This window comes from Cupriavidus sp. HMR-1 (assembly GCF_000319775.1).
GTDB lineage: Bacteria > Pseudomonadota > Gammaproteobacteria > Burkholderiales > Burkholderiaceae > Cupriavidus > Cupriavidus metallidurans.
The window spans coordinates 57,283-110,319 of sequence record NZ_ANKP01000252.1; the positions used below are offsets into that span (position 1 = coordinate 57,283).

Here is a 53,037-nt window from a genome sequence, read left to right on the forward strand (position 1 = left end):
CCCAAGATTCAAAGGCCGTAGGGCCAGGCATTTTCAGATGTCGGCGCGGGTACGCCTTTTGTGATTCGCTTTTATCGCTATGCTGCTGCCCCATCGGGCGGCGGCAATGGCCAGCGGCGGCCGCGCGAGCGCAGGGTGGGGCGCCGGCGCCGCCGCTGGAAGGCAAGCTGCGGAGAATTCAACGATCCGACCGTTCGACGACGATCTCGCTGACCTGGAGCACCGGCGCGATGTCGGTGTAGTTGGCGATGTCGCCAAGGATCTCGGCGCCGTGCTCCTGCATGGCGGCCTGGAAGCCTTCGACGGAATCACAGATAAACGCGCACATCGCTACGAAGGCGGGTGGCGCACCTGGCGCTCCGCCAGCCAGGCCCTTTTCGACGGTGTAGTAGTTGCAGGCAGTGCCTAGCCTCGCCTTTACCATCGGCATGTGCCGGTCGCGGTAGTAGGTGTGGTCGAAGCGCGCGCCTTCGGTGTACGGATACATCACGTTGACCTTGATCATGGGGTTCTCCTTGCTTTGCACTGACTGCGATTTGGGACGGTAGAACGCCGTTCATGCATGGCGAGTGGTTCAATGGTTGCTTGGCCGGAATCGTCTGGCGTGTTGGGGCGTCTACTGTCGCACTGTGACAGATTTAATGCGGTCTACGCTCGACCAGCGCGGATACTGTCTCCACGCGTTGCGGTACGCCCGTCACGATCGTCGCAACCGCGATGGCTAGCACGACGGCGGCCCCGGCGAACACACCAGTCGCGCCGTTTGCATCAAACACGACGCCCCCTGCCGCCGCACCGGTTGCGATCGCGAGCTGCACGGCCGCGACGATCAGGCCGCCCGCGCTCTCGGCTTCATCGGGAACGGTGCGCGTGACCCATGTCGACCATGCGACCGGCACGCCGCCGAACGCCATCCCCCAAAGCGCGACTAGCACCGCATCGATCATCGGCGCGCGGCCGAGCACTACGAGCCCGATGCCGAGCACGACCATCAGTGCGGGCATTGCGATCAGCATTGGCCGCAGCCGGTGTTCAAGCACGCGGCCGGCGAGCGACGTGCCGAGGAAGTTCGCGACCCCGTAGCCGAGCAGGATCGCTGACAGCCCGTTTACTCCAACGCCCGCGACCTGTTCGAGGAACGGCCGCAGGTACGTGAAGAACGCAAAATGTCCGGTGAACACGAGCGTCGTCGCGAATATTCCGAGACCGACGGTCGGCCGGCGCAGCACGTCGATCAACGTGCGCAGGCGCGTCGTTCCGCTCGGCGGCATCGACGGCAGCGTCGCGACCTGCGACAGAAACGCGACGCCGCCAAGCGCGGCGGCTAACAGGAACACGTTGCGCCAGCCGATCAGGTGGCCGAAGTAGCTGCCGAGCGGGGCAGCGGCGATCGTCGCGACGGCCACGCCGCTGAAGATGATCGACAGCGCGCGCGGTACCATCGCAGCAGGCACGAGTCGCATCGCAGTGGCCGTTGCCATCGTCCAGAAGCCTCCGAGCGCTATGCCGAGCACAACGCGGCCAATCAGAATCGTCGTGAGGTTGGTCGCAAACGCAACCGCGAGATTCGATGCGACCAATAGTATCGAAAACGCGAGCAGCACGCGCCGTCGGTCGATCGTACGCGTCGCGGCGGCGGTCAGCAGGCTCGCGACGAGCGCGACCGTTGCGGTGGCCGTCACCGTCTGCCCGGCGACACCTTCGGTCACGCCGAGGCTGTCGGCCATTGGTGTGAGCAGGCTTGCGGGCAGGAATTCGGCCGTTACGAGGCCGAACACGCCAAGCGCCATTGCGAAGACCGCGCCCCAGGCGGGTTCACTGGAGGCCGCTTGCGGAGCGGCCTTGGAAAATCCGGGATTCATGCGTCGTTCCATGTCAGGAAAATCGGGAAAAGTGCCAATGACGGCATATCGTAAGCAGCGATGGCAGGACGGTATATGACATACAATCCGCAATCATTGATTAATCGTCCGGATCCAATGTCCGCTTCCCTTCCGGCTCCCGTTCCCGACGTGCGCGACCTCGTCAGCGAGCTGCTGCTGGGGATGCGCCTGAGCGGCGTCCAGTATCGCCGCATCCAGGTCCCGCGACCGTTCGGGTTGAGCTTCGGCCACGTCCCGGGACGCGCGCAGTTCCATTTCGTCGGGCGCGGGCCCGTGCTGCTGCGCGACGCGGCTGGCGCAACGATGAGGCTTGAAACTGGTGACGCGATCCTGTTACCGCACGGCAGCATGCACGCACTTGTGTCCGATCCAGACGCCCCGTGCCGTCCCATCGGTGCTTTCGAGAGCGCGAAGATCTGCGACTCGGTCGCGTCGGTCGGTACTCCACCGCCGTGCGCGAAATCCGATCCGACGCTCGGCGACGCGCTGATCTTCAGCGCGTGCATGGAGTTTGATCTTGGCGGCATGCAGCCGCTCGTCGGCACGATGCCGGAGTTCATGCACGTCGGCACACTGCTCGCGCGCTACCCCGAAATCCGCCCGATGCTCGATGCGATGGAGCGCGAAGCCTGCTCGGAACGCGCAGGCTTCGCGGGCATCCTCGCGCGGCTCGCGGACGTAGTCGCCTCGTTCATCGTGCGCGGCTGGGTCGAATGCGGCTGCGGCGACGCGACGGGCTGGGTGCAAGCGCTGCTCGATCCGAAGCTCGGCCGCGCGATCGTCGCGCTACATCGCGATCCGGGCCGAAACTGGAGCGTCGCGGAATTGGCCGCCGAAGCAGGTGTGTCGCGCTCGGTGTTCGCCGAGCGATTTCTCGCGGCGACTGGGATGACGCCCGTGCGCTACCTGACCGAGCTGAGGATGCGGCTCGCCGCGCAATGGATCGCACGCGACCGCGAGGCCATTGAATCCGTTGCGTACCGGCTTGGCTACGGGTCGCTCGCCGCGTTCAGCCGCGCATTCAAGCGGGTGGTCGGGCGGCCACCGGGCGCGGTACGTGCGGAGATTGACGCAGCCTACGCCACGCGTGCCGTGCCGTAGGCTGGTCGGAGAGCTGTGTTGCAACGACCGGTTGAATCCGCAATCCTTAGCGGCCTTTGCTGGCTCCCGGGCCGTTGAACGAGTGCGCCTTGGCGATGATGTAGTCGATGACGATGGGCGTCACGATATCGGCTAACGGGATGCCAAGCGCGGGCGGGAAGAGCCTTGCAGTGTGGACAACCGGCCGACAGCGAACTGGGGTCGCATGAGATTGGCCGGCTTTTCTTGCAAAGGCGGACTAGGCTAACGACTGCAAGATATCAGCGAGGCCCGCAACCTGAGCTTCAGGTTCGTTCGATCATGCGCAATACAGACGCGGCAAGGGTCCCGTCGGCATCGCCCAGCAGATCGACCGCATCGAAATGATGTCCACCCTCCTGCGGCACGATTTGCACGTCGAATCCGCATTCGGTCAGCAGCGCCTGATACTCTCGCTGGAGCCGGTGGTACTCCGGCGACTCATCTCCACCAACGGTCAGGATCATGGGCACTTTCACCATCGGCAGATGGCGCATCGGGCTGTAGTTTGCGACATCCGCTTCGGTCAACTGCACCACCTTGTTGAGATAGCACAGGCGGATGGGCTCCAGGTCATACAGGCCGCTGATCGCGCAGCCTCCCTTTACGATATCGGCGGGCACGCCGAGCGTCTCCCAATCCGTCCCTGCCAGCGTAGCGGTTAGATGCCCGCCGGCGGAGTGTCCCGAGACAAAGATCCGGCTCGCGTCGAACTCGAGTTCCTCAGCATTGCGATGGAGCCATGCCACGGCATCGCGATTGTCCCGAACGATGCCGGCCATGCCAACATCGGGGGCGAGGCGGTAATTCACCACGGCGACATTGATGTCGCGCTTCAGGTAGGGCGCAGCAATGTAGCTGAAGTCCGACTTGTCGAGCGATTGCCAATAGCCACCATGGATAAAGACAAGCAACGGACGGTTCTTCGTTCTGGCGGGAAAGAAATCCAGCGCCTGTTTGACGTTCGGTCCGTATGCAAGATTCTCCCTTACCGGATTGGCGCGCCGAAACGCCGCGCTGGTTCTTTCCCATGCCAGGAAGATGTTCTGGAAGCCAGGGATGCCCGCCCTGACGTTGTACTGATGGTCCAGTTCTTCCTGATTGAAGTTTCGATACACTGACATTACATTTGGCTCCAGACTGTTGGATCGATGTCTCGATTCCACTAGATTGTTGCGACGCGAATTGACGTCCGGCCCAAGATACTTGTCGGTGCCTGATGCGTCGCGCCCGTGGATGACAACGACTATCGCAAGGACGCCATGTTTGGAAAGAGCGAAAACCGGGATGACTACCAGGCGATAGACCGGCCGGTAGGCGGCATGGCGAGGAAGCTGAAGGATGGCTTCCATATCGGCGCGCATTCACATCCACGTGCTCAACTCATCTACGCCTATGTAGGCGCAATCCTGGTCACAACCGATTTCGGATCGTGGGTCGTGCCGCCGCAGCGCGCGGTATGGGTCCCGTGCAATGTCGAACATGCCATGCAAGCTTGCGGTGACGTCGAGATGCGAACGGTCTATGTCCGATCCGATGCCGTTCCCGAGGAATTGCATGACTGCTGTGTCGTGGCCGTCCCGCCTCTGTTGCGGGAGCTGATATCGGCGGTGGTTCGCATGCCTTTGACCTACGACGAAGGTAGTCGTGACAGCCTGGTGGTCGAATTGCTGCTGCAGGACTTGCGACCGCTTTCCGTTGTTCCGCTGCATTTGCCGATGCCGAGGGATACGCGGCTAAGCAAGATCTGCGCGAAGATCCTCGACGATCCCTCTGACGAGACTTCGGTGGAAGCATGGAGTCGATCGGTGGGCGCCAGCGAGCGGACCATCATCCGGCTCTTCCCGGAGGAAACAGGCATGACTTACAGCCGCTGGAAGCAGCAGGCGAGACTGATGGCAGCTGTACGGCTGCTCGCCGAGGGCTGTCATGTCACGGACATTGCCTTGCAGCTTGGATATGAGAGCCCGAGTGCATTCAGTGCCATGTTCAGGCGAGCGCTGGGCATGACGCCTACTGAATATTTCAGGGATATGGCTGGGGATTAGGCATCGCGGACAGTTTGGCGTCTGCTCGACATCAACTGGCGTCACCGCGCGAATCGCACACAGCGTCGTGCGGCACAGTCAGGGTGTCGGCGGATTGCTAGCACCGTGCAGGCTCCGTCGACCTTTTATCAAGTCGAGGAGTCAGTATGTCAGTGATGGATCGTATCCGGGCCGCCGGTATTGTCTTGCCTGCGGCGGAAAACCCGAAGGCACTTTATGTCCCATACACGCTTCACCATGGTTTGCTGACTGTATCGGGGCAATTGCCGCTGCAGAATGGCAAGCCGATACTTGTCGGCACGGTTCCCGACGCAGTCACCGTGGAAGCAGCTCAGGATGCCGCACGACTGTGTCTGGCCAACATGCTGGGTTGGGTTGGCGCGGCCGTGGAGGGGGACTTCGAGCGTATTCGTGGCGTGGTCCGGGTTGGTGGCTACGTCGCGGTGAAGCCGGGTTTCAATGATGCGCCGCAGGTGATCAACGCGGCGTCCGAGCTTCTCAATCGGATCTTCGAGGAGCGGGGACGTCATGCACGCGTGGCGATGGGCGTGGCGAGCCTTCCCTTCGGTGCCCCGGTGGAAATCGAGGCGACGTTTGCCCTGGATGCGTAGTCGATGAATACCGCGACAAGAGCAGCATACGCGGACGTGCTGGTGGGGCTGCAGTACGGCGATGAGGGAAAGGCCCGGGTGGTCGACCATCTCGCCGGCGAGTATGACGTGATCGCGCGCTTCAACGGCGGCGCGAACGCAGGGCATACCATCGTCACGCCTGACGGCACATTGCGGCTACGCCAGGTTCCTTCCGGCGTGCTGCATCCAGGGGTCGCCCTCTACATCGGTTCCGGCTGCGTGATCGGCTTGCAGCAACTGGCGTCGGAAATCGAAATGCTGGCCGGGCAGGGGATCAACCTGGCCGGGCGACTGACCATCAGTGACCGATGCCCGATCGTTCAGCCCGTCCATTTCCTGTCAGATCGCCAGGATGGCGGGCAAATCGGCACAACCGGTAACGGCATCGGGCCGTGTTACGCGGACCTGGCAGCCCGCATGCGAGGCGGCGAGCGATCCGCGTGTCAGATTCGCGATCTGCTGCTGGATGAGGGCAGCGCATTCGAGCGGATGGCACGGTTGGCTGCGCAGGACAGCGATGAGGAATTGTCAATCTTCATGGATGGAATGCGCCAGGCGTGGCGGGTCGTCAAACCATTTGTGACAGACAATCCGGCCGCACTGCTGGAGCGGGTCGAACGCGGTGCGCGGGTACTCTTCGAGGGCGCACAGTCGGTCATGCTGGATGTTGTGCAGGGTGCTCAACCTTGGGTGACGTCCAGCCATACTCTGCCTTCCTACGCCTTCGTGGGGGGCGACCTCCCTTGTCAGTATCACCGCAAGACAATCGGCGTGGCCAAGGCCATCGTCTCCCGCGTGGGCAGCGGGCCGTTGCCAACGGAGCTCGGTGCGGAGCGGTCCGAGGCCTATTGCGCCCGGGCCGGACGAGAGGGGTGGGGAAGGGCCGACGAAGCCGTCCGTTTTGATCCACAGGCGTTGCTCGCGGAAGGGGATGCGTTCTCCATCGGTGTGGCGATCCGGATGCTGTCGAACGAATATGGCACGGGGACCGGGCGACCGCGTCGGATTGGGATGCTGGATGTCGCGCAACTCCAGCTTGCCGTGCGGCAGTTTGGCGTCGACGAGGTCTACCTAAACAAGTGCGACAGCCTGGCCGCCTTTGCGCAGACTCCCAACCGATGCATTCCGGTGGTCGTGAGCCCGAGGGGCGGGGGTGAGTCGCAGGTGGCGTTGTTTCCAGCTTTCGATGCGGACGCCATCCCGCGCGACCACGCTTCTCCGCTTCCCCCACAACTTGAAACCCTGCTCGAGTGGCTGGCCGATGCCCTTCGCCGGCCGCTGCGCGGCATTGGTTTAGGTCCGGAACGAAAGCAGCTGCGGTTGTTCAGGACTCAACAGTGAACCCACCCGATCATGACCATCGAGACACCTTCCTACTTGCACAACGAAATGCGCCGGACCGATCTGGCCTGGGCAGACTGGCCCGCGATCGAGGAATTCCTCAGGAATGAACTGATCTGCAGGGTGGCGGTGCATGACACGCCGTTCCCCTACATCACCGCGCAGAGCTTTACCTTTACCGGCGACGCGTTCCTGATCCATAGCTCGAGATTTGGCAAGCTCGCGTCGGCGATCCGGGCGAATCCCCTGATCACTATCGAAGTGGATCGACCGGTGGCCTTGTTGAAGGCGCCCAAGGGACAGAACACGAGCCTTGAGTACTATAGCGTGATCGCGCGATGTGAAGTGAAACTCCGGGAGAGCACCGACGAAGTGCGGGCACATCAGAACCAGGCGTTGGATAAGTTCCGACCTGAGAAGGACTATTCGCCGATCGAGGACGGTGCGGCGAATCAGATCATTGCCTATCGATGCGAGATTCGCGAACTGAGTGCAAAGAAACGCATCCTCGCGGATGACCAGTACTCGCCGCCGGGGCAACCAAAGGCTCCATACTTACGCTATCCATTCCAGTCCGGTGCCACGCTGTCCGGCTTGCCGCCGGAGGCATTTGATCCGCACAAGTTCGCGACAAGGTAACGGCTGCGCGCTGACGGCTGACGAAAAGAGGGGTGCTCAGGCATCCCTCTTTTTTTTTGATACCACGTGAGTGGCTTGGCACCTTCGAGACAGACCTTGGCGTTTCCGCACGGGCCTCGACTACGTCTCCACGCGACAGTAGAAAGCGATGACGCATCGATGCGTCATCCCATTGTGATCAGCGCCTTCAGGCGCTGGCATCAAAACTACTGGAGACAACATGAAACACACACCGCTCGAGCTGATGCGCGTGCGCACAGGCGACCGGCTGGAACGACTGCCCGTGTGCGGGTACCACCGATTCCTGTTTGCCGTGATTGCCATGGCCTTCTTCTTCGACAATCTCGACCTGGCCATGATGACCTATCTCCTGGGGTCGATCCGTACAGAGTTCGGATTGACCTCCGCGCAGGCGGGGATGCTCGGCAGTGCCAGTTTCGTCGGGATGGCCATCGGCGCAATCTGCTCTGGGGTACTGGCGGACCGGTTTGGCCGCAAGCCGGTTTTCCAGTTCAGCATGATCATCTGGGGAGTTGGCAGCTACCTCTGTTCCACGGCGAGCAGTCCAATGGAACTCGGCGCCTATCGGATACTGCTTGGCCTTGGCATGGGTATGGAGCTGCCGTTGGCCCAGACGCTGTTGTCGGAGTTTATTCCGGCACGCCAGCGTGGCAAGTATCTGGCATTGATGGACGGAAACTGGCCGATTGCTTTCATCTGCGCCGGCTTGATGTCGTACTACGTGTTGAGTGCCTATAGCTGGCGCACGATGTTCCTGCTCGGTGCCGTGCCGGCCGTCTTCCTGCTTGTCATCCGCCGCTACGTGCCGGAATCCCCCCGCTGGCTGGAATCGCGGGGCCGGCATGCTGAAGCGGCCGACATTGTCGAGCGCATCGAGCATTCGGTGATGCGGCGGTTGAAGCTGGATGCGTTGCCCGAAGTCAGCCCCGTGATCACCATGGCGGAGTCAAACGCATCGGGTCCGCGTGTGCTTTGGTCTCGTGAGTATCGCAGCCGGACGCTGACTGTGTGGGGTTTGTGGTTCTTTGCCTTGCTGGGGTTCTATGGGCTGAATACCTGGATTGGGGCGTTGCTGCAACAGTCCGGGGTGGAGGTGACCAAATCCGTCCTGTACACGGTCTATATTTCCATCGGAGGAATTCCGGGGTTCCTGTGGGCCGCATGGGCAGTGGAGCGGTGGGGACGCAAGCCGGCATGCGTGGCGACGCTGGTGGGCGGTGCATGCATGGTGTTCATCTACGGCAGCCTGGCGGGCTCCAATCCAGACGCCACGGTGCTGATACTTTCAGGCGGCATGATGCAGTTCTTCATGTTCGGTATGTGGGCGGTGCTCTACACCTATACGCCTGAACTCTATCCCACGCGTGCACGCGCCTCTGGATGCGGGATGGCATCGACGGTCGGGCGGGTGGGTTCGTTGTTGGGCCCGGCGCTGGTGGGTCTGATATTGCCGGTTGCTGGGCAAGCTGGCGTGTTCTGCCTGGGTGCGCTGTGCTTCCTTGCGGCCGCAGGGATCGTGAGCAGGTTCGGCGTCGAGACCCGAGGCAGGGCGTTGGAGACCATTGCCGACTGATACGATCGCGGCAACTCACGGCGCGACGACCAGTCGAATCCGCAGTCGGATATGGTGATGTAAGGAGAGGGCGCCCGGTCGGCGCCTTCCGACCCTTCTGAGACGTTCAAAGCGAGCGGGAAGAGTGGCTGATACGCGCCGATGCCAACGGTCGCCACCTCGGAGAGGTGTTCTATTTTCGGAATCGTTTGATCCTCGCAGCGAGTTCATTGGCCGCGCTAACGCTCCCACTTATGGCTTGCCCGCCGATCGTTATCCAGCCGAGCACAATGCCGATGAAACCGACTAGAACTCCGAATATCGTGATACCAAAGCCAAGCAGAGACAGCCACCGCGTCTCGATCCCGAAGCCGATAAACCCTGTTATCGCGCCCATTGCTGCTATGCAAAATCCAGCAAAGCCGATGTTTAAATAGAGAAATCGCCTAGCCATGCTATTACCCCTTCTCGTGTGAAACCGTAGGACGCCATCACCCCAAACTAGTTGCCCTCATAATCGCGGACGCTTTTTGGGTGCGCTACGGGAAAGCGAAGAAAAGCTAGAGCAGACATGTGACCCATGGTAATGGGGGGCTGGCAGTGCGCAACGGCCGCTCCTGGCCGAACCGTGCCCTAAGCCGACGAGCGCCTGGCCTACCAAACCGCGATCCCTACCAATTCGCCAAGCAGACGAGGCTCTAGTTGCCCGTATCACCTGGATGGAGCCAGTGCGTTCACCAAGGCGTTGCGGGTGCGCAGCAGCCCCGCGAGTTGCTCGGCATCTCGCCGTGCCCCATCTCTTTGCGCTTCGAACTGAACGACGAGCGCTCCGTCACCCTTTGGTGAATTCTCGGGGCGAGGCACACGTACTGGCGATGGGCTCTGCAGAAACATCGCTTACGGTTTGTCACAACCTCATCGTCAACGCCAAGTCAACGCGGGTCGTTTTTATGGGCAAGCACGGCAACTTGCTGTGCCTCTAACCTCAAAGAAGGATTCATCATGAAGAAGCTGTTCGCCGCTGTCGCCTCTCTCGCCATCACCGGCGCCGCTTTCGCCCAAGGCGTTGCCCCGGCTCCCGCTGTTGCCCCGGCACCGGCCACCCCGGTTGCGCAAGCCGCGCCGGCTCCCGCTGTGAAAGCACCCGCCAAGGCCGCTACACATAAGCACGCCACCACGCACGCCAAGGCCACCAAGGTGAGCACGGCGAAGGCTGCTGCTCCGGCAGAAGCGAAGGCCACCCCCGTAGCGGCTGAGAAGGTCGCGCCGGCCCCCACCGCCACGAAGCAGTAAGGCGGCGTTCGCAAGGCGGGCGGAAGGGTGGTCGTTTGAGCTAGACCTTCCGCAAGCCTTCAGCGGCTTCTTAAGGGAACAGCCGACCGATTGGCCGGCTGTTTTGTTTTTGGCTGTCGCGATCGGTGTGTTCTGTTCTGAACGTGATCGTGACGCCGGCTTTTGGGCGTGGCCGGTTGGGCTCTTCCCCGGCGACCGCCATCAAATCGCTCGCATGCCAGATCAATTCATCCCAGTTCAGTGAACCGTGTAATTGGGCTGCAAGATCGACGCCACGCGCGAAGTGGGATGCGTAACTCTCTGGCCAAGTTCTGGTCATGCAGATGACCGCAGCGACCGACTCTGCCCGACCCGGAACTGCCGTTCGGTGACGTCATAACAAGACGTCTCCTGCCGACGTACAGAGGGTCGTTCGCGTGCCGGTTTGGCTGGCGGATGATCGGCCGTCGGGGTTGCCCTGCTGCGCCCAGCATGAACCTGAAAGACGTCATTTAGCAAACTAAGTCCTGCAGAGTATCTTCGGCTCGGAAGGAAGCTGCGGCCAGCGTCGACCGGGTTACGCGGTAAAAGGATTCCCTGAGCGGTAGCGGTGATCCGGACGGCCGTAAGATCAGCCTCTCACAGAGCGCGACGTCGGCATCCTCTCCCCAGTCGCGGACCGTTGAGAAGCCCCTCACGATCACACATGTCGAGGGGATTTTTCAGCCTGGCAGCGAATCACTCATCAATCTGCGGTGCGTTTATGTTTGCGCAGTGTCGAAGGGGCGGCGCCATACCACTGACGGCAGGCCCGCGACAATGCAGATTGGGCGGGAAGGCCAAGAAGCAGGGTGATCTGCCCGAGAGGCAGATTGGTTTCAGACAAATAGCGCATCGCCAATTCCTTGCGCACATCGTTTCTTATGGCCTCGAAACTGGTTGCCTCCGCGGCAAGGCGGCGTTGCATCGTGCGCGGGTGCATGGCCAGCAGATCGGCCACGCTGGCCTTGCTGTGGCTCGACGTGCCCAGCGTGTCGCGCAGCACCTGCCGGACACGATCCGAAACACTGCCGTGCTCGCTGCGGAAGTTGCGGAAGATATAGTCCTCCGCGATCCGCCGCAACGTCGCGTCGACGCCCAGCAGGTCGGCCGCAAGCGTGCTGCGGCTGAGATGCAGACTGGCCCTTGGCTGCTCCACCAATACCCTGGCGCCAAAGAAGCGCTCGTAGGTGCTAAGCGACGCAATCGGCGTGTGAGGAATGGACACCGCGCGAAGCGCGTATCGGTCGCCGGCGAGTAGCCGGGTGAAGTTGTGCATATCCGCCAGGCACAGGTCAATGGCTTGCCGCTGGGCCGGCTGCCGCGAGAGCCGTATCTCGATGGAGACCTCGGCCGCATCCTTCGCAATCTCGCTGTGCTCGTGGACTGTGTAGACGAGACCCGGACTATGCACAAACATATGGTGCGCCGCGAAATCCATACCAGCGCGGATTGTCGTTGCATTCTGCAACGCAATGCTCAAGGGCCCCAGCACGTCAATGCTCTGGTGCTTGGACAAGCGCAGGCCGAAGTCAGCGGTCCGGGTCTGTTCCGCGCTGGCCTCCAGAAGATGCACGACAGCGCGCAGGGAAATCATGGCGTCGTCGCTGTCGAGCGTCCCTTCGTCGACGTGATAGCGCCGCAGCAGCGGCGCGGGGTCGCAACCCATGGCGCGCATCAGTGCCGGGTATCCACGCAGTCCGCTTGTTCGCACGAGGGCATCCATGGCTCGTAACGTAAATTAATTGTCTCGTGACGTCAAGAGTCGCTTGGCTCCACGCGCTACAGTTTCCGGACGACAAGGCAAGCCATAAGGAGACGCTGCGTGAACGCCAATTACGACGTATTGATTATCGGTGCCGGACTATCCGGCATCGGCATGGCATGCCACCTGGCTGAGGCATGTCCGGACAAGCGCGTCGGCATCCTGGAGCGGCGCAGTGCCATCGGTGGGACCTGGGACCTGTTCCGGTATCCCGGCATCCGGTCAGATTCGGACATGTTCAGCTTCGGCTACAAGTTTCGCCCCTGGCACGAGTTGAAAGTCCTTGCCGACGGCCCTTCGATCCGTCGCTATATTGGCGATACCGCGCGCGAATACGGTGTCGACGAATGCATTCAGTTCGGGCAGAAAGTCCTGCGGGCATCGTGGTCGAGCGAGGACCGGTACTGGACCGTCACCACGCAGCAGGAAGGCAGCCACGATACCTGTACCCTCACTTGCAAGTTCCTGATCCCCTGCACGGGCTACTACAACTATGACCACGGGCACCGGCCTGACTTTGCCGGCCTTGAGTGGTTCCGGGGCATCTGCGTTCATCCGCAACACTGGCCTGAAGACCTGGACTATCGGGGCAAGCGCGTCATCGTGATCGGCAGTGGCGCAACGGCGGTGACGCTGGTGCCGGCCATGGCCGGTCAGGCGTCGCACGTCACGATGCTGCAGCGCTCGCCCAGCTACGTCTTCTCGGTGCCGGCATATGACAAGATCTCTGCCGTCCTGCAAACGATACTGCCCGCACGCTGGGTGTATGGCCTGGCACGGTGGCGCAATATCCGCTTGCAGCGCCTCATCTACAGGACCGCAAAGCGGTGGCCGCGGCGCGTCCGTTCCTGGCTGCTGTCGCATGTTGAACAACAGCTCGGTCATGGCGCCGAAATGCAGCACTTTTCGCCCAGCTATAACCCGTGGGACCAGCGGTTGTGCGCAGTGCCTGACGGCGATCTCTTCAAGGTTATCTGCGAAGGCAAGGCCTCTGTGGTGACGGACCACATCGAGACCTTTACCGAAACCGGCATCCGTCTGAAGTCGGGCAAGAGCCTCGAGGCTGACATCATCATCACGGCCACCGGGCTTCAGCTCCAGTCCCTTGGTGGCATGGAGGTACAGGTGGACGGGCAGCCGCGGCACCCCAGCAGCCTCATGACCTACAAGAGCGTGCTGATGCAGGACGTGCCCAACCTGGCCAACCTGTTTGGCTATACCAACGCATCGTGGACATTGAAGGTCGACCTGGCTGCCAACTACATCTGCCGCCTGCTCAACCACATGGACCGCCACGGCTACGACGTCGTAACGCCATTCGCCCCAGCCGGGGAAATGCTGGAAGAAACGGTCATGGATTCCCTGCAGTCCGGTTACGTGCAACGCGGCCGGAGCACCTTGCCTCGCCAGGGCCGGACGCCTCCCTGGCGCGTTCTCCACAACTTCGCGGCCGATCGCGAGATGTTGACGAGGCATCCGATCGACGATCCAGCGCTGAGGTTCGTCCGTGCCGCAACGACTACGACGGTGGCGCGCGGCCGGCCAGCCGGCGACCTTGTGGCAACCGGCATGGACGAAACAGCCGTGTGAGGTTCAGCCGCATTCCGCATCGGAGCCCTGCATGGTCAGCATTGATTCTTCCTTCCAAAGCCACGGTGAGCGTTGCGCGGCCACGCTGATGCTGCCGAGCCAGGGGACGCGCCCGCCCGTCGTCATCATGGCGCATGGATTCGGCGCCATTCGCGCCGCCGGTCTGCCAGCCTTTGCCGAGCGGTTCGTGGCCGAAGGCTACGCCGCATATCTCTTCGATTACCGGAACTTCGGTGACAGCGAAGGGGAGCCGCGGCACTGGGTCAGCCCGCGCCGCCACCTGCAGGACTGGGCCGCCGCCATCGCACATGTGCGCTCACTCCCAGAGGTTGACGCCGATCGCATGGTGTTGTGGGGGACGTCGTTCTCGGGCGGACACGTCATCCAGACTGCTGCTGCAGATCATCGGGTCCGAGCCGTCATTGCCCAAGTCCCGCATGTCAGCGGGCTGGCCAGCATGAAGCAGGTACCCGTCCATCTCTTGCTGCGCATGATGCTTGCGGCGATGCGTGACCTTTGCGGCAGCGTCATTCGTCGCGAGCACTACAGCCCGATCATCGGTCGTCACGGCGATATGGCCGCGTTGACCGGCGACGACGCCTGGCATGGCTATGCAAGGCTGCTGCCTGCGGGAACGGCGTGGGAGAACAAGGTACTGTCCCGCATCTTTCTGGAGGTGCCACTCTACAGCCCGATTCGGCACGCGCACAAGGTCGCCGCGCCTACGTTGATCGTGGCCGGAACCCGTGACACGATCACGCCGGCCAGTGCCGCGCGACGGGCGTCCAGGCGCATACCGTACTGCGAGTTCCATCTCGTGGAAGGCAACCACTTTGAGCTGCATTTGCACGATGAACCGGCGTTCGCAAGTAGCATCGCGGCACAGTTGGCCTTTCTGAACCGGCACATTGGTGTCGTCCCCCTCGCCCTCGAGAAAGGCGGCCGAGATCATCGTGCGGGCAGTGGAATCCGACCGTGAACGCGTGCTGTTGGGCGTCGCAATTCTCCATGTGTGCTGCACGTGGCGCATGTAACCGTCTGCTGTAATGTCTGGGAGCCGTGATGTCGATGAAGGATCTGTTGGTGGCCGCTTTGCTGTCGGTCTTTGCGTTGTCGGGATGCCAGTCCGTGAAGATTGGTCCTGCGACGGAACAGGCAAATGACGAGGGAGCCGCGAGCGCAGTCAACGAAGCGGAAGTTCCCGCCATCGCGCGCGAAGCCTACATCTACGGCTACCCGGTCGTCGAAGCGTACAAGACGCTCTACGCCCAGGCGGTCGACCAGGGCGGTCCGAACTTCAAAGCGCCGTTTAACCAGATAGGCAACACGGCCAACGTCTTCACGCCGAACGACACGGCGATCATCACGCCCAATTCGGACACGCCATATTCCTTCGTCTGGATGGACCTGCGCGCGGAGCCGCTGGTGTTGACGTTGCCGCCCATCGAGAATAAGCGCTACTACTCCGTCCAGCTGATCGATCTCTATACGCACAACTTCGCCTATCTTGGCACTCGCACCAGCGGCAACCAGGGCGGAAATTACATGATCGTGGGCCCCGACTGGAGCGGCGAGAAGCCAGCCAACGTGAAGGCCGTGATTCGCAGCGAATCCAGTATTGCCTATGCTATTTATCGCACGCAGCTCTTCAATGCCAAGGACCTGCGCCGGGTGCGTGCCATCCAGAACGGCTACAAGGTGCGGACGCTGAGCGCGTTTCTCGGTAGGCCGGCACCAGCGCCAGCCTCTCCCGTCGATTGGCCGAAGCCCGTCGCGGATGCCACGGATTCGCTGGCTTTCTTCCGCTACCTGAACTTCATGCTGCAGTTCGCCCCGACGGTGCCGAGCGAGCAGGAGGTGATGGCGCGCTTCGCAAAAATCGGTGTGGGCCGCGGCCTGTCGTTCGACAAAAACTCGCTATCGCCAGAGATACAGAAGGCCATGGCGGCCGGCATGGCTGATGGCAAGTCGCAGTTCGTGGAATTCAAGAAGACGCAACTGGACACCAGGAAGCTCACCAGCGGCGACTTGTTTGGTACACGCGAGCACCTGAAGAACAACCATATGTACCGCTATGCAGCGGCAGTACTGGGGATATTCGGTAACTCGGCGGAAGAGGCGATTTATCCCGGCTACTTCCTGGATGTCGCAGGCAAGCCGCTGGATGCTGCCGCCACGCGCTATACCCTGCATTTCGACAAGGACAAACTGCCGCCGGCCAACGCGTTCTGGTCTCTGACGATGTATGACGGCCAGAGCAAGCTGCTGGTGGCTAACCCTCTGAACCGGTATTTGATCAACGCTTCGATGCTCGGCCAACTCAAGCGCGATCGCGACGGTGGGCTCACCCTGTATGTCCAGAAGGACAGTCCAGGCAAGGATAAGGCGAGCAACTGGCTGCCGGCGCCTGAAGGGTCTTTCTATGCCATCTTGCGCGTGTACTTGCCGAAACAGGAGATGCTGTCCGGCCAATGGCGCCAGCCGCCTATGGTGGCGGCCGAGTAAAAATCAGGCACAGGCGCCGAGGCGCCTGTGTGATTACGAAAACCCGATACGACGGAGGGGAACTGTGAAGAAAACAATGATTTCCAACGCCTTGATGGGCTTCGCGCTCGTTGGCGTGGGTACGACCTATGGCCAGATTGCCGCTGCTCAGGCGACTGGCGCACCCGTGCCGGTCACGGTAGACAACTTCGTGCGGGCGGAGTCCGATATGTATATCGTCGGCGTGGCAAAGCAGGGTGGCGTGGGTAAGCTGCAGCACCGGCGTGAGCCCGCGTCGATTGATGACCAGGCAGTCATCCGCCTGAACCGTGACACGTTGTATTCCTCGGGCGTGTTCGATCTCGATGCTGGCCCGGTGACAATTACCATGCCGGACCCGGGCAAGCGCTTCATGTCGCTGCAGGTTATCAGCGAGGACCACTATGTACCCAATGTGTTCTACGGTGCCGGCACGCATACGTTGACGCGCGAGAACGTCGGCACGCGCTATGTGGCCGCAGCCATCCGCACGTTGGTGAATCCGAACGATTCGAATGACCTGAAGCAAGTCCATGCGCTGCAGGACGACATCAAGGTCAGCCAAAAATCGACGGGAAAGCTGGAGGTGCCCAACTGGGACCAGGCGAGCCAGAAGAAGGTGCGTGACGCGCTGCTGGCACTGTCGGCCACGACACCGGACTTCAAGAGGTCATTCGGCAAGAAGGGCGAGGTCGATCCGGTGCGCCACCTGATGGGCACGGCGGCTGGCTGGGGTGGCAACCCCGACAAGGACGCCATCTACCTGAACATCACACCGGAAAAGAACGACGGAAAGACCGTGTATCGGGTGAACGTGAAGGATGTGCCCGTGGATGGATTCTGGTCGATCAGCGTTTACAACGCCGAAGGTTACTTCCAGAGAAACGCGGCCAATGCCTACACCGTCAACAACATCACAGCGCAGAAGAACAGTGACGGGTCGATTCCGATCCAGTTCGGCGGGTGTAACGGACAGTTGCCCAACTGCCTGCCGATCGTCCCCGGGTGGAACTACACCGTACGCCTGTATCGGCCGCACGCCGAGGTTGTCCGTGGCGTATGGAGTTTTCCGCAGGCTCAGGCGGTGGATTAAGCAGAGCGCGCCGGGGAAGGCGGAAGGTACTTGGACGAAGGCGGCATTCTGGATCTGAGAACGCCTTTGTCCTCTCCTGGATGGCGTTGGCCAAGGGTGAAGCGCGTCTTCGCGTTTCCTCGCAATGTCGCATCCGCACCCACTGTAAGTCGTGGCAGCACTCTTAACACGGAGACATACCATGAAGCGTGCAAGTGGCCCCGTCCTGGCCGCCATCGCCGCTGGCAGTCTGATGGCGCCGCTGGCTGGACATGCCACGGAGGGCGCTTTGGGCCGACCGGTGGCGGGCACCAGCGTGTCGTCCAATGTTGCCGTCATCCCGGACCAGCCGGTATGGATAGCCAATCTCCAGCAACTCTACATGGACGGATCGGTCAGCGGCGGTCGCCAGGTGCCGATCGGTGGCCGTACCACGCTGGGCGTCGACGCGAGGATCGCGTTCACGCTGGCCACACTGATGAAGGTGTGGGATACGGGCCCGGGCGCCTGGAATTTTGCCTCGAGCTTCACGCTACCCTATGTCTGGACTTCGGTGCACGCCAACGCGGGCGTGACCGCCGGCGGCGCCAGCTTCTCTCGAGGCATCTCGGATCGGGCGTCGAATCTTTACGATATCTATTTCAGCCCGATCATCGCCGGCTTTCACTTCTCGAAGAACAGCCACATGGCCTTGAGCTTTAATGTCTGGGCCCCCACTGGGCAATATGACAAGAACGCGCTGGCCAATCCGAGCCTGAACAACTGGACTTTCGTGCCGCAGGCCGCATTCACGCACGTGATGCCGCAATACGGGCTCGAATTTAACGGCGTGGCTGCGTTCCAGTTCTATACGCGCAACAGCGCCACTAACTATCAGAATGCACCGTTGTTCACGCTCGATGTCATGGGGCTGAAGAAGTTCGGCGCCTGGGGTACAGGGATCGTCATGGGCACGGTTCAGCAACTGGGTAACGACACCGGGCCCACGGCCGACCGCCTCAATGGCTTCCGCGGCCACGACTTCACGATCGGGCCGATCGTCACGTACGACACCAAGCTTGGCGGCAAGGCGCCGCTTTCATTCAGCGTGCGCTGGGTGCCTACGGTCACCAGCAAGAACCGGCTGGATAGCACTGCCACTGTCTTGGCAACAGCAACGCTTGTATTCTGACAGCTCCATCCTGCGACTTGCATCGGTAGCCCTCGAATGCCAGATGGCCGGGCGCGGAGGCCGACGTTCGAGAGGCTATTTGGAGCCGTTGACGAACGTCGGCAAATGGCCGGTCTCGGCCCTCCGCCTATCCAGGCAAGGGCTTCCTGGCACAGAAGGCGGCTACCGAGCCTTATGAGGCAGCCGGCGTGCTGGATAAGCTGGCCGGAGCCGTTCGGTATTTGGCCATTCCGGCTTGCAGTGACCGACAGCGAGCCACGAAGTTGTATCGCAGGCGACTACCGACTCCCAGGCGGTCATTAGGTATGGATCGTTTGCACGACCATTGCAGGGATAACACCGGACGACTTGATTGCCAGTCCCTGAGGTGGGGCGCGAAGGCGCGCTGATGGCAAACGAGTATTTAGAAGCGAAAGGCCACGCTTAGCATGGGGCCCTTCAACGTCAGCCTTTGAACAAGGTCGCCGCTGCGGAGTTGATACGTCAAGTAGCGATAGGTCAATTGCACATCTCCCCAGCTTGCCGCATAGGCCGCGCCACCGGACGCTTGCACGGTATATCTGGAAGAGCCGGTCCCGACGTCGACGTAGTACGGCACATACCACCTATCAAGGTTTCCGAGACGTAGTCGACCGCGAACACCAATAATCCCATCCCAGATATTCGCTGTCTGCGACAGGCTTCCCTGCGTCGCCAGAGTCGCGCCTTGCTGCGTGAACGTGGCGGATAGTGTCCAGTTCGCGCTGGCGCTGAGGTTCAGGTATCTAAGCCCGCCGAGCGGCTCGACCGTTCCCCATTGCGATCGCACCGCGGTATAGGCAGCGGCAAGCCCGAACAGCCCACCGCTCAGGCTACTGCTTGTATTCGTCGCCAACTCGCGAGGGATGGCAACCACGGCGCCGCTCCCGGCGCCGACGGCATTGAGGGTGGTTTGTTGGTGGCTGAAGTCGAGATATGCCCCATCAGCGATGATCGCCCAGTCCCCCTTGCTGGCTTCGGCCTGCACCATCAGAAGAAACTGCAGATTCTGGAGATAGCTGTCCGGCCCGGTTCCCAGGTCGAGCCTACCCCCTCCTGTTGATGAGTTTCCGGAGAAGCTGAAAGCACCGCTCACGTTGGGTAACCAGAGATAGGGTGCGACTGCAAATTTCCATCCACCCGCGTCCGGCGATTCGGCATGTCCCGAGCCAGTAGCGATAGCAAGGAGGATAGCGAGGCCGATACGTTTCGCACGGAGCCTCGAAATGGGCACCCCGAAATCGCCCCTACCTGGACGACGTCCCCATTGCACCAATTCCATTGATCACGCCTTCGATGATCGAATTGTTGTCACACAGCTGCTGCGCGATGCCGTGAATGAATGAGGTAGCCCGGCTACCTCTGGGCACGAAACGTCCCGCTTCCCAACCTATCCGGTCTTGATGGGCGACTCAATTGGCCCAAAGGGAAGGCCAAGAACGCCTACCAGTTTCTGGGAGGAGGCCGCCGCCGCTCTGCCGGCATTGCGGCGGCTTACCCGGGAACAGGAGGCGCAACCGGTGTTAGACCGCAAGCTGCTGCTGGTTGCAGTCTGCGCGTTAAACCACTGGTCGGCGGAAGAGATCATCACTGCTTACCAGATTACCCATGCGGAGTGTGTGAAGCCGGATTTGCGAGCGTGCGCTAACGGCCTCGGTAAGAGGGGGCTGTAAGCCCTATGGCTCCCGCAGCGAAGAAAAGCGGAAGCCCTCAGGCTTTCGCCGCAGATTGGGGAGCGGCGCAGCAGCTATGGGCGCCGATTCCAGTCCTCTGGGTCAACTGTCTGTTGGAAGCGTTTCATAGCGCCTCTTCTGAGGCATCCGACAGGTTCGAGGTGTACGGCGATCGCGGTCATGCGACGCTGCCGTCAGCTATCGCGCGCACTCGTTACCGTCCAGACGTTTTCCAGAAACTCGCGCAGTAGTGTCGAGGAATTGTTTTTCTTCCAGATCAAATAGAACGGCAATGGAAAGTTCAAATCGTCGACAGGGCGAAGGGCCACGCCAGCCGGGCACTGCCACCGCGTCGCGTCGCTGACGAAGGCGACACCGAGGCGACAAGATACCAAGCTGAGCATCGTCGCATGATCTGTGACCTGCTGGACAATTTGTGGCGCCAGAGCCCCGTCGCGAAGGCACGCGCGTATTAAGCGATCATGGAAGAGTGGATAGACCCACCGATGGAACCAGATAAAGGGAACATCACGGAGTTCACGCAAGCGCACGCTGTCGAGCGACATGATGGGATGATCCTTCGGTGCGGCCAGCACCAGCTTGTGCCTGGCGACATTTCGATGTGCGAACTCCGAAGGGGGCTTTGTCAGGCTGAAGATGAATCCTGCGTCCAGATTTCCCGAGCTGACCGCATCAATCTGACGACTGGAAGCCATGGCATGGAGTTCGAGTTCCACAGCCGGGTGCTGTTCACTGAACGCGCGTAGCGAGTCAGGTACGGCACCATGCCACGCCTGGGTTTCACCGAATCCCACTCGCAGCGTTCCGGTTTGACCGGCGGCGATCCGCTCCACCCGAAGCTTCGCCTCATTCACCTCGCGCAGAATACGACGGACGTCGTCGAGAAATGAGCGCCCCACAGCATTTAGCCGTACTCCGCGCGGCAAGCGATCGAAGAGCGCGACGCCCAACTCAGCTTCCAGATCCCGGATCTGCCGCGAAAGCGCTGGCTGTGCGATTTTGAGCACCTTCGCTGCCCTCCCGAAGTGCTCCGCCTCGCCGACGCACGCGAAATAGCGCAGATGCCTCAGTTCCATTTCATGCCTCAAGGGTATCGGACAGATAAATAGTAGGTCTTGGACGCATCGGATGAGGCTATCTAAACTCGAAACGTCCGGCGCGGGCAAAACTGTGGCGCCCAGCCGAAAGCCCAGGTTGCTAGCGATATGAGCGACGACTTGGACTGCGCCTTGCTTGCACGCCCTGATAACCGCCGTTCGACCTGCGGGATGCCGGTTTTCGCTGACCTGAATCAGTACTACGCACCATGCATTGTCCTGGTCAGAGCACCTTGTTCGATCTGACATCTGACCGCGCGAAGGGAGAAACATTCTGCCTGGCTCGCCACGTAACAGTGGACGGTGAAGCGCGACAAGTAATGATCGCCGCGCTTCGGTACACCGATTCCTTCGTCAAGCAAGAAGGCGCATGGCGCTTCGCCGAACGGTTGTTGTTTGTGGTCTGGAGCGAAAACCGCGCAATGAGGTGAAGGGGAGGGTGCGACAGGTATGGTTGGAGCAACTGCTGTGTGCGTTGGTCTGGGTCGCCCCGATGCTCTCGGCGTGCGATTGATCTGACGCAACAGCGCGGCCTGGCTCTCACGAACGACGGACATCAGGCACAGCAAGCTCGGCTTTCCACTGGCGAACCAAAGAATGTTCGTCGATCTCCGGGGCCATAGGGGTGACAAGATGGCGAAGCGGACCCTCGCCAGCTTTCCAGTTCCAGCGTAGAGGAGATAAGAATGGGCAAGAAAGTTGCGGAGATCATCGTAGAGGTACTCGAGCAGGCTGGCGTCAAGCGCTGCTATGGCATCGTCGGCGACACCCTCAACCTGATCGCCGAACACCTCGATCGAAGTTCCATCGACTGGGTCGGTGTTCGTCACGAAGAAGCGGGCGCCTTCGCCGCAGGCGCTGAAGCGCTATACACCAACAACCTGACGGCGTGCGCCGGAAGCTGCGGCCCAGGCAGTCTGCACTTCATCAACGGCCTGTACGAGGCCAATCGCAATCGCGCTCCGGTTGTCCTGATCGCCAGTCAGGTAGCGATGAGCGAGATGGGCTTCGAGTTCATTCAAGAGGTAGATTTCAAGTCGGTCTTCAAGGAATGCTCGGTGTTCTGCGACATGATCCTGACGCCAGAACAGGCCCGCAGGAAAACCGCGATGGCCTGTCAGACCGCACTGGCCAGGCGCGGCGTTGCCGTGCTGATCGTGCCGGTAGACATTTCCCATGGCGAAGTGAAGGAGGACTTCCCTTATCGCGTGCACCACAGCCGTCCGACCATCCGGCCGAATGATGCGGAGATTGGAGCCATCGCGCAGGTTCTAAATGCCGGCAAGAAAACTGCCATCTATGCGGGGTCCGGCTGCGAGCATGCGCTCGCCGAGATCATGACCGTCGCGGAAAAGCTCAAGGCACCGGTCGCTCACACCTCGCGCGCGAAGAACTGGCTCGAACCGGGCAATCCGTACAACATCGGCATGACGGGCATCCTGGGGAATGAAGCTGGCTATAACGCGGTGCTCGAATGTGACACGCTGCTGTTGCTCGGCGCGGACTTCGCGTGGCGCCAGTTCTATCCCGACGGGGCAAAGATCGTGCAGATCGACATCGACCCAACGCATCTGGGCCGGCGCCACCCCATCACGCTGGGCGCGGTAGGCGACATCCAGACCACGCTGCAGGCATTGCTACCGCATCTGGACCAGCGCGAGGACGCGTCATTCCAGGAGAAATACATCAAGCGCTATGCCGAAGCGATGGCAGCGGCAAGGAAGCCTCTCATCCCGGGGCACAACGACAGCATTCCCGGTTCGTACCTCGCGTCGATCATCGATAAGCACGCCGCCGAGGATGCGCTGATCTGCGCTGACGATGGCAGTCCGATCGTGTGGGCGCTGCGTCTGTTCGATGCCAACGGCAAACGCCAGATCTTCGGCAGTCTCCTGCACGGCACCATGGCGAGCGCCCTGCCCAGCGCGCTGGGCTTGCAAAAGGCATGCCCCGATCGCAAGATCATCGCCATGTGCGGCGACGGCGGCATTGCGATGCTGTTCGGCGAACTGCTCACCACGATCCAGGAAGAGGTGCCCATCAAGATCGTGGTGTTCGACAACAGCAAGCTTGGTTTCGTCGAGATCGAGCAGAAGGCCGAGGGCATGCTCGACACCTTTACAAAACTGAAAAACCCAGACTTCGGCAAGGTGGCGGAGGCCATCGGCCTCTGGGGAAAGACCGTGCGCAAGGCCTCCGAGCTGGACGCGTCCGTGCGGGAGTGGCTGTCGCAACCCGGCCCCGCGCTGCTTAACGTGATCGTCAATCCGCTGGAACTGGTCAAGCCACCCTTCCTGGAAGCCGGCCCCGTGATCGGTATGGCGATGTACTCCGTGCGCGCCATCCTCAACGGACGTGGCGCGGATGTACTGGAAATGGTGCGCGAGAACTTCCGCTGAAGACCCAAGCGTTTGACCCAGGCGTTGCTTCAAGTCAGCAACGTCTTGGGCTCAAGGTACGCGCTCATGCCCCATCGGCCCATCTCTCGCCCGAGCCCGGAATGCTTGAAGTCGCCAAACGGTGCGCGCGGCTCGTGGGCCAAGGTGTTGACAAGCACGGGGCTCGAATCGATCTGGTGTGCCACACGTTCGCGGCTTTCACGATTCTTGCCCGGCAACAGGGCACTCAGGCCATCGCTTCGTGCCCGCACGGTTGCGCGCGCTTGTCAGCCTGGTCCATGAGTTGCGTCTGGCTGAAGCGCAGTAGCGATTGGTAGCCCGTTGCCAGGGGACCAGTTCTCGTTGGCGACTTCGATCAGATTGATGAACACGTCGGCCGGCTTGATGCCGGAACCGGATTCGAGCCGTGCGACGAGATTGCGATAGAACCGCTGCTTGTCGCCGGTAGACCGGCCCGCTGTCAGCGTGATCTGGATGAGCAGAAGATTTGGCGAACGCACGAACGGATACGTCATGTTGGCGTGGAAGTTCGCATCCTCGTGTTCGCTGATGGTCATGAAGAACGCTTCCGGATGCACATCAAGCGATGTTTGCAGGGACTCGTGTATGGCTTCCAACACCGCGGCGCGGAACGCCGCGGGCTGGCCTTTGCGCATGGATACGTGGGTCATTGGCATGATCGATTCTCTTCGGTCGATGAAAGGGTGTGAGTCAGCCGGCAGCGGGCGTTGATCGCTGCTTCCGATTCCGGCTGATACGGTGGTCGCATCGGCAGGTTCGATTCGCCGCCCGGGAATGGCTCCAGCGCATCGCGCTCAGATCAGCGCCTCGATAAGCATCGGCCCGGGGCGCTGCATCGCGGAAGCGAACGCGGCGTCGAAGTCTGCTGCAGAGACCGTGCGGACCGCTTCCACGCCCATGCCTGTGGCCAGTGCCACCCAGTCGAGCGATGGATCTTGCAGATCGAACATCGACGCGGCACGCGCCCCGTCCTGTGACGCGCCAACGCGCTTCAGTTCGTTGTTGAGGATCTTGTAGCCGCGGTTCGCGTAGATGACGTTGACAACGTTGATCTTCTCGCGAGCCTGCGTCCACAGCGACTGCACCGTGTACATGGCGCTGCCGTCGCCGAGCAGGTTGACGATCTTGCGGTCCGGGCAGGCGATGCCGGCACCGATCGACAGCGCCATCATGCTGCCGATGGCCCCGCCGGACAGCGTCAGGAAATCGTGCGGCGCGGCTGATTCGGTCAGACCGTAGTACGCCATCGCCATGCCCGATTCCTCGGTGACGATGGCCTGCTCGGGCAGGTGCCTGGCCACGCTGCGCATGATCGACTCGGGGGTCAGGGGGCCGCTGGCAGAAGGCTCCAGGTACTTGCGTACGCTGCGACCCGCGATCGAACCTTTTGCGCCGAGCGCGTCGGCCAGCGCTTCCAGCGCGCCGGTGCCGTCCTCGTGCGCATGGGAGAGCACCGCCAACCGGCATCCTTCCGGCGTCAGCCAGCTTGGTTTGTCAGGGTAGGCGAAGAAGCTGACGGGTGGCTGCGCGCCGACCAGCACGATCAATTCGGTGCCAGCCAGGAAATCCGCAACTTGCTCGGCAAAGTACGGCAGGCGTTCCACGGGCACGCGCCCGGCGCCACGCTGCAGGCGCGGGGCGAACGTATCGGAAAGCAGGCGGGCACCGGTCTTCGCAGCGATCTTGCCTGCGGCGTGCAGGGCCGGTTCCTGCAAAGCGTCACCGCGCAGCAGAAACGCCGTCTTCACGCCACGCTGGACGAGCGCGGCGATGTTCGCAATCGTGGCGCCGCTTACCGGCGCCCGACTCGGTAGCGGCAGTGGCGCCGCGACGGAATCGGCCTGGCCCCAGGCGGTATCCGCAGGCAGGATCAGTGTGGCCACCTGGCCGGGTGCCGCCATCGACGCTTGCACGGCGCGCGCGGCGTCGGCGCCAACCGTCAGCGCGCTTGCGGATGAGTGAATCCATTGCGATACCGGCCGCGCGAATCCCTGGATATCGGAAGTCAGCGGTGCCTCGTAGCGCGAATGGGACGCTGCATGGTCGCCAACAATGTTGACGATCGGGCTCGATGCCCGCCGCGCGTTGTGCAGGTTGGCCAGGCCATTGGCCAGGCCCGGACCCAGATGCAGCAGCGTGGCGGCGGGCTTTCCTGCCATGCGGCCGTAGCCGTCGGCGGCGCCAGTGACCACGCCTTCGAACAGGCCAAGGACGGGGCGCATGCTATCCACCGCATCGAGCGCCGCCACGAAATGCATCTCCGACGTGCCCGGATTGCCAAAACACACCTCCACGCCACACGCCACCAGCGAACGCAACAGACTTTCCGCACCGTTCATGCTTGACACTCCGAAATCGAACCACTATCGAACCCTCGTCCGCCGCGGTTTCGTAGCGGGGCAACGAGGTTGTGCAACCGAGCACGGATCGATAGTAGAAACTTCGATTCGATGTAAAAATACAGTCAACTCGGAAACTCTGTTACGTCATGCGTAAGAATCTCGACTATGGATTGCTCCATGCGATGACAGCGTTTCTGCGGGTCGTCGATGCGGGCAGCTTTACGGCCGCCGCCGCCCAGATGGCGCTCACGACGGCGCAGGTCTCGCGGCTGGTTTCCGAGTTGGAAAAGCGCCTGCAGGCCAAGCTTCTGCAACGGACAACACGCAGGCTGGCGCTGACCAGCGTCGGCGAGCGGTATGCAGACCAGTGCCGGAGCATTCTCGACATGGTGGCCGAGGCGGAAAGCGGGGTGGGCGGCGCAAATGTCGAACCGGCCGGCCGGCTCAGGGTGCGTTGCATGGCGGCGTTTGGCGAACGCTATGTGGTGCCGCTTGTGTCGAAGTACTGCGCGATGTATCCGAAGGTGACAGTGGAGTACGGCACGTCGCAATTCGCGCCGGACCTGATTGCCGAAGGCGTGGACGCCAGCGTCTACCTGGCGCAACGGCTCCCCGATTCGAACCTGGTGGCGCAGGCCCTTGGGGAAACCTACGGCTTGCTGTGCGCGGCGCCAACCTATCTGAAGCGGCGCGGCACGCCGAAGTCCGTCGAAGAACTGGCAGCCCATGCCTGTCTGCGCATCGCCAACCCGTCCACGACGCCCGATTGGACGCTGACGGACGGCACACGCAGCTTCACGCTGGACGCGAGCGGCCCACTGGTGGGTGACAACCCTGGCGTTGTCCTCCACGCGGCGAGCAGCGGGCTGGGCATTGCGCTGCTGCCGATCTTCTCGGCCGTGGACCACATCCGCAACGGCGAACTACGCGTCGTACTTCCCGCGTGGCGCTCCCCGGCTATCGGCGTCTACCTGATGATGCCGTCGCGGAAGTTCCTTGAGGCCAAAACGCGCGCGTGGATCGAATTGCTGAGGACCGAACTGCCGACTGCACTGCAGCGAGATGCGGGTCATCCCGCCACGGCGTCGAAGCCTAAACCGCGTCGATACCCGTCTCGCTGAACTGCTACGGCCGTAGCACGTCGGTGTGCGGCGAAGGGTTAGGCCGAACTTTGCTGCAGTTCGCTGACGAGCTTGGCGATGCGACGCTGCCGCGTATCGAGAGACTTGGCCTCCTCAATCGCAGCGATGTGCTTCCGTTTGAGCCCAAACGGCAACCTATTAAAGGCGGCTCTGGCGCCTTTATTTTTCCTCAGGGCCTCAGAAAGGTCTGTCGGTTCCGGCAGTGTTCTCGGCTCTTCGTCGAGTTCTATTAGAACGTCGACGAGGTCGCCCTCCGCGATACCGCTTTCTCGCCGGTTGGCCGCGCTGATACCCACCAAGCATTTGCCATTCATCACGGCGATTCTGCTTCGCCATCTGTGGCCGTTGATGGAGATGGCGACCGGTGGTCGCGCGCCCGCGCCGAACGACTCGATGCCATCCTTCGGAACTTCGACGGCCGTTGCGTTGCCCGAAGGGACGACCTTTGCCTGGAATTTGAGTTTCATGCGATCGGAGAACCGAAGATGTGGTGCGGCCCGACGCGGATGTGCGCGGCTATCGTACTCAAAGGAAGGCTCGATGACGCCCGAGCATAACCTGAAGAGGTGACCGCGTGCTGGCGCCTGCGAAGGATCAAGACGACATCCCGCCAGTCGAAGCCGGGGCAATCTAGTATTGACAGCTTCAAATCCCTGCCCCTGAACCGCCATTTACGTGAACCGACCAGCCGCCAAGGTTCCCGGTGCGGTTCCGTTATCGTGCCGGATAAGCCTTCCCCAGATTCCACCGTGATTGCCAATGCTCGATGTACTGGCGTGAAATCTCCGGCATGTCTCGAATGACGACCACATTCTCGGAGTTGGATGTCTCGGCGGATGGCGCGAAGTTGAAGGAGCCCGTTTCAACCGTGTTGCCATCGACGATGATCGTCTTGTCGTGATGGATGTGGAAATGGTCATTGGTTCGCAGTTCCACACCATTGCTGGTCACAAAGTCCATGGCCGCCAAGCTCGTCTTGCCCAGGTTGCGCTTCTTGTCGATTACCACGCGCACCTCCACGCCTCGATTCCTGGCATCAACCAGCGCCTGCATGATGTCAGGAGCTTGAAACGAGTAGGCGAGCATCTGAATGGAATGCTGCGCACTACCGATAGTCTTCAGGACAAGCTCTCGTGCCGAACCCTCTGGGGAGAAGCCGACCTGAATGCTGGGACCGGCATGGGCGAGAGATGAAATGCTGAGGAGGGTGGCCAGGGCGATGCTTCGGATTCTTGTCATGACGTTAGGGCCTTGGTCGGAGTGCATGGCGCTGGACCGGCTATGCGCCACGTACATCGACGCTCGCAGTGGTTGTTTCGGCGTCGGCGCGGCCGGTGGTCCCGCAATGGGAAGTTTCCTAGGTTCAATTCGGAGCTGGATGGTTGGATCCGCTCTTGCTGGTTGCTGAAATGAAGTTGTACCAACCAGTTAAGGAAGTTTGCCATGTTCGCCTATTTTGTTGTGTTCTTCGCGCTCTGGGGCGTCATGAGGCTGGCAGATCGTTGGGAGATCTAGGGGGCATTGACGACTCGGAACATTCAGGCGTGGCGGCTAATACGGGCCATCAATTGGTCGATGCAAGCCCTGGTCAACAGCGGTAGGCGTGTTAGCGATGTTGGCCACGTGACCGACTGGTCAGGGCCAAATCACTCGGAAGTGAGTCGATGCAATTTAGGAAAAATTCTATGTATCGATCGTAGTTCCTTGCCTTTACTGAACCTTGTCCAGTCCAGAGTTTTGGTGGCTGTATGAGCGGGAGCATCGATAAGTGATGCCCCGGCATTAATGGTCGAGGTTTGAAGTGAGTGAAGTTGAATTTGTGAACTGGTTGCGCGGTTTTGTGAACGCCCGAGGTGCAGTACCGCCTACTGCCGTCCAGTGGCGAGAGATCATGGCGCGCGTGTCGATTTGCGCTGTGGATCCACTGGGTCCAAAGCAACGCGAGGCTGTGGAGTTGTCTGAGGCCATTGGGCGCCTTCGCGTGGCGGCCACGCAGCAGGTTAGGGCGCTTGTGCCGTAGCCGTTGGCTGCTACGCGGCAGTGAAGGGGCGCTCATGTTCTTCCCTGTCTACTGCGGTTTCTTCTGGGCGCTACGGGCCAAAATAATATTCCCCTGCTGATCACCGCTGAATCGTTGCGGTGATTTGTCGAATTCAACCCGCCTTGTGCAAGCCTGGCGGGTTTTTGCTTCTTGCTACCGGAGATCTGCGGATGGACGCGGCTCCAATGCGAGGCATCGCATGCCATGGTGGGTGAGGGATCGAGCTTTCTGCCAGTTACTGGTCCTGGGTAGACGGATTCCCGCCACGCGCCCTGTCACGCTCCCGCTCATAATCCTCATAGGGCGGAAGCGTCTGCCTTACCGTTTCCGGAGTCATAGGATTCACCGCGGCATCGTGGCTGCGGACACCTTCGTAGGTGCCGCGCCAAAGATTGAAGGAGGAGCATCCTGCACTGAAGGCTGCCGAGGCAAGGGCAAGAAGAACTGAGATCAATCGGTTCATGCGACTAGAGACAGGAAATCTGATTACGCCTGCAAGGCTGGCGCATCGAGACACGCAGCCTATTGTCCCCATACGTTCAAAGCCGAAAAAAAAGCCCGCTGCGCGAAGCAGGCGGGCCGGGATGAATTATCGTGGGGTCAATCACGACAGTTTGAATTGTCTGATAATGTATCTTCGTCGTCTGCCCTACGTGCGAGGGGATTAACTCAAATGAGTTAGTTTTATCCCACTCATAGCCAAAAGGATTTGCATGAAGCACTTTCTGGTGATAGCAGAAGTGCGGATTTAGCCATCCAATGACTCGAGCGTGAACTTCGCGCCGCCGTCCTGCCCAAGCAATTCGACCAGTTTCGGCATGGCTTCCTGAAGCGCGGTCTTGAGCGTCCAGGGTGGATTGACGATGAACATGCCACTGCCATGCAGGCCCAGGCCACCCGCGACCGGGTGTTTGACGGTCAGTGAGACATGCAGCCAGCTCTTGAGCGGCAGGCGCTTCAATTGGGCCGGTAGCTGGGTCGATTCCCGTCGTTGCACCTCGGGATACCAGATTGCGTAGATGCCCGTGGCGAAGCGTTCCAGGCCAGCCTTGAGCGTATCGAGTGTGCGGGCGTAGTCTTGCTTGTCTTCGTAAGAAGGATCGATCAGCACCAGTGCGCGGCGGGGCGGGGGCGGCAGGATAGCCTTGATGCCGTTGAAGCCATCGCCGTCATAGAGCATGACCTTGCGTCCCGCGCCGCGGAAATTGTCGCGCAGTACCTGGATCTCGGTGCTGTGCAGTTCGAACAGGCGCAGGCGGTCCGCATCGCGCAGCATTTGCCACGCCAGCCACGGCGAGCCGGGATAGTGCTTGAGACTGCCGTCCTCGTTCAGCGCACGTACCTGTTCCAGGTAGGCGTCGAGCAGGGCGGGCATTGGTTGGCCATTCGCGGCGGCGCGCCAGAGCGGGCCAATGCCGGTCTCGAACTCCGACTTCTTCTGCGCGTAGGCGTGATCAAGGGCATAGAGCCCGGCGCCGGCGTGGGTGTCGATGTACCAGAACGCCTTGTCCTTCTGCGTCAGGTAGTCCAGCAACTGGACGACGACGGCGTGCTTGAGGATATCGGCATGATTGCCGGCGTGGAAGGCGTGACGATAACTGAGCATGGCGAGGGAATGACGGCGCGCAAACTTCGCGCAAATACGGCCTTGAAGGCATTTTCAGGGCGGTGCGCGGGGAGGGCGCTATGCTACCATCCGCCGCCATTTCCGGCCGTATGAATCCTTGCCATGACGCGCGTTCTCGAGCCCGCCGAGCCCATTCTGTCCAGTGACGGTACTCCCTATTCGCCCCGCTATGACGATGTCTATCACAGCGCGCGTGGAGGTCTGGCGCAGGCGCATCACGTGTTTCTCGGTGGCAATGGTCTGCCCGGAGGCTGGGCCGGGCGCGAGCAGTTTGTCATTGTCGAGACGGGGTTTGGGCAGGGCCTGAATTTCCTCGCCACCTGGCAGGCATGGCGTAGCGATCCGCAGCGTTGCCAACGGCTGCATTTCGTGTCGATTGAGAAGCATCCCTTCACGCGCGAAGGTCTGGCGCAATTACATGCACATGCTGGCCTGGGCGAGCTGCTGCCGTTAGCCGACCAATTGCAGCAACAATGGCCTGACGCGCTGCCCGGCTTGCACAGGCTGTCGTTCGAGGATGGGGCGGTCACGCTGACGCTGGCATTGGGCGACGTGGAAACGATGTTGCCGAAACTCGTGCTTGGCGCCGATGCGTTCTACCTCGATGGGTTTTCGCCATCGCGCAACGCCGACATGTGGTCCGACAGCGTGTTCCGCGGCCTGGCGCGTCTCGCTCGCATCGGTGCGACGCTCGCGACCTACACAGCGGCGGGATTCGTGAGGCGCGGGCTCAAGGCGGCCGGGTTCGAGGTGCACAAGGCGCCCGGATTTGGTGGCAAGCGGGACATGACCGTGGCGCGTTTCGCGCCAGTCTGGAAGAACCGTCGTCATGCGCCGCCCGAGGCAGCGCAATGGGCGGAGCGACACGCCATCGTCATCGGCGCGGGGCTGGCGGGCTGCGCCGTGACCGAACGCTTGACTGCGCGTGGGTGGCGCGTGACGTTGTTTGATGCCCACGACGGACCGGCGCGACAGACGTCGAGCCACCGTGCCGCGGCGATGCATGCGCATGTGTCCGCCGACGACAGCTTCCTTTCGCGACTGTCCCGTGCAGGCAACCTCCATGCGTTGCGCGCGTGGGGCGCCTTGGAGGCGGCTGGCTATCCCGCGGGATGGCACGGCACTGGAGTCCTGCAACTCGGCGAGGATGATGCTGAGAGCGCGGCGCAGCAGGCCGCGCTTGCGGAGCTTGGGTTTCCGGAGTCTTTTGTGCGCTGGATGTCGCCGCAAGAGGCTGCGGGGCAGCATGGCGCAGCGGTTCCGAGAGGCGGCTTGTGGTTTCCGAAGGGAGGCTGGGTAGCGCCGCCCGACATATGCCGCGCGCAGCTTGCGAAAGCTGGTGCGGCTGTGGATGCGCGATTCAATTGCCGCGTGGCGGCGATCAGCCAGGTCGGCGATGCGTGGCAAGCGCTTGCCGATGACGGTGGCGTATTGGCCGCCGCGCCGGTTCTGGTGCTCGCCAATGCCTACGAAGCCGATCGACTGACCTCGGGCCAGTTTCTGGCGCTGCGCCGGGTGCGTGGCCAACTGACGGATCTGGCGCCCGCGCAGGCAGAGGCGCTGGGTGGCTGGCCTGATTGCGTCGTGACCGGCGGTGGTTACCTATTGCCGCGTGACGCGGCGGGCGGAGCAAGGATGGGCTCGAGTTATGAAGAGGACGAAGGGCCGCTGGTCGAGCGTCCGGAAGTGCACGCTGCCAACCTCGATCGTCTGGCGTCGCTGCTGCCGGACCGGGCGTCACAAATCGCGCAGATCGACCCCGCCACGCTGCAGGGTTACGTCGGCGTGCGCACGGTCACGTACAACCGCCTTCCACTCGTCGGGCGCATCGCCGACGATGCGCAGGCACTGTCCCATGCCGGTGCGTTGCGTGGCGCGCATTTGCGCGATCTGCCACGGCTTCCCGGTCTGTATGCGGCCCTTGCGTATGCGTCGCGAGGCCTCACATGGGCTGCCTTGTGCGCGGAACTGATCGCCAGCCAGATCGAGGGTGAGCCACTGCCGCTCGAGGCCGACCTGGCAGATGCGATTGATCCCGCACGGCTCCTGCTACGCGCGCTCCGACACGGTCAAGCGCAGGCGCCCGAATCGGTGGGTCCTGGGGTGGATACGGCCGGCTAGGGTAAAAACTGCCGGAAGCGAATCAAAACCGTGCGATAATCCCCGTTTTCCGTTTGCACGGAGACCCCCGCTCGTCGGCGCCAGTCGCGGGTGGACCGAGATGCAGGCGGTTGCGCTGACAACAACATTTCTGGATTGGATTAACGACCATGTCGAACGTCATTGAAAACCTCGGCAAGCTGGACCGCAAGGTGACCCTGGCTATTCCCAAGGCCGAAGTGCAGAAGGAAACCCAGGAACGCCTGGCTCGTCTGTCGAAGACCGTGAAGATGTCCGGCTTCCGCCCGGGCAAGGTGCCGATGAAGATGGTCGAGAAGCAATATGGCCAGCAAGTCGAGTTCGAAGTGCGCTTCGACAAGGCTGCCCGCAAGTTCTTCGACATCACCCAGGCCCAGGAAGTGAAGGTGGCCGGTCAGCCGAAGTTCGACATCAAGACCGAAGGCGTGGCTGACGACGAACTGGCTTTCGAAGCCACGTTCGAGGTGTATCCGGAGGTCAAGATTGGCGACCTCGCGTCGGCCGAAGTGACCCGCACCCAGACCGAAATCGGCGATGCCGAGATTGACAAGACCGTTGACATCCTGCGCAAGCAGCGCGTGCACTTCCACGGTCGTGGCGATGCGGGTGCCCACGGTGACGGTGGCGCCGATGTGGCTGCCCAGAACGGCGACCGCGTGACGCTGGACTTCGTCGGCAAGATCGACGGCGTCGAGTTCGCTGGCGGCAAGGCCGAGGACTTCGTGTACGTGCTGGGCGAAGGCCGCATGCTGCCGGAGTTCGAAACGGCCACGCTGGGCCTGAAGGTGGGCGAAAGCAAGTCGTTCCCGCTGACGTTCCCGGCCGATTACCACGGCAAGGAAGTGGCCGGCAAGACCGCTGAATTCACGGTCACGCTGAAGAAGGTCGAGTGGGCGCACCTGCCGGAAGTGGATGACGCATTCGCCAAGTCGCTCGGCATCGCTGACGGCAGCGTGGAAAAGATGCGCGCCGACATCCGCGAAAACCTCGAGCGCGAAGTCAAGCGCCGCACGCACTCCATGCTGAAGGATCAGGTCATGGAAGCGCTGCTGAAGGTTAGCGAACTGGACGTGCCGAAGGCGCTGGTCGAGCAGGATCAGGAGCGCCTGGTGGAAATGGCCCGTCGCGACCTCGAGCAACGTGGCATGCCGAACGCCAAGGACATGCCGATTCCGGCCGAGATGTTCACCCAACAGGCCGAGCGCCGCGTGAAGCTGGGCCTGATCCTGGCTGAGATCGTCAAGGCCAACGGCCTGGAAGCCAAGCCGGACCAGATCAAGGCCGAAATCGAGGACTTCGCGAAGAGCTACGAAGACCCGAAGGAAGTCATGCGCTGGTACTACGGTGACCAGCAACGTCTGGCCGAGATGGAAGCCTACGTCCTCGAAAACAACGTGGTAAATTTCGTGTGCGACAAGGCCAAGGTCGCGGACAAGACGGTGTCGTTCGAAGAACTCACCGCCGCGCCCGCACAAGCCTGAGGTTGGGCATAAGCCGGAAGCCGCGCGAGTATGGCGCGGCGCTGGCTTGCGTCAATCGGCCTCGCGCGCTGGCCGATTGACGCCATTCCTGAATACCTGGAGAACCTGCATGACCCGCAATGATTTGCTTGATCGTCTCGCCACCACGCAGGCTTCTGCTCTGGAGACCCAGGGTCTTGGTCTGGTGCCGATGGTCGTCGAGCAGTCCGGCCGGGGCGAGCGCGCGTACGACATCTACTCGCGCCTGCTCAAGGAACGTGTCGTCTTCATGGTCGGCGAAGTGAACGACCAGACTGCCAACCTGGTAGTGGCCCAGCTTCTGTTCCTCGAAAGCGAGAATCCCGATAAGGACGTGTCGCTGTACATCAATTCGCCCGGCGGTTCGGTTTCGGCCGGTCTGGCGATCTATGACACGATGCAGTTCATCAAGCCCGATGTGCAAACGCTGTGCATGGGCATGGCGGCCAGCATGGGTGCATTCCTGCTCGCAGCCGGCGCCAAGGGCAAGCGCAGCGCGCTGCCGAACTCCCGAATCATGATTCACCAGCCGTTGGGCGGTGCGCGTGGCCAGGCTTCGGACATCGAAATCCAGGCACGCGAGATCCTGTATCTGCGCGAGCGCCTGAACAGCATCCTTTCTGAGGTGACCGGCCAGCCAGTGGAGAAGATCGCGCGCGATACTGACCGCGACAACTTCATGAGCGGCGACCAGGCCGTGGATTACGGTCTGATCGACAAGGTGATTACCCGTCGTAGTTGAGACGGATCGGCCGGTGTGCCGGCAGGCCATTCCGGGCGCGATCCAGAAAGGATTGCCCCGGGGTGGCGCCCGGTAATGCCGGGCGTGTGCTGTACGAATCCGCTCGCCGTAAATGGCGAAGGCTACACCGGAACGAGGCTGTATGCCTCGTTTTTGCGTTTTGCCCCACATGGAGGGGTTGCCGCCGACTGTGCCAATTGTTTTGGCGTATGATGCGTTTAATGCGTTTCCCACCCGGTCTCCCGCCCGGTGGGAACACACTGCTAATGTGACTGATTCCTATGGCGGACAAAAAAGGTTCATCCAGCGAGAAGCTTCTCTACTGCTCCTTCTGCGGCAAGAGCCAGCATGAGGTGAAGAAGCTGATCGCCGGCCCGTCGGTGTTCATTTGCGACGAATGCATCGACCTGTGCAACGAGATCATCCGTGACGAGGCCGCCGCGACCGACAAGGACGCCACGGCCGCCACGCGATCGGATCTGCCCACGCCCCACGAGATCCGCGAGAGCCTCGACCAGTACGTGATCGGGCAGGATCAGGCCAAGAAAATTCTGGCCGTCGCGGTCTACAACCACTACAAGCGCCTCAAGCATCTCGGCAAGAAGGACGATGTCGAGCTTTCGAAGAGCAATATTCTGCTGATCGGGCCGACTGGCTCCGGCAAGACGTTGCTTGCCCAGACGCTGGCCCGCCTGCTCAACGTGCCGTTCGTGATTGCGGACGCGACGACGCTGACGGAAGCCGGCTACGTGGGCGAGGATGTCGAGAACATCATCCAGAAGCTGCTGCAGAACTGCAATTACGAGGTGGAGAAGGCGCAGCGCGGCATCGTCTACATCGACGAAATCGACAAGATCTCGCGCAAGTCCGACAACCCGTCGATCACCCGCGACGTTTCCGGCGAGGGTGTGCAGCAGGCGCTGCTGAAACTGATCGAGGGCACGATGGCCTCGGTGCCGCCGCAAGGTGGCCGGAAGCATCCGAATCAGGACTTCCTGCAGGTGGATACCACCAATATCCTGTTCATCTGCGGCGGCGCGTTTGACGGCCTGGAGAAGGTCATCATGCAGCGCTCGGACAAGACCGGTATCGGTTTTGCCGCCCAGGTGCAGAGCAAGGAAGAGCGGGAAGTCAGCGAAGTGCTGCCGCAGACCGAGCCTGAGGATCTGATCAAGTTCGGCCTGATTCCGGAACTGATCGGTCGTCTGCCGGTGGTGGCCACGCTAGCGAAGCTGGATGAGGCTGCACTGATGCAGATTCTGATCGAGCCGAAGAACGCGCTGGTCAAGCAGTATCAGAAGCTGCTGGCCATGGAAGGCGTGGAGCTGGAAATCCGCCCGGCCGCACTGTCCGCGATCGCTCGCAAGGCCATTCGGCGCAAGACCGGTGCACGCGGCCTGCGTTCGATCCTTGAACAATCGCTGATGGACGTCATGTATGACCTGCCCAACTACAAGGGCGTCCAGAAGGTCGTGATCGACGAGAACACGATTACTGGCGACGCGGCGCCGCTCCTTGTGTATGAGGAGCAGCAGCCCAAGGTGGCGGGGTCCAACTGACGATCGCGCCGCACATGGGTGGCTTCGACCACACCGGCAAATTTCAAGCGGCCGTTCGCAGCGAAGCGAACGGCTTTTTTTCTTCAATTCCACAAACGAACGGGAGCAAACGCGGGTATGCTGTTTCACTGGGGGTCGCAAGTGCAGTTTGCAGCATGTTTTTCTGCGTACAGATTCGATGATGGGCATCTTGCAATCGAATTCCGCGACCCTATTTACGCCTTAAATGACTGACTGGGGAAAATGATGTCCGGAACACAACTCCTCCCGGCTGAGCCGATTCGCCTCCCACTGTTGCCGCTGCGCGACGTGGTGGTGTTTCCGCACATGGTGATCCCGCTGTTCGTGGGACGCCCGAAGTCCATCAAGGCGCTTGAGACTGCGATGGAGGCGGGCAAGAGCATCATGCTCGTGGCCCAGAAGACTGCGGCCAAGGATGAGCCCACCGCGGATGACCTGTACGAGGTCGGCTGCATCGCCAATATCCTGCAAATGCTGAAGCTGCCCGACGGCACCGTGAAGGTGCTGGTGGAAGGTACGCAGCGTGCAAATATCACCGAGGTGAGCGAGGACGATTCGCACTTCATGTGCGAAGCCGTGCCTGTGCCCCCCGCACCGGTTGAATCGGCCGAAACCGAGGCCCTGCGCCGCGCAATCGTGTCGCAGTTCGACCAGTACGTGAAGCTGAACAAGAAGATCCCTCCCGAGATCCTGACGTCGCTGTCCGGTATCGATGAGGCCGGTCGTTTGGCCGATACGATCGCCGCGCATCTGCCGATCAAGCTCGAGCAGAAGCAGAAGATCCTTGAAATGGTCAAGGTGACCGAGCGTCTCGAGAGCCTGCTGTCGCAGCTCGAGGGCGAGATCGACATCCTGCAGGTGGAAAAGCGCATCCGTGGCCGCGTCAAGCGCCAGATGGAAAAAAGCCAGCGCGAGTACTACCTGAACGAGCAGGTCAAGGCGATCCAGAAGGAGCTGGGCGAGGGGGAGGAAGGCGCTGATCTGGAAGAACTGGACAAGCGCATCAAGGCCGCCCGCATGCCCAAGGAGGCCAAGAAGAAGGCCGACGCCGAGTTCAAGAAGCTCAAGCTGATGTCGCCGATGTCGGCCGAGGCCACCGTCGTGCGCAACTATATCGACACGCTGGTCAGCCTGCCGTGGCGCAAGAAGAGCAAGGTCAACAACGACCTGGCCAACGCTGAGCGCGTTCTCGACGAAGACCACTATGGTCTCGAGAAGGTCAAGGAACGGATTCTCGAGTACCTTGCCGTGCAACAGCGCGTGGACAAGGTGAAGGCGCCGATCCTGTGCCTGGTCGGACCTCCGGGTGTCGGCAAGACCTCGCTTGGCCAGTCGGTCGCGCGTGCCACGAACCGCAAGTTCGTGCGTATGGCGCTGGGTGGTGTGCGTGACGAGGCCGAGATCCGCGGTCACCGTCGTACGTACATTGGATCGATGCCGGGCAAGATCCTGCAGAGCCTGTCGAAGGTCGGCGTGCGTAATCCGCTGTTCCTGCTCGACGAGATCGACAAGATGGGCATGGATTTCCGTGGCGATCCTTCGTCGGCGCTGCTCGAGGTGCTGGACCCGGAACAGAATCACACGTTCCAGGACCACTACATCGAGGTGGACTTCGATCTGTCGGATGTGATGTTCGTGGCGACGTCGAACTCGCTGAACATTCCGCCGCCGCTGCTGGACCGGATGGAAGTGATCCGCCTGTCGGGCTATACGGAGGACGAGAAGATCAACATCGCCACGCGTTATCTGTTGCCCAAGCAGATCCGTAACAACGGCCTGAAGCAGGGCGAGATCGAGGTGGCCGAAGCGGCAATCCGCGACATCATCCGCTACTACACGCGAGAAGCCGGTGTGCGTTCGCTGGAACGCGAAGTGTCGAAGATCGCTCGCAAGGTTGTGAAGATGCTGCTCCTGAAGAAGGAGTCCACGGCGGTGAAGGTGGATTCCGAGAACCTGGACAAATTCCTCGGCGTGCGCAAGTACGACTTCGGTTTAGCCGGCAAGGAAAACCAGGTGGGTCAGGTGACGGGTCTGGCGTGGACGGAAGTCGGCGGCGACCTGCTGACGATCGAAGCCGCGATCATGCCTGGCAAGGGCAACATCACGCGCACCGGTTCGCTCGGCGATGTGATGAAGGAGTCCGTCGAAGCCGCGCGTTCGGTGGTGCGTTCGCGGGCGCGTCGTCTGGGTATCGCGGATGAGATGTTTGAGAAGCGCGACATCCACATCCACGTGCCCGAGGGCGCCACGCCGAAGGATGGTCCGTCGGCCGGTATCGCGATGACGACCGCGCTGGTATCGGTGCTGACTGGCATCCCGGTGCGTGCCGATGTGGCGATGACGGGTGAAATCACGCTGCGCGGAGAGGTGCTGCCGATCGGCGGTCTCAAGGAAAAGCTGCTGGCTGCCCATCGCGGCGGTATCAAGCTGGTGCTGATCCCCGAAGAGAACGTCAAGGATCTGGCTGACATTCCGGACAACGTGAAGAACGCCATCGAGATCATGCCGGTGCGCTGGATCGACCGGGTGCTGGAACTGGCGCTCGAGCGAAAGCCCGAGCCGCTGCCTGAGGAAGATGCCAAGCCCGCCGAGGTGGCGGACAAGGCCGCATCCCAGGTGGAGCGTATCCATCACTGATCGACGCACGCGTCAGTCTGAGATGTAGTTGGGAACGCCGCAGGGTCAAACCTGCGGCGTTTTTGTTTGCGCGCCGCCTGCTGCGGCGTGTGCCTTGCGGTGCGCAGAAGAATGTTGCAATCAATGCTTGGCAAATCGAAAAGTCTCGTATTACAATCGCGGCCTCGCAACGCAAACAGCGGCAACGAAGCAGTAACCGCCGAATCGTGCGAAGCGAGATTACCCGGCAGGCAGCAGCTTGCGATGGTCTAGTGGGTGCTTAGCTCAGCTGGTAGAGCGGCGCCCTTACAAGGCGTAGGTCGGGGGTTCGAACCCCTCAGCACCCACCACTTCACCATTGCGATGCGTTGCCACTGATTGGGGCCGACACGGAGTGGTAGTTCAGTCGGTTAGAATACCGGCCTGTCACGCCGGGGGTCGCGGGTTCGAGTCCCGTCCACTCCGCCAACAAAATTAGCCCGCGTCAGCGGGCTTTTTTGTGTCCGCAATTCGGGCTTTCAGACGGGCCTCTGGCATCGGAGTGGAACGAGTCACCTGTGCGGCCTCCGCTTCGTTGGCGCGACCACTCCAGCAAGATTGACAGATTGCGGCTTCGCATCATCTCTCGACGCACATTCAAGCAGTACAACCCCTCGCTTTTGATAGAATCGCAAGGTTTGACTTTCGAGCCACCCCTTTAACCGGATCAGCATGCTTGATTTCGTACGCAACAACCGGCGCCTGATGCTTCTTCTGCTGCTGGTGCTTGTCTTCCCGTCGTTCGTATTCTTCGGCGTGGAGAGCTATTCGCGCTTCATGGACAGCTCGCACGATGCTGCCAAGGTCGACGGCCGGACCATCACCGTGCAAGAAGTCGACAACGTGGTGCGCGACCAGAGCGAACGGATGCGCCAGATGCTCGGCAACAACTACGATCCGCGCATGTTTGAAGGCCCTGCCGCGCGGCAGGCCGTGCTGGATCAGCTGATCCAGCAGCGCGTTATCTCCGAAGCCACGCAGAAGAAGCACCTGACGGTTTCCGATGCGCAGATCGCCGCAGCGATCCAGAGCATTCCCGCCATTTCCCAGCTTCGCACGGCGGACGGCAAGTTCGACGAGAAGGCCTACGTGCAGCTGCTGGCGGCGCAAGGTATGACGCCCGAGCAGCTCGACGCACGGATGCGCTTCGAACTCTCCACGCAGCAACTGGGTGGCGCCATCGGTACGACAGCTTTCGTGCCGAAGTCGCTGCTCGATCGCCTGATCGCGATTCGCGACCAGCAGCGTGATGTGCAGGCCATCGTCATCAAGCCGGCCGATTTCACGGCCAAGGTGACGCCGGACGCCGCCGCGTTGAAGGCTTACTACGATGCCCATCTGGCAGCCTACACGATGCCCGAGCAGGCCAAGGTCGAGTATCTGGTGCTGTCGGGTGATGCCCTGGCTGCCAGCCAGACGATCACACCTGATCAGTTGAAGTCGTACTACGACAGCAACATCCAGCGTTTCCGCACTGACGAGCAACGTCGCGCCAGCCACATCCTGATCGCCGCGCCGAAGGATGGCAAGGAGGCAGACCGCAAGGCCGCCAAGGAGAAGGCCGAGAAGCTGCTCGAGGATCTGCGCAAGCATCCGGACACGTTCGCCGAAGTTGCGAAGAAGAACTCGCAGGATCCGGGTTCGGCGGAGAAGGGCGGCGACCTCGGCTTCATGGGTCGTGGTGCCCTGGTCAAACCGTTTGAAGACGCGATGTTTGCGCTCAAGGATGGCCAGATCAGCGATGTCGTGGAAACCGATTACGGTTATCACATCATCAAGCTGACGGGTATCAAGCCGGCAGCGACCGAGCCGCTCGAGGCAGTGCGTCCCGAACTCGAGATCGAACTCAAGAAGCAGCTTGCTGCGAAGGCGTATACCGAGCAGGCCGATGCGTTCGGCAACATGGTGTACGAGCAGTCCGAGAGCCTCAAGCCCGCCGCCGACAAGTTCAAGCTGACGATCCAGACTGCGGACAACGTCACGCGTACGCCGAACCCGGCGCTGGGCAAGGACAACCCACTCAATAACGAGAAGGTGCTCAAGGCGCTGTTCAGCGATGACGCCATCAAGAACAAGCGCAATACGGAAGCCGTGCAGGTGGGCCCGACCACGCTGGTGTCGGCCCGCATTGTCGACTATCGTCCGGCCGCCGCGCGCAAGTTCGAAGAGGTGGAGCCGCTGGTGCGTCAGGCCTACGTTGCACAGCAGGCGGCGGAATTGGCACGCAAGGATGGCGAAGCCCGTCTCGATGCCTTGAAGAAGAGCGGTAGCGCCGATGGCTTCGGTCCGATGGTGACCGTGTCGCGTGCCAAGGCTGATGGCGTGTCGCCGAAGGCCGTCGATGCAATCATGCGTGCCGATGCCTCGAAGCTGCCTTCGCTGGTGGGTGTGGACCTCGGCGCGGATGGGTACGCGATCTACCGTATCGCCAAGGTTGGCACGCCGCCGCAGGCCAACGCGAACCAGCGTGAGGCTGACGCGCAGCAACTGGGCCAGATGGCCGGTCAGACGGAACTGGCAGCGTTCTATGACGTGCTCAAGGCCGGTGCGAAGGTGAAGATCCTGCATCCAGCCAAGACGGACGACGCGGCGGCAGCGAGCGCACCTGCTGCGAACTGACGCGACGTCGCCTGCGATGTAAAAAAGCCCCTGCGGTTGCTAGCCTGCAGGGGCTTTCTTGTATCTGGTCTCGCCGATCAGCTCGGGATGCCGTGGCGCGTACCAGCAACGCCAGCACGGCCGAAGGTCCGGTGTCTACGCCGCCTTTTTCAACAACGGCTTCAACTGCGACCAGACGTTGTCCAGCAACGTGGGCTGCGCAGCGGAGGTCGGGTGAATCCGATCGATCTGGAACCATTCGGGACGTGAGATCACGTTGTCCAGCAGGAAGGGCACCAGCGCAGCCCGTTTTTCCTTGGCCAGCTTGCTGTAGAGTGCGAAGAACCGCTCGGTGTAGTCCTGACCATAGTTCGGCGGGATTCGCATTCCTACGAGCAGCACGGTGGCGCCAGCTTGCTGGGCATCGCTGACGATTGTTCTCAGATTGGCCTCGGTGGTCTGCAACGGGAAGCCTCGCAAGGCGTCGTTGGCACCCAGCTCGACGATCACCACTGCCGGCCTGTGTCGCTTGAGCAGGTCAGGCAGGCGCGTCTTGCCACCGATTGTGGTCTCGCCACTGATGCTCGCGTTGACGACGCTATAATCGAACCGCTCCTTGCTCAGGCGGTCCTGCAGCAGGCTGACCCAGCCAGTGCCGCGTGCAATGCCGTACTCCGCCGACAGACTGTCGCCCAGTACCAGCAGCGCGGGCTTGTTGCCAGATTGCGCGTGCGCCGGCACAGCCGTCATGACGGCAGTTGCCAGTGTGATACCCAACGCCGCCAGCCATTGCCGGCGCCTACTGTTTGTCATCCTCTCTCGCATGTCCACGTCCATTCTTGCCGTCGAGTCATTGGGAAAGACCGTAGCCGATACGACCGGTTCGCTGACGATTTTGCACGACGTAACGTTTTCCGTCACGGCGGGTGAAACGTTGGCCATTGTCGGGGCGTCTGGGTCGGGCAAATCCACGCTACTTGGCCTGCTTGCCGGGCTCGATCTGCCGAGCACGGGATCGGTCCGGCTCCATGGTCAGGATCTGTTCCGGCTCGATGAAGACCAGCGTGCCGCGCTGCGCGGGCGTCACGTTGGTTTTGTGTTTCAGTCGTTCCAGCTGGTCGGCCATCTGACCGCGCTGGAGAACGTAATGCTTCCGCTCGAGTTGCGTGGTGAGACCGATCGCGTGCGCGAGCGGGCCGTCGACATGCTGGAGCGAGTAGGGCTCGGTCAGCGGCTGTCCCATTATCCGCGCACGCTTTCCGGCGGCGAGCAGCAGCGTGTGGCGTTGGCGCGCGCCTTCGTTGCGCGGCCCGATATTCTGTTTGCGGACGAGCCGACCGGCAGTCTGGACACCGCCACGGGCGAGGCGGTCATCGCGCTGATGTTCGAGCTCAATCGCGATGCCGGATCGACGCTCGTGCTGGTCACGCACGACCGTTCGGTGGCAGCGCGATGCGGCCGCATCCTGACGATCGAGGCTGGCCGTGTAGCTAGCGACGAGTTCATGGATGCGGGCGTCTGAACGGCGTAGACGGGGTTAACTGCGTGCCAGTGAGCGTCGCGCCAGCGCGATCAGCGCGGCAGTCGATGCATCGTGGGCTTCCGTGGCATTGCCACTGAGTTCGGCCTCGATCGGGCGCGCCAGGATCTTGCCGAGCTCCACGCCCCACTGATCGAACGAATTGATGTTCCAGACGATGCCTTGCACGAAGGTGCGGTGCTCATAGAGCGCGATCAGCGCGCCCAGCACGTGCGGCGTCAGGTTTTCCATCAGCAGCATGTTGCTCGGCCGATTGCCCTCGAACACCATATGCGGAATGCGCGCTACGTCGACGCCGGCCGCTTGCAGCTCTTCCGCACTGCGTCCGCGCATCAATGCCTCGGCCTGCGCAAAGCAGTTGGCTAGCAGCTTGACGTGATGGCCTGGCAGTTCGCGCGGCGGCACCAGCGGCGCGACGAAATCGACCGGCACGATCTGCGAGCCCTGATGGATCATCTGGAAGTAGGCGTGCTGGCCGTTGGTGCCAGCCGTGCCCCAGACCACTGGCGCGGTATCGGTGTCCACCGGACGACCATCGAGCTGGACCGACTTGCCGTTGCTCTCCATTTCGAGTTGCTGGAGGAACGCCGGAAACAGTTCGAGCGAGGTCGAATAGGGCGCCATGCAGCTCGTCGGCATGTTGTGGAAATTGCGATACCAGATTCCCAGCATCGCCATCACCACGGGCATGTTTTGGGCGAGCGGCGCAGTGCGGAAATGATCGTCCATCGCCCGGGCGCCGAGCAGCAGGTCCTCGAAGGCGTCGAAGCCGACGGCCAGCGCAATCGACAGGCCGACCGACGACCACAGCGAGAACCGGCCACCGATCCAGTCCCAGAATTCGAACATGTTGTTCGGGTCGATGCCGAACTCGACCACGGCATCGCGATTGGTCGATACGGCGACGAAGTGCCGCGCGAGCTGGTTCTCGGGCACGCCGTGGCGGAGGAACCAGTCCCGCATGCTGCAGGCGTTGGCCATGGTTTCGAGCGTTGTGAACGTCTTCGAACAGACGATCACCAGCGTGCGTGCCGGATCCAGGCGCTGGAGCGTTTCCGCAAGCTCGGTGCCATCCACATTCGAAACGAAGTGCACACGCGGTCCGCGCGGGTCGGCCAGGTGCGCCAGGGCGCGGCATACCATGCGTGGGCCCAGGTCAGAGCCGCCGATGCCGATGTTGACGATGTCGGTGATCCCCTGGCCCGTGGAGCCGGTCCAAACGCCACTGCGCACTCGGCCGGCAAACTCGCGCATCCGGCGGAGTACATCGTGGATGGCGGGCATGACAGACGCCCCGTCGACCTTGAACGGCGCGTCGGGCAGGGCGCGTAGCGCGACGTGCAACGCGGCACGATCTTCGGTGGCGTTGATATGTTCGCCAGCGAACATAGCGTCGCGGCGTGCCGGCACGCCGGCTTCCTCGGCAAGCTTCATCAGCAGCGCAAGGGTCTCGCCGGTGATGCGGTTCTTCGAGTAATCCAGATACAGGCCGGAGGCTTCCAGCGAGAAAGCATCGACCCGTTGAGCAGCCCCGGCTTCGGCGAACCACTGCTGCATCGGCGTCTCGCGGACGACGTCATGGTGTTGGCGAAGGGTGTTCCAGGCTTGGAGGTCAGTCGGCATTCGTTCTTGGGGGAAATCGGGCACGAACGCCTGCACGAGGCAGGCGCCAGCAAGTATATCGCCAGAATGTGATCGCAAATTCCGGAAGTGGCAGCAAAAAGTAACGAGGCTTGCCGGATTGACGGTTTCCGACGTCGGGATGTCGTTACCTTAGCAGAGGGGGACAACGCCCCCTATCGGCAATTGTCCGACGCGTGCCGCGCCGCGCGCATCACCTGAGATCACCTGGACGGCGTCTGGCGTGATCCGCGCGGCATTGTTGGTGGCAGTGCCGGGACGTTACGCACCGCCGCCGCGTAGCAACGCGTTGAAGATATCCCGGGCGGGCAGATAGAGCTCGCTGGCAGTCATGCCAGCCGGGCCCGTGCCCGACGCTACCAGCCTGTCGGCGGCACGGCCGTGAATCCAGACCGCCGCGCGCGCGGCCGCGACGATCGGCATTCCCTGGGCGATCAGGGCGCCGATCATTCCGGCCAGGACATCACCGGTGCCGGCGGTGGAGAGCGCGGCATTGCCGGTCGGATTGATCGCAGGCGGCGCGCCGTCCGGGGACGCTATCACGGTTCCGGAGCCCTTGAGCACGATCGTGGCCCGCCACCGCGTGGCCAGTGCGGCTGCGGCCTCCAGCCGGTTGCGCTGGATATCGGCCACGGTGCTGCCCAGCAGTCGCGCGGCCTCAAGCGGGTGGGGCGTCATCACGTGTGCCACACCGCTTTCGATAAGCTGCTGGGCCAGCGTGCCATCGGTAGCCAGCAGGTTGAGCGCATCCGCATCGAGCACCAGCGGCGCGGCTGTCGCCGCATTGGCGCAGATATCGATCAGTTGCGCCAGTTGCTTGCGCGCGGAGGCGCCCGTACCCATCCCAGGGCCGACCACGTAGGCCGACATCGCGCCGGGCGAAAGCTCCGTCACGGTGTGCAGCATCAACTCTGGATGAACCGGATCGATGGCGGGCGCCGGTTGCGCGAGGAATCCCACATGGACACGCCCGGCGCCCAGATACAGGGCGGCGCGCGCGCCAAGCAAAGGGGCCCCGGTCATCCCATGGCTGCCACCGATCACAGCCAGGCTGCCGAAGCTGCCTTTGTTATCCGCGTGCTCGCGTCGCGGCAGCGAATGGGAAAAACCCGGCGGCTGATTGACCACCGCCACGGGATGTTCGGCTGGCGGATAGTCGAGCCCGAGTGGTGCGATATCGACCTCGCCGGCGCAATCGCGGCCATCCAGTGTCAGCAGGCCCGGCTTGGCAGCCAGGAACGTCAGCGTGCGTTGTGCCCGGACCGCCGGGTTGCCGGCGCCGGTGTCGGCGAACAATCCGCTCGGGATATCGAGCGAGAATACCGGCAAGCGCGAGGTATTGAGATGGTCGATCCAACGCGCCATATTGCCGTCGGCCGCACGGTTGAGTCCGATCCCCAGCAATCCATCGACGATTGCCGCGCATCCATTCGGCCACGGAGGAATCCCGGTATCGGCATCGTTGGGCAGCGCCAGTAGCGGCACGCCGGCGGCGCGGGCCTCGAGCCAGGCGCGGGCCGCATCGGCGGGCAGCAGGTCGGCTTCGCCGATCAGCCATGCTTCCACGAGCCGTCCGCGCTGATGCAGGCGCATGGCGGCAACCAGCGCGTCGCCGCCGTTGTTGCCAGGGCCAGCCAGGCAGAGGATGCGGCCATTCGGCACCCATGCGTGCAGCCAGTCCGCTGCCGCAGCGCCCGCGCGGGACATCAACGTGAAAGGCGGGGTCGCGGCCAGCCCGGCGTGCTCCACGCGGCGGATCGTCGTCAGGTCGTAAAGCGGCGTAACGTCCGTGCCGGCGGGATCCAGCGCGATGCGGTCCGGCGTCGCGTCGGGGTCCGGGGATGTCGAAGGCGAGACAGTCGTGCTCATATTGGTATCAGGCGGGGCCCAGCCGGTAACGTTCGGGTGTCAGCCCATCCATGTCGATGGCTGGCCCGTCGCCTTGGCCGGCGCTGGCGGCAATCTGGTCCGCGGCAATTTTGCCCGATCCGCAGCTCATCGCCCAGCCCGTCGAGCCATGGCCGAGGTTCAGAAACAGGCCCGGCACGCGGGTGGCGCCGATCAGGGGCGGGCCGTCAGGCAGCATCGGTCGCGCCCCAGCCCAAAGCGTGGCGGCGTTGTAGTGGCCGGCTACCGGAAACCAGTCGCGCGCGACCTTGATCAGGGTTTGCAGCGCGGCAGGCCGCAGATCGAGCTTGCGCGATCCAAGCTCCGCGGTGCCCGCCACGCGCAGTCGATTGCCCATGCGCGTGATGGCCACCTTGTACGATTCATCCATCAGGGCGCCTAGCGGTGCCTGTAGTTCGTCCGTCACCATGACCGTGGCCGAGTAGCCCTTGACCGGGTAGAGCGGCAGGCGCAGCCCCAGCGGGCGCAGCAGCGTCTCGCTGCCGACGCCGGCTGCAAGCAGCACGCGGTCCGCATCGAGCACTTCCCGGGCACGGCCACCGAGCGCGGCGAGTTCGACTGTCAGGCGGCCGTCCGTCCTGCGCAACCGGGCGACTTCGGTCTGGAAACGAAACTGCACCCCCGCGGCTTCCGCGTGCTGGTGCAGTCTGCGCACAAAGATCGGGCAATTGCCGGATTCATCCTCTGGAAGATGCAGGCCGCCCGCCAGTGGCGTGTCGTCGGTCAGGCCGGGTTCGATGCGCCGGCAACCGGCGGCGTCGATGAGCTGATGCGGGACGTTGTTCTCGCGCAGCAAGGCCAATGCGGGCGATGCGAGATCAAGGTCGCGCTGTGTGCGAAACAGTTGCAGGTAGCCACGTGATTGCTCGTACTCGATCTCGAGTGCCGAGCGAAGCTCGTGCAGACAGGTGCGGCTGTAGAAGGCCACACGCTGCATCCGCAGCTTGTTGGTGCGATAGCTTTCGGGGTTGCATTCGCGCAGCCAGCGCACGATCCAGCGCCACATCGCGGGATCGGCGCTTGGGCGGAACACGACCGGCGAGGCGTGCTGGAACAGTGAGCGCACGATCTTGCCGGGCATCCCGGGCGCCGCCCAGGGCGCGACGTAGCCGGGGGCGATCACGCCCGCGTTGCCAAAGCTGGCTTCCTGCGCGGGGGCGCCGCGTCGCTCCAGTACAGTGACTTCGAAGCCGGCCTGGCGCAGGTACCAGGCCGAGCAGACGCCGATTGCGCCGGCGCCGATGATGATCACGTGCATCCGCTAGCTTTGCCCCCTTCAGGATGAAGTGCCGCTATTTGAGCTCCTTCGCCATGACCACGTCTGGCAGCCATGTCACCACGCTAGGCCACACGGTGATGATGCCGATCGCCAGCACCATCATCATGAAGAACGGCAACGACACCCTGGCGATGTAGTTGCTGTCCTTGCCAGTCATGCTCTGGAGCACGAACAGGTTGAATCCGACGGGTGGTGTGACCTCGGCGATTTCCACCAGCAACACGATGAAGATGCCAAACCATACCAGATCAAAGCCGGCGGCCTGCACCATCGGCAGGACGGTGGCCGTGGTCAGCGCGATCATCGAGATGCCGTCGAGCGCCGTGCCAAGCAGGATATAGATGATGGTCAGGACCGCGATCAGCGCCCACGGCGACAGTTGCAGCGCCGCCACCCATTCGGCCAGCGCGCGCGGAATGCCGGTGAAACTCATCGTGACCGACAGGAATGACGTCGCCCCCAGCACGAACATGATCATCGCGGTCAGCCGTGTGGCCGACATCAGGCTTTCCCAGAATGCCTTGCGCGTCAGCGAGCCGCCCGCCCACGCCAGCGCGAGCGACGCCACCACGCCATACGCGGCAGCCTCGGTAGCCGTGGAGTACCCGGCCATCATGATCCACGTGATGAACGCGATCAGGATGATGCAGGGCATGAGCTGCCGGATCGACGCTAGCCGGGCCGACCAGCCAAACGTCTCGGCCGCAGGGGTCTTCTCGGGATTCATCAGCGCCCAGACCACGATGTATCCCGAAAACAGGATCATCAGCAACAGGCCCGGCAGGAACCCGGCGAGGAATACGCGGATGATGGAGACGTCGGCGGACACCGCATACACGACCATCGTGATCGACGGCGGGATCAGAATGCCCAGCGTGCCCGCCGTCGACAGCGAGCCGAGTGTGATGCGCTCGTCGTAGCCGCGTCGGGTCAGTTCGGGCAGTGCCGACTTGGCGATCGTGGCGCAGGTAGCGGCCGACGACCCCGACACCGAACCGAAGATGCCGCAGCCGAGAATGTTGACGTGCATGAGACGGCCCGGCAGCCAGTTGAGCCACGGGGAGAGGCCATTGAACATCTGCTCGGAGAGCTTGGTGCGGAACAGGATTTCTCCCATCCACACGAACAGGGGCAGCGATGCCAGCGTGTAGGAGGCACTGGACGACCACCAGGAGTTGGCAAGGTTCACCAGCGCGTCGTGGTCGGAGAAGATCACCAGGCCAACCCACGAGGTCACGGCGATCGCCACGGGAATCCACGCGCCGATCGCCAGGAAGACGATCATCACCAGCAGCAGGATCAGGGCAACGAGAACGGTGCTCATCAGACGGTCTCCCCGAAGTCGCCAGCGGCCAGCTTGGCTTCCTGCGCGAGCTGGTAGCGCGGCTTCTGCCGGCGTACCACGCGCAGCCATTCGTCACCGACGGCCAGCAGAAAGCCGAGCGCGCCGATGACTGCAAAACTCTGCGGAATCCAGAGTGGAATCACGATCTGCCCCTGGGACACATCGCCGATATCCCAGCTTTGCCAGGCAAACGAGCCGAGCGCCCACGCCGCATAGCCGGCGAAGATCAGGCAGATGGTGAGCGAGATGACTTCCAGTAGCCAGCGGCGTTTGGTGCCGACGGCTTCCAGCAGCATCTCCACGCGCACGATGCCGCCGTGCTGAAATGTCTGACCGAGGATGAGGAAGGCGGAAGCGGCGCACAGCCACGCGACGATGTCGTCGCCGCCCTTGAGCGTGATCGAGGTCTCGCGCGAGATCGACATCGCGATCATCACGATGCAGACGGCGAGGATGCAGAGCGCGCCGAGCGCGGCGCAGACGTCAAGCAGATGGTCGAGCCAACGCTTGCGGAGGATGGGGGCTTCCATGGTGATGACGGGCTACCTGTGACGCGGGAACGGCGATGGGAGGACGCGCGCGATCAGCGGCGCGGGCCTGCTGCAATGCATGCACGAAAGCAGGCGGGCGCCACGATGGATTGTCGCGGGCCTGCTTTCGCGGATGGCGCGGATCTACTTCTTGTAGGCGTCGAGAATGGCCTTGCCATCGTCGCCGGCGCTCTTCGCCCAGTCGGCAACCATGGCTTCGCCTACCTTCTGCATGTCGGATTTGAGCTGCGGCGAAGGCGGCGCCACAGTCATGCCGTTCTTGGAGAGCGTGGCCAGATACTCGCGCGTCTTCTGTTCGGAGACCTGCCAGCCGCGCTTCTCGGCATCGGCCACGGCCTTGAGCAGAGCGTCCTGGGTGGGCTTGTCGAGCCCGTTGAAGGCCTTTTTGCTGACGACGAGCATGTTCTTGGGCAGCCACGCATCGACGGTATAGAAGTACTTCACCGACTCCCATACCTTGGTATCGACGCCCGTTGCGCCAGACGACATGAACGAGTTGACCGTGCCCGTGGCAAGCGCCTGCGCCAGGTCAGCGGCCTGGATCGTCACCGGCTGGGCGCTGACCAGCTCGGCGATCTTCGACGTTGCCGGGTTGTAGGCGCGCCATTTCAGGCCCTTCATGTCCGCCGCACTGTTCAGGGGCTTGTTCGCGTAGATGCCCTGCGGCGGCCAGGCCACCGCGTAGAGCAGTTTCATGCCCTGGCGGTCGAGTATCTTGTCAGTGACGGTTCGCGAGGCTTGCCAGAGCTTGTAGGAATCGCCATAGCTCGTGGCCAGGAAAGGCACCGCGTCGACGCCGAAGACCGGGTTTTCGTTGGCCAGCGTCGACATCAGGATTTCACCCATCTGCACCTGGCCGGTCTGCACGCCACGCTTGATCTCATTGGCCTTGAGCAGCGAGCCATTGGGATGCAGCACGATCTTGAGCTTGCCGCCGGTGGCCTTGTCGACGTCGTTGGCCATCTGCTGCAGGTTTTCCGTGTGCAGGTTGGTGGCCGGATAGCCCGTGGGCAGGTCCCACTTCGTATCCGCCCGTGCCGCCGTGGCGGTCAGCAGAATGCCTGTCACCGCCGTCGTCACCGCAACTGCCAATACCTTGACTCGCATTTCCATCTCTCCCTGATGTTGCGCGCGGGCGCCTGCCCGACTACGCGGGTTTGACTATCCTCCTGGAACTACCTGCGCCGATTCCCAGGTTGTTGGTGATCTCGGCGGTAATGCGGTAATGCGTGTCGCGGTGCGGCGGCGGCTCAGCCTCCGCGCCGTGAAGGGTGCACGAGCGATTCCAATGCAAGCGCCGTGCCCAGCAGCTGCGCATCGCGCATCGGTCCATGGGACAGCATCAGGCCGACGGGCAGTTCATCGGGCGCATGGCAGGGCAGCGACACCGAACAGCCGTCGAGAAAATTGAACGCGGACGTATTGCGCAAGAGCAGCCCATTGGTGCGGAAGAACAGGGTGTCATCTTCCACAAGCGGGGCGATCGGCGGCGCCACCATTGGCACCGTGGGGCAGACCACCGCATCGAACGGCGACATGCGAGCTTCCATGCGGGCAATCCAGTCGAGGCGGGCGCGGTGCAGCGCGATGTAGTCCGCCGCGCTCATCGCCGCGCCCCGCTCGATACGGGTTACCACGCGCCGGTCGTACAGATCGCGGTGGGTGGCGAGCAGCGCGCGATGGTGCGCGTAGGACTCGGGCGCTGAAAACCCGCCAGCGGCATTCAGGCTGGCCAGTTCGGTCAGCTCGGGCATGTCCACGTGTTCGATGCGCACGCCTGCGGCGGAAAGCCGGCCGATGGCACGGTCGAAGGCTTTCGAGACCGGTTCGTCCAGATCGTCGAGAACCAGCTGGCGCGGAATCGCCAGGCGGATCGCGGTGGCGGCCTTCATTTGCGGAATGACCGGGGCGTCGGCGATGACGCTATCCACGGCGATGCAATCGGTCAGCGTGCGCGCCATCGCACACGCGGTATCGAGCGTGTAGGACAGCGGGAACGCGCCCGTCAGCGGCACGCGGCGCGACGTGGGCTTGAAGCCGACGATGCCGCAAAGCGCGGCGGGAATGCGGATCGATCCGCCCGTGTCGCTGCCGAGGCCCGCCACCGCCGTGCCAATCGCGACCGAGACCGCCGCCCCGGATGACGATCCGCCCGGAATCCGTGCAACCGAGCTGTCGCATGGGTTGACCGGCGTGCCGAAATGGGGATTGATGCCGACGCCAGAGAAGGCGAACTCGGTCATGTTGGTGCGGCCGACCAGCGCGGCGCCGGCCGCGCGGAGCCGGGCCACCACGGTGGCATCGGCCGTCGCGGGTACGGCGTCCTGGCGGGCGGCAGACGCGGCGCGCGTGACCTCGCCCGCGATGTCGTAGAGATCCTTGACGGATACCGGCAGGCCAGCCAGTGGGTGGAGCGGCTTGCCAGCGCGGTCAGCGGCATCGGCCGCGCGGGCCACCTCGCTGGCGGCATCGAACGTGGTGTGGAGATAGACGGCGTGGCCGGCGGCGCTGG

The 53,037-nt window shown here is 62.3% G+C and carries 42 protein-coding genes, 2 tRNA genes and 1 pseudogene; 24 read left to right on the top strand and 21 right to left on the bottom strand.

The features are described from left to right. Positions 1-178 precede the first annotated feature (178 nt). Entirely contained in the window at positions 179-505 is a 327-nt protein-coding gene (locus D769_RS27545) for an EthD family reductase (RefSeq protein ID WP_008651620.1), read from the bottom strand. 133 nt (positions 506-638) lie between these two features. After that, a complete protein-coding gene (locus D769_RS27550) occupies positions 639-1,862 on the bottom strand; it encodes an MFS transporter (RefSeq protein WP_008651622.1) in 1,224 nt (407 codons plus the stop codon). A gap of 75 nt (positions 1,863-1,937) precedes the next feature. Between D769_RS27550 and D769_RS27555 the strand changes: the two genes are divergently transcribed. Next, on the top strand, positions 1,938-2,984 hold the full coding sequence (locus D769_RS27555; protein WP_035882611.1) for an AraC family transcriptional regulator: 1,047 nt from the start codon (positions 1,938-1,940) through the stop codon (positions 2,982-2,984). A 284-nt stretch (positions 2,985-3,268) separates the two neighbouring features. Here D769_RS27555 and D769_RS27560 read toward each other — a convergent pair whose 3' ends face one another. Continuing rightward, positions 3,269-4,126 carry an alpha/beta hydrolase gene (locus tag D769_RS27560; protein ID WP_008651625.1) on the bottom strand — a complete coding sequence of 286 codons (858 nt, stop codon included), beginning with the start codon at positions 4,124-4,126 and terminating at the stop codon, positions 3,269-3,271. 138 nt (positions 4,127-4,264) lie between these two features. On the opposite strand from D769_RS27560, the gene D769_RS27565 reads away from it, so the two are divergent. From D769_RS27565 to D769_RS30770, 6 genes are all read left to right on the top strand, one after another. Beyond that, positions 4,265-5,050, top strand: a complete 786-nt coding sequence (locus D769_RS27565; RefSeq protein ID WP_035882656.1) for a helix-turn-helix transcriptional regulator — start codon at positions 4,265-4,267, stop codon at positions 5,048-5,050. A gap of 146 nt (positions 5,051-5,196) precedes the next feature. Next, complete coding sequence (locus D769_RS27570; protein ID WP_052018179.1) at positions 5,197-5,661, top strand: RidA family protein; 465 nt, start codon at positions 5,197-5,199, stop codon at positions 5,659-5,661. Between the two features lie 3 nt (positions 5,662-5,664). Continuing rightward, positions 5,665-7,023 (top strand): adenylosuccinate synthetase, encoded by a 1,359-nt coding sequence (locus D769_RS27575; RefSeq protein WP_008651631.1) that lies wholly within the window; start codon positions 5,665-5,667, stop codon positions 7,021-7,023. 12 nt (positions 7,024-7,035) lie between these two features. Beyond that, positions 7,036-7,662 carry a pyridoxamine 5'-phosphate oxidase family protein gene (locus D769_RS27580; RefSeq protein ID WP_008651633.1) on the top strand — a complete coding sequence of 209 codons (627 nt, stop codon included), beginning with the start codon at positions 7,036-7,038 and terminating at the stop codon, positions 7,660-7,662. 220 nt (positions 7,663-7,882) lie between these two features. Further along, positions 7,883-9,256, top strand: coding sequence for an MFS transporter (locus D769_RS27585; protein ID WP_008651636.1), 1,374 nt, complete (start codon positions 7,883-7,885; stop codon positions 9,254-9,256). Between the two features lie 981 nt (positions 9,257-10,237). Then, entirely contained in the window at positions 10,238-10,528 is a 291-nt protein-coding gene (locus tag D769_RS30770; RefSeq protein WP_008651638.1) for a hypothetical protein, read from the top strand. Between the two features lie 70 nt (positions 10,529-10,598). Here the strand turns inward: D769_RS30770 and D769_RS32055 are convergent, their stop codons facing one another. Further along, positions 10,599-10,847, bottom strand: coding sequence for a hypothetical protein (locus D769_RS32055; RefSeq protein ID WP_152415087.1), 249 nt, complete (start codon positions 10,845-10,847; stop codon positions 10,599-10,601). 405 nt (positions 10,848-11,252) lie between these two features. Further along, positions 11,253-12,272 carry an AraC family transcriptional regulator gene (locus D769_RS27600; protein WP_008651640.1) on the bottom strand — a complete coding sequence of 340 codons (1,020 nt, stop codon included), beginning with the start codon at positions 12,270-12,272 and terminating at the stop codon, positions 11,253-11,255. Positions 12,273-12,371: 99 nt separating this feature from the next. Between D769_RS27600 and D769_RS27605 the strand changes: the two genes are divergently transcribed. The 5 genes from D769_RS27605 to D769_RS27625 all read left to right on the top strand — a co-directional run bounded on the left by D769_RS27605 (position 12,372) and on the right by D769_RS27625 (position 18,667). Next, positions 12,372-13,901: an NAD(P)/FAD-dependent oxidoreductase gene (locus tag D769_RS27605; RefSeq protein WP_008651641.1), complete on the top strand. Its 1,530-nt coding sequence runs from the start codon at positions 12,372-12,374 to the stop codon at positions 13,899-13,901. 31 nt (positions 13,902-13,932) lie between these two features. Then, complete coding sequence (locus D769_RS27610; RefSeq protein ID WP_008651642.1) at positions 13,933-14,880, top strand: alpha/beta fold hydrolase; 948 nt, start codon at positions 13,933-13,935, stop codon at positions 14,878-14,880. 83 nt (positions 14,881-14,963) lie between these two features. Beyond that, on the top strand, positions 14,964-16,406 hold the full coding sequence (locus D769_RS27615; protein ID WP_008651643.1) for a DUF1254 domain-containing protein: 1,443 nt from the start codon (positions 14,964-14,966) through the stop codon (positions 16,404-16,406). A 76-nt stretch (positions 16,407-16,482) separates the two neighbouring features. Further along, the gene (locus D769_RS27620; protein WP_008651644.1) at positions 16,483-17,517 is read left to right on the top strand and encodes a DUF1254 domain-containing protein; all 1,035 of its coding nucleotides are present in this window, start codon (positions 16,483-16,485) and stop codon (positions 17,515-17,517) included. A gap of 181 nt (positions 17,518-17,698) precedes the next feature. Further along, a complete protein-coding gene (locus D769_RS27625) occupies positions 17,699-18,667 on the top strand; it encodes a transporter (protein ID WP_008651645.1) in 969 nt (322 codons plus the stop codon). Between the two features lie 403 nt (positions 18,668-19,070). On the opposite strand, the gene D769_RS27630 is transcribed toward D769_RS27625, so the two are convergent. Next, positions 19,071-19,967, bottom strand: coding sequence for a hypothetical protein (locus D769_RS27630; protein ID WP_040011301.1), 897 nt, complete (start codon positions 19,965-19,967; stop codon positions 19,071-19,073). A gap of 585 nt (positions 19,968-20,552) precedes the next feature. Beyond that, positions 20,553-21,455, bottom strand: coding sequence for a LysR family transcriptional regulator (locus D769_RS27640; protein ID WP_008651648.1), 903 nt, complete (start codon positions 21,453-21,455; stop codon positions 20,553-20,555). A gap of 230 nt (positions 21,456-21,685) precedes the next feature. Between D769_RS27640 and D769_RS31500 the strand changes: the two genes are divergently transcribed. Beyond that, positions 21,686-21,907 (top strand): nuclear transport factor 2 family protein, encoded by a 222-nt coding sequence (locus D769_RS31500; protein ID WP_081596870.1) that lies wholly within the window; start codon positions 21,686-21,688, stop codon positions 21,905-21,907. Positions 21,908-22,162: 255 nt separating this feature from the next. After that, positions 22,163-23,875 carry a ubiquinone-dependent pyruvate dehydrogenase gene (locus D769_RS27650; protein ID WP_008651649.1) on the top strand — a complete coding sequence of 571 codons (1,713 nt, stop codon included), beginning with the start codon at positions 22,163-22,165 and terminating at the stop codon, positions 23,873-23,875. Positions 23,876-23,904: 29 nt separating this feature from the next. Here the strand turns inward: D769_RS27650 and D769_RS27655 are convergent. The 3 genes and pseudogenes from D769_RS27655 to D769_RS27665 form a co-directional block, all read right to left on the bottom strand. Next, positions 23,905-24,108, bottom strand: a pseudogene (locus D769_RS27655) (aldehyde dehydrogenase family protein); the annotation flags it as partial. 33 nt (positions 24,109-24,141) lie between these two features. After that, entirely contained in the window at positions 24,142-24,552 is a 411-nt protein-coding gene (locus D769_RS27660) for a tautomerase family protein (protein ID WP_008651651.1), read from the bottom strand. 138 nt (positions 24,553-24,690) lie between these two features. Next, the gene (locus D769_RS27665; protein ID WP_008651653.1) at positions 24,691-26,235 is read right to left on the bottom strand and encodes an acetolactate synthase large subunit; all 1,545 of its coding nucleotides are present in this window, start codon (positions 26,233-26,235) and stop codon (positions 24,691-24,693) included. A gap of 149 nt (positions 26,236-26,384) precedes the next feature. Between D769_RS27665 and D769_RS27670 the strand changes: the two genes are divergently transcribed. Beyond that, positions 26,385-27,359 (top strand): LysR family transcriptional regulator, encoded by a 975-nt coding sequence (locus D769_RS27670; protein WP_008651655.1) that lies wholly within the window; start codon positions 26,385-26,387, stop codon positions 27,357-27,359. A 38-nt stretch (positions 27,360-27,397) separates the two neighbouring features. On the opposite strand, the gene D769_RS27675 is transcribed toward D769_RS27670, so the two are convergent. The 3 genes from D769_RS27675 to D769_RS27685 form a co-directional block, all read right to left on the bottom strand. Continuing rightward, positions 27,398-27,847 carry a YdeI/OmpD-associated family protein gene (locus D769_RS27675; RefSeq protein WP_008651656.1) on the bottom strand — a complete coding sequence of 150 codons (450 nt, stop codon included), beginning with the start codon at positions 27,845-27,847 and terminating at the stop codon, positions 27,398-27,400. 247 nt (positions 27,848-28,094) lie between these two features. Continuing rightward, the gene (locus tag D769_RS27680) at positions 28,095-28,619 is read right to left on the bottom strand and encodes a phospholipase D family protein (protein WP_040011307.1); all 525 of its coding nucleotides are present in this window, start codon (positions 28,617-28,619) and stop codon (positions 28,095-28,097) included. 1,550 nt (positions 28,620-30,169) lie between these two features. Then, positions 30,170-31,027, bottom strand: coding sequence for a 23S rRNA (adenine(2030)-N(6))-methyltransferase RlmJ (locus D769_RS27685; protein ID WP_008651658.1), 858 nt, complete (start codon positions 31,025-31,027; stop codon positions 30,170-30,172). A 123-nt stretch (positions 31,028-31,150) separates the two neighbouring features. Between D769_RS27685 and mnmC the strand changes: the two genes are divergently transcribed. The 8 genes from mnmC (at position 31,151) to D769_RS27725 (ending at position 42,282) form a co-directional block, all read left to right on the top strand. Continuing rightward, the gene (gene mnmC / locus D769_RS27690; RefSeq protein WP_008651659.1) at positions 31,151-33,169 is read left to right on the top strand and encodes a bifunctional tRNA (5-methylaminomethyl-2-thiouridine)(34)-methyltransferase MnmD/FAD-dependent 5-carboxymethylaminomethyl-2-thiouridine(34) oxidoreductase MnmC; all 2,019 of its coding nucleotides are present in this window, start codon (positions 31,151-31,153) and stop codon (positions 33,167-33,169) included. A gap of 149 nt (positions 33,170-33,318) precedes the next feature. Next, on the top strand, positions 33,319-34,668 hold the full coding sequence (tig, locus tag D769_RS27695; RefSeq protein ID WP_008651660.1) for a trigger factor: 1,350 nt from the start codon (positions 33,319-33,321) through the stop codon (positions 34,666-34,668). Positions 34,669-34,777: 109 nt separating this feature from the next. Next, positions 34,778-35,428: an ATP-dependent Clp endopeptidase proteolytic subunit ClpP gene (gene clpP / locus D769_RS27700; RefSeq protein WP_008651661.1), complete on the top strand. Its 651-nt coding sequence runs from the start codon at positions 34,778-34,780 to the stop codon at positions 35,426-35,428. Positions 35,429-35,709: 281 nt separating this feature from the next. Beyond that, a complete protein-coding gene (gene clpX / locus D769_RS27705) occupies positions 35,710-36,987 on the top strand; it encodes an ATP-dependent Clp protease ATP-binding subunit ClpX (RefSeq protein WP_008651663.1) in 1,278 nt (425 codons plus the stop codon). Between the two features lie 246 nt (positions 36,988-37,233). Beyond that, complete coding sequence (lon, locus tag D769_RS27710) at positions 37,234-39,645, top strand: endopeptidase La (RefSeq protein WP_008651665.1); 2,412 nt, start codon at positions 37,234-37,236, stop codon at positions 39,643-39,645. A 253-nt stretch (positions 39,646-39,898) separates the two neighbouring features. Continuing rightward, a tRNA-Val gene (locus D769_RS27715) sits at positions 39,899-39,974 on the top strand. Positions 39,975-40,015: 41 nt separating this feature from the next. Next, a tRNA-Asp gene (locus D769_RS27720) sits at positions 40,016-40,092 on the top strand. Between the two features lie 243 nt (positions 40,093-40,335). Beyond that, entirely contained in the window at positions 40,336-42,282 is a 1,947-nt protein-coding gene (locus D769_RS27725; protein WP_008651668.1) for a SurA N-terminal domain-containing protein, read from the top strand. A 135-nt stretch (positions 42,283-42,417) separates the two neighbouring features. On the opposite strand, the gene D769_RS27730 is transcribed toward D769_RS27725, so the two are convergent. Beyond that, positions 42,418-43,011, bottom strand: coding sequence for an arylesterase (locus D769_RS27730; RefSeq protein WP_008651670.1), 594 nt, complete (start codon positions 43,009-43,011; stop codon positions 42,418-42,420). 73 nt (positions 43,012-43,084) lie between these two features. Between D769_RS27730 and D769_RS27735 the strand changes: the two genes are divergently transcribed. Continuing rightward, on the top strand, positions 43,085-43,783 hold the full coding sequence (locus D769_RS27735; RefSeq protein ID WP_008651672.1) for an ABC transporter ATP-binding protein: 699 nt from the start codon (positions 43,085-43,087) through the stop codon (positions 43,781-43,783). Positions 43,784-43,798: 15 nt separating this feature from the next. Here D769_RS27735 and pgi read toward each other — a convergent pair whose 3' ends face one another. The 7 genes from pgi to D769_RS27770 form a co-directional block, all read right to left on the bottom strand. Then, positions 43,799-45,424 carry a glucose-6-phosphate isomerase gene (gene pgi, locus D769_RS27740; RefSeq protein ID WP_035882637.1) on the bottom strand — a complete coding sequence of 542 codons (1,626 nt, stop codon included), beginning with the start codon at positions 45,422-45,424 and terminating at the stop codon, positions 43,799-43,801. Between the two features lie 279 nt (positions 45,425-45,703). After that, a complete protein-coding gene (locus D769_RS27745) occupies positions 45,704-47,311 on the bottom strand; it encodes a bifunctional ADP-dependent NAD(P)H-hydrate dehydratase/NAD(P)H-hydrate epimerase (protein ID WP_008651674.1) in 1,608 nt (535 codons plus the stop codon). A gap of 7 nt (positions 47,312-47,318) precedes the next feature. After that, positions 47,319-48,608 carry a D-amino acid dehydrogenase gene (locus D769_RS27750; protein WP_008651677.1) on the bottom strand — a complete coding sequence of 430 codons (1,290 nt, stop codon included), beginning with the start codon at positions 48,606-48,608 and terminating at the stop codon, positions 47,319-47,321. A 34-nt stretch (positions 48,609-48,642) separates the two neighbouring features. Next, entirely contained in the window at positions 48,643-49,953 is a 1,311-nt protein-coding gene (locus tag D769_RS27755) for a TRAP transporter large permease subunit (protein WP_008651678.1), read from the bottom strand. Continuing rightward, positions 49,953-50,504, bottom strand: a complete 552-nt coding sequence (locus D769_RS27760) for a TRAP transporter small permease (protein ID WP_008651680.1) — start codon at positions 50,502-50,504, stop codon at positions 49,953-49,955. Before D769_RS27760 ends, D769_RS27755 begins: the two co-directional genes overlap by 1 nt. Before the next feature lie 144 nt (positions 50,505-50,648). Beyond that, complete coding sequence (gene dctP, locus D769_RS27765) at positions 50,649-51,632, bottom strand: TRAP transporter substrate-binding protein DctP (RefSeq protein WP_008651683.1); 984 nt, start codon at positions 51,630-51,632, stop codon at positions 50,649-50,651. A 143-nt stretch (positions 51,633-51,775) separates the two neighbouring features. Next, positions 51,776-53,037 (bottom strand): amidase (locus tag D769_RS27770; protein WP_008651684.1); only part of this gene is annotated, 1,262 nt, incomplete at its 5' end.

Excerpts from the sequence above, each read along its gene's own strand:
- clpP (WP_008651661.1), top strand. The coding sequence starts at position 34,778 with ATGACCCGCAATGATTTGCTTGATCGTCTCGCCACCACGCAGGCTTCT.
- D769_RS27550 (WP_008651622.1), bottom strand. The coding sequence starts at position 1,862 with ATGAATCCCGGATTTTCCAAGGCCGCTCCGCAAGCGGCCTCCAGTGAA.
- D769_RS27680 (WP_040011307.1), bottom strand. The coding sequence starts at position 28,619 with ATGACAAGAATCCGAAGCATCGCCCTGGCCACCCTCCTCAGCATTTCA.
- D769_RS27745 (WP_008651674.1), bottom strand. The coding sequence starts at position 47,311 with ATGAGCACGACTGTCTCGCCTTCGACATCCCCGGACCCCGACGCGACG.
- tig (WP_008651660.1), top strand. The coding sequence starts at position 33,319 with ATGTCGAACGTCATTGAAAACCTCGGCAAGCTGGACCGCAAGGTGACC.
- pgi (WP_035882637.1), bottom strand. The coding sequence starts at position 45,424 with ATGCCGACTGACCTCCAAGCCTGGAACACCCTTCGCCAACACCATGAC.
- dctP (WP_008651683.1), bottom strand. The coding sequence starts at position 51,632 with ATGCGAGTCAAGGTATTGGCAGTTGCGGTGACGACGGCGGTGACAGGC.
- D769_RS27600 (WP_008651640.1), bottom strand. The coding sequence starts at position 12,272 with ATGGATGCCCTCGTGCGAACAAGCGGACTGCGTGGATACCCGGCACTG.
- D769_RS27755 (WP_008651678.1), bottom strand. The coding sequence starts at position 49,953 with ATGAGCACCGTTCTCGTTGCCCTGATCCTGCTGCTGGTGATGATCGTC.
- D769_RS32055 (WP_152415087.1), bottom strand. The coding sequence starts at position 10,847 with ATGACCAGAACTTGGCCAGAGAGTTACGCATCCCACTTCGCGCGTGGC.
- D769_RS27675 (WP_008651656.1), bottom strand. The coding sequence starts at position 27,847 with ATGAAACTCAAATTCCAGGCAAAGGTCGTCCCTTCGGGCAACGCAACG.
- D769_RS27620 (WP_008651644.1), top strand. The coding sequence starts at position 16,483 with ATGATTTCCAACGCCTTGATGGGCTTCGCGCTCGTTGGCGTGGGTACG.
- D769_RS27615 (WP_008651643.1), top strand. The coding sequence starts at position 14,964 with ATGTCGATGAAGGATCTGTTGGTGGCCGCTTTGCTGTCGGTCTTTGCG.
- D769_RS27555 (WP_035882611.1), top strand. The coding sequence starts at position 1,938 with ATGACATACAATCCGCAATCATTGATTAATCGTCCGGATCCAATGTCC.
- D769_RS27585 (WP_008651636.1), top strand. The coding sequence starts at position 7,883 with ATGAAACACACACCGCTCGAGCTGATGCGCGTGCGCACAGGCGACCGG.
- D769_RS27610 (WP_008651642.1), top strand. The coding sequence starts at position 13,933 with ATGGTCAGCATTGATTCTTCCTTCCAAAGCCACGGTGAGCGTTGCGCG.
- D769_RS27640 (WP_008651648.1), bottom strand. The coding sequence starts at position 21,455 with ATGGAACTGAGGCATCTGCGCTATTTCGCGTGCGTCGGCGAGGCGGAG.
- D769_RS27760 (WP_008651680.1), bottom strand. The coding sequence starts at position 50,504 with ATGGAAGCCCCCATCCTCCGCAAGCGTTGGCTCGACCATCTGCTTGAC.
- D769_RS31500 (WP_081596870.1), top strand. The coding sequence starts at position 21,686 with ATGCATTGTCCTGGTCAGAGCACCTTGTTCGATCTGACATCTGACCGC.
- D769_RS27580 (WP_008651633.1), top strand. The coding sequence starts at position 7,036 with ATGACCATCGAGACACCTTCCTACTTGCACAACGAAATGCGCCGGACC.
- clpX (WP_008651663.1), top strand. The coding sequence starts at position 35,710 with ATGGCGGACAAAAAAGGTTCATCCAGCGAGAAGCTTCTCTACTGCTCC.
- D769_RS27545 (WP_008651620.1), bottom strand. The coding sequence starts at position 505 with ATGATCAAGGTCAACGTGATGTATCCGTACACCGAAGGCGCGCGCTTC.
- D769_RS27725 (WP_008651668.1), top strand. The coding sequence starts at position 40,336 with ATGCTTGATTTCGTACGCAACAACCGGCGCCTGATGCTTCTTCTGCTG.
- D769_RS30770 (WP_008651638.1), top strand. The coding sequence starts at position 10,238 with ATGAAGAAGCTGTTCGCCGCTGTCGCCTCTCTCGCCATCACCGGCGCC.
- D769_RS27750 (WP_008651677.1), bottom strand. The coding sequence starts at position 48,608 with ATGCACGTGATCATCATCGGCGCCGGCGCAATCGGCGTCTGCTCGGCC.
- D769_RS27565 (WP_035882656.1), top strand. The coding sequence starts at position 4,265 with ATGTTTGGAAAGAGCGAAAACCGGGATGACTACCAGGCGATAGACCGG.
- D769_RS27575 (WP_008651631.1), top strand. The coding sequence starts at position 5,665 with ATGAATACCGCGACAAGAGCAGCATACGCGGACGTGCTGGTGGGGCTG.
- D769_RS27630 (WP_040011301.1), bottom strand. The coding sequence starts at position 19,967 with ATGGAATTGGTGCAATGGGGACGTCGTCCAGGTAGGGGCGATTTCGGG.
- D769_RS27685 (WP_008651658.1), bottom strand. The coding sequence starts at position 31,027 with ATGCTCAGTTATCGTCACGCCTTCCACGCCGGCAATCATGCCGATATC.
- D769_RS27735 (WP_008651672.1), top strand. The coding sequence starts at position 43,085 with ATGTCCACGTCCATTCTTGCCGTCGAGTCATTGGGAAAGACCGTAGCC.
- mnmC (WP_008651659.1), top strand. The coding sequence starts at position 31,151 with ATGACGCGCGTTCTCGAGCCCGCCGAGCCCATTCTGTCCAGTGACGGT.
- D769_RS27665 (WP_008651653.1), bottom strand. The coding sequence starts at position 26,235 with ATGAACGGTGCGGAAAGTCTGTTGCGTTCGCTGGTGGCGTGTGGCGTG.
- D769_RS27650 (WP_008651649.1), top strand. The coding sequence starts at position 22,163 with ATGGGCAAGAAAGTTGCGGAGATCATCGTAGAGGTACTCGAGCAGGCT.
- D769_RS27570 (WP_052018179.1), top strand. The coding sequence starts at position 5,197 with ATGTCAGTGATGGATCGTATCCGGGCCGCCGGTATTGTCTTGCCTGCG.
- lon (WP_008651665.1), top strand. The coding sequence starts at position 37,234 with ATGTCCGGAACACAACTCCTCCCGGCTGAGCCGATTCGCCTCCCACTG.
- D769_RS27670 (WP_008651655.1), top strand. The coding sequence starts at position 26,385 with ATGCGTAAGAATCTCGACTATGGATTGCTCCATGCGATGACAGCGTTT.
- D769_RS27560 (WP_008651625.1), bottom strand. The coding sequence starts at position 4,126 with ATGTCAGTGTATCGAAACTTCAATCAGGAAGAACTGGACCATCAGTAC.
- D769_RS27660 (WP_008651651.1), bottom strand. The coding sequence starts at position 24,552 with ATGCCAATGACCCACGTATCCATGCGCAAAGGCCAGCCCGCGGCGTTC.
- D769_RS27625 (WP_008651645.1), top strand. The coding sequence starts at position 17,699 with ATGAAGCGTGCAAGTGGCCCCGTCCTGGCCGCCATCGCCGCTGGCAGT.
- D769_RS27730 (WP_008651670.1), bottom strand. The coding sequence starts at position 43,011 with ATGACGGCTGTGCCGGCGCACGCGCAATCTGGCAACAAGCCCGCGCTG.